Here is a 57671-nt window from a genome sequence, read left to right as displayed (position 1 = left end):
TAGGAATATGCAGAATCACGTTATCAATTACCGCTGAACGGATATCGACCTCATCGTCCTCATCAAGAATAAAAACAACATCATCCTTTTCATATCTGGACTCAGCGGCCTTTGAAGGTACATAATATTCCTCAACCGCAAAATCCAATGGCAGCTCAACCGGCGTCAAAGATCTTGAAGAAGGAACAACCAACTTACCTACAATGTGCGTATCGACAATCACGTCGCCACGGTCTGAAAATGCAGTCCCATCAATCTTAAAACTGGTTGCATCAATTACCTCATCGGCATATCGATCCAACAATTCCTTTTTAATATCAAGAACTTCATTAAACGTGAACGGATCTGTATCGGAGTACTTTTGTAAATCCTTAAAAAACCACTTCAATGTAATTCCTCCAATGCAACAAAATTCATTATACCGGCAACAAAAACGCTTGTCAAGGTGTTTTGCTTGATAGTCATTAGGCTAATTTTCAAGAATAATCGGGTGTTTATAGAAGTCCTGATGACGGCCGTTCGTCATTTCGGTTAACATGCCCGCTTTAAAATCAAGACCGACCAAAGTAGCGACCGTTTCCTGATTCACTTTGGAAATCATGGGTAATTTCAAAGAACGCTTTATCTGATTCAAATAACGCCTTCCCAAGCCCGTACACCCCAGCAAACGAATATATTGGGGATTCAGCAGCATCTCGGCAGCTGTTGCGTGCAGCAGCACGTAACAGCATAATCTTTGAATCCTAGTGTAAGTATAACGCTTTGTTTTCACCAAATGTAAAAATTCAGGAAAAGTTTTTGCTTCAATTGCGGCCTGTTTCAGGCGATATTCAATTCCTTCCGTCATTTGATAAATTTTTTGCAGCTGTCCAATTGGCGCTTCAATCAGTTCAAATCTTAGGAGCGGCCAAAATTGTTCCCAAGTGATCATTGAATCCGTATTAATTAAGTGCTGCGAAGCTTTCGGCACAAATTTTTCGGCTAACTGAACCCGATCTTTTTTAAGCGAATTCCTAATCGCAGATGCGCTGGAAATAACCCCCGTTGTCAGCTGCTTATCATTATGATTACTGCCAACCCGCTTGATTGGTACCAACGTCAGCGGATAGCCCAAATCAGCGTTGGCATTGGCATAACCAAAGGCCAAAATATCATTGGGTTGATCCAACCGAATGCCCGTTTTTTGATACAGATATTCTTGAAAGATGGATGCGTAAGGCCGATCAAATTGTTTAAATGAGTTGTCTTTTCGTGGCTGATTTTCAATTAACGTTTGATAATCAACACCAGGGTCTCAACACCAAAAGCCAGCCAATGACAATTCATCGCCGAAATCAACCTGACTGCCCCGGCTGAAAAAATATGCGATGGTTGAACCGCCGAATAGAACGGCAGTTCAATCACTACGTCCACCCCGCTTTCCAAAGCCGCTTGAGCTCGAGCCCACTTGTCATATAATGCGGGTTCGCCCCGCTGCAGCCAGTTACCACTCATGACGGCAATCGCGACGTCAGCACCGGTCCGACTTTTCGCTTGTTTTAATTGATACAAATGCCCATTATGAAATGGATTATATTCTGAAATAATCCCAACCGCCTGCAGCATTTTAATACCCCTTCTCACAAGCGAACAACCATCTTTTGACTTTTTTTTCAAAAGGTGCCCGGCCAAAATCAGTCGTTACCTCAATATTTAAAAAGCCGGCTTTATTTAACAGCTGGCGATATGCTTCAACCGGATAGGTCCGTTCTTTGTGAAGCTCATTATAAGCGTCATAAGCATCTTTTTGACTATCATAAAGAAAGAATGTTAACTCGTGTTCAATACCGTGAGCAACGTTCTCTGAAGCATAGCTGGTCCACATAAAAGCCCGGTCATCGTCCTGAAAATTATACATATAACCGGGATAAACTTCGTCCGTTTGATATGGTGTAATCACATCGAACAAAAAATGACCGCCCGCTTTCAAATGTTCAAAAATTTGAGTAAAGGTCTGTTGTAAATCAGCCGTCGTTTCCAAGTAACACAAAGAATCATCAAAACAGGTAATGCCATTATAATCAGCCAAACCGTCTAAAGAACGCATATCTGCCTGAAAAAATGAAATTTGCTGTCCCGCTTCCCGCGCCCGTTGATCAGCCATACTCAGCATATTTTCCGATAAGTCTGCGCCAGCCACCGAATAACCAGCTTGGGCAAGCTTTACAGCCAATCGGCCGGTGCCGCAAGCCAGATCCAGCAGTTGACCGGTTGGCTGAATCCGCTTGGTCGTATAGGCAAACCACTGATCGTATAATTTTTCGTCGAATAAGTCATCATAAAACTCGGCGAATTCCTGATAAATCATACCTCAACCCAGGAATCGATATTAACCAGCGGTGCCTCCGACCACAATTTTTCCAAGTTATAGAAATCACGCGTATCTTTTTGGAAAACATGAACAACCACATCGCCCAGATCAATTAAAATCCAATTAGCCGTTTCTTTTCCGGAAACACTATAAACATGGACTTCGTTAGCTTCGACCTGATCGATCACCTCATCGGCAATGGCTTTAACCTGTCGATTCGAGTTGGCGTCAGCGATAATAAAATAATCAGCCATTAAACTAACTTTCTGCATATCCAAAACGACAATGTCATGTGCCCGCTTGCTGTCAGCGGCCCGAACAACGATTTGTGAAATTTCTTTACTGTCCATACAATTTCTCCTTAATTCAAATCAAACTTTGGTACCCAACTGTTATAAGTATAAATGGTTTGAGGAAAAACCGGCTTATTGTGGGCTACTAAATACCCTAACGTCTGCTTTGTCTGATAGGCGACGCCCTTCTGCAGATTATCAAAGGTTATCTTTCGGGCTTCATCCACTCCGGGAAACTCCCGACCGGGTTCAATATAGTCAGCCATATATACAATTTGTTCCAAAGGCGTCATATACTGATGGCCAACCGTATGATACTTAACCGCGTTCAAAACCTCAATATCATTAATTTGAAGCTCGTTTTTGACAAATAACCAACCAACAACACCATGCCAAACCGCATTGCCATAATCCAATAAAATCGGGTCAAGCTGATAAGTCTTAATGGCTTGAATAAAGTCCGCTGCCGGTCGCTGCTTGGCATAGTCGTGAACCAATCCGGCAACACTGGCCCGTTCCGGATCAACCCCGTTTCTTTGCGCAAGTTCAATTGCCGTTTGCTCCACTCTCAGCACATGCTGATAGCGGCTTTCAGTTAACGCGTCCTTTAATTTCTTGACTAATTCTTTTCGTGAATACGGCACAATTTGTTCATGATAAGTCAGTTGACTATTTTCCATATAAACGATTCTCCTTTATATATTTCAAAACAGCATCCGGTACAAGATAACGAATCGACTGATGTTGGCGAACTTTGGATCGAATCAGGGTCGACGAGATATCAATGTAGGGAACATCCACCCAAATTATAGGATATTTTGAGGCCGGCGTGTAGCATCGCGCTTAACACCGACAAACGAAACCAATTTAATTAAATCATCAATTCGGTACCATTTTGGCAGATAATTAACCATATCGCCACCAATAATAAAATAATATTGGTTTTCAGGATGTCGCCGGGTCAGCTCCAACATTGTATCGTACGAATAACTAACCCCGCCCCGAAGAATTTCTGTCATCTCAACTTCAAATTTGGTATTATTTGAAATCGCCAAATTAACCATTGCAACCCGATCTTTGGCATCAATCGCAAATTTTGGATCAACATGTGGCGGGTTGGCGTCCGGCATAAAGTATACCTTATCCAATCCCAGCTGATCTCTGACCTGTTCAGCAATAATTAGATGACCGTTGTGAACCGGATTAAATGTGCCGCCCAAAATGCCCACCCGTTTTCGATGATTTTGCGTAATCGGCTTGGTTTTAGGCAAAACTTGGACTGTTTGACTAACGTTAACCATGTTCAAATACCTCGATACTGACTAAATTGAAAATACTTCATTTGATAAGTCACGATTATCCTTGTTTGAAGATACTTTAAATAATACAAGTGTCTTCCCCAATTTTTGAACAACTGTAATGTCACTATTTGCTTCAATAAATTGCTGAACATCATCGGGGTTGACAGCTGCATTTTGCAAAATACTTATTTTAATAAGCTCGCGGGCATCGATTGCTTTTAAAATCTCTGCCAACCACACTGTTGAGAGTCCATTCTTTCCGATCTCAAAAATCGGTTTCATTCGATTAGCGGACGCCCGTAAATAGCGCTTTTGTTTTCCAGTTAATTTCATTAAAATTCTCCTTAAATCATCGCCGGACGAACCAAAACCGAAACACCCTTTGGTGCCCAGCCGGAAACAACGACATCACCCGGCACTGTAATCCAGCCAAGGCCTTCAATTACAATATCACTTTTTTGAGTCGTTTTAAATTCATGACGCTCCAGCGGTGGAAAATCATCTTTTCGATTCTCGCTGGGTGGTGTTAATAAATCACCCAGATGTTTTTCGTAAAAATCAGCCGCATTCGCTAATTTAGTTCGATGAATGTACAAATTATTTTCGACATAAACCGTAAACCCTTGTTTTCTGTCGCCTGAATCATAATCGAACCGGGCCACACCACCAAAAAACAGCGTTTGTTCCGGATTCAGTTGATAGACTTTCGGTTTAATTGTTTTTTGTGGCGTCACTAAATTCAACTCTTTACCAACCAAATGGTGAGCCATTTGCTCCGGTTGAATAATCCCCGGTGTATCAACGATCATGTGACCATCGTTCAACGGAATATCGATTCGATCCAAGGTTGTTCCCGGAAAACGGGAGGTGGTAATCAACTCCTTAATACCGGTTGACTGGCGAATAATCGCATTAATTAAGGTTGACTTACCAACATTGGTAACCCCGACAACGTAAACGTCCTTACCAGCCCGATACTTTTCAATCTGATCCAACAGATGGTCGACATCAAAATTGGTTTTGGCTGAAATTAATTCGACATCAATTGGCCGAATGCCGGCTGAGTTGGCACGTTGCCGCAACCAATCGCGAACCTTCCGCTTCTTAATGGAAGCTGGTAAAACATCCAACTTGTTACCTACAAGTAAAACCGGATTCTGACCAACAAACCGATGAAGCCCGGGAATCAGGCTGCCATTAACATCAAAAATATCCACCACGTAAACAATTAAAGAATCCGTACTGGAAATACTGGTTAATAACTTAAGGAAGTCATCATCAGATAGACTAACCGGTGCAATTTCATTGTAGTGACGCAGCCTGAAACAGCGTTGGCAGTATACTTCACCATTCTGAAGCCCTTTTTCCAGAGCTGACTTAGGCGTATAGCCCAATGCATTTTTATCTGTTGTCTGAACCTTTGCACCACAACCAATACAGTGAACAACGTCACCCTCAACAATTACATCATTTTCTGACATGTATGCCTCCTATTCCCAATGTAAATTAGGATACTTCTTAATTAATTTATTCCAAATAACCTTTTCAAAATAACGGTTAAGCGTTGTATTCCAAGCATCGTTACTAACCAACGGCTTTACAAGAATACTTTTTACATGGCAACTGTTGGCCGCAACCACGTCTGTCAGCAGTTGATCGCCAATCATAACAGTTGATTGCTTGTCTAGGTTAAACTGCCTCAAAGCATGCCGAATACCAATCGTCAATGGCTTCATTGCCCTTGGTACAAATGGCAGTTCATAATCTTGAACCGCCGCTTTAATTCTGCGATGACTATTGTTTGAAACGACAATCACCTGAATGCCATATTTTTTAACCTCATGAAGCCAGGATCTTAATTCTGCCGATCCTTTTTTAGAATTCCAAGGGACCAACGTATTGTCCAGATCGGTTAGAACACAGTTGATATTATTTTCCAACAGAAATTGAGGGGATACGTGAAAAATACTCTCAATCATCCAAGTTGGTCTAAATTTTGCCAACATATGTTTCTCCTTAGTTTTGATGGTTTTTATTTAAAAAAACTTCCACCAAAATCATCGGTGAAAGTTAATTTTAGCATATCGAAATTACTTAAGAGCCTTTTTTGCTTCGTCAGTCAATGCTTTGAATGCATCAGCGTCGTTAACAGCCAAGTCGGCAAGCATCTTTCGATTCATGTCGATGTTGGCAAGCTTCAGTCCATGCATTAATTTGCTGTAACTGAGGTCGTTAAGCCGAGCAGCAGCATTAATTCGCGCAATCCAAAGTTTTCGGAAATTGCCTTTGTTGGCTCGACGGTCACGGAATGCATATACCTGTGACTTCATAACCTGGTCTTTAGCCGTCTTAAACAGACGTGACTTTCCACCGCGATAACCTTTTGCTAATTTTAAAACACGTTTACGACGTGCGTGTGTAACTGTTCCACCTTTTACTCGTGGCATTTTGAATTCCTCCTATGATAACTATCAGTATAATTATTCCAGTCGCGTAATGTGACAAGAAACGCTTACTTTGAAAGTAACTTCTTGTAAGTCTTCAGATTAGTGTGATCCATCATATGTGTACCACGAAGTTGGCGACGTTGTTTCTTTGTCTTACCGTGAAAACGGTGACTTGTATATGCATGGGCACTCTTGATTCCACCGTTGGCAGTCTTTTTAAAACGCTTTGCTGCGGCACGGTTTGTTTTTTGTTTAGGCATTGGTAAAAATCCTCCTCAAAATTTTAATAATTATTTTTTATCGGGTTCCTTGGGCGAAAGCATTAAGAACATACTTCTACCGTCCATTTTTGGCCGTTGGGTAACAGTCGCAACATCAGCTGTCTCCTTGGCCATTCTTTCGAGAACGTTTCGACCAATATCCTTATGTGTAATGGCACGTCCCTTAAACCGAATTGAAACTCGAACTTTCTCGCCCTTGGCCAAGAACTTCTTGGCGTTTTTCAATTTTGTGTTAAAATCGTTAACATCAATTGTCGGGCTTAATCGTACTTCTTTGACACTGATGACTTTTTGTTTCTTACGGGATTCGCGTTCCTTCTTTTGAAGTTCAAATCGATATTTCCCATAATCAAGAATCTTTGCAACAGGTGGTTTTGCCTTCGGAGCAACAAGAACTAAATCCAATTCAGCATCCTCGGCCAATCGAAGCGCTTCAGACTTTGACTTAACACCTAATTGATCACCATTCGGGCCGATCAAACGAACCTCGCGTGCGCGGATTCCTTCATTAACCATCATATCTCTAGCTATGGTGCTTCACCTCCAAATAATTTAGAAAAGCAGAAAGATGGCGGGTACACAACGCACCCGCCATCATTAAAGAACCCAACCATGGTACTAAACAACGTAGGTTCTTACTCGATATCGTGCCCAGCAAAACAACTTTACTAAGGCGAGAAGCGGGTTGCCTCTGCTTTTATGTCAACTTCAACATCATATCATCGATTAATCATCGTGTCAACGATCAGTCTCAAGTCAGTTAATCATTTCGTGAATATGATGCAATATCCTTTTGAATTTCATCAACAAAGCTGGCCAAAGATTCAGATTGCGTATCCTTTTCCCCGTAACGGCGGACCGAAACGCTCTTACCACTGACTTCTTCGTCACCGACAACCAACGTATACGGAATCTTATGCGTTTGGGCATCCCGAATCAAATAACCCATTTTCTCAGCCCGGGTATCAACAGAAGAACGAATCTTAAGCTTGCGAAGCTGATCGTTAATCTGCTTAGCGTAATCACCGTGCTTATCTTGAGAAACCGGGATAATCTTAACTTGATGAGGTGCCAGCCATGTTGGGAAGGCACCCTTATAGATTTCAGTCAGATAAGCAACAAATCGCTCCATCGTTGAAACCAATCCCCGGTGAATCATAACCGGACGATGCTGCTTACCGTCTTCGCCAACATAATGAAGGTCAAATCGTTCCGGCAGCATGAAGTCCAATTGAATCGTTGAAAGCGTTTCTTCATTCCCAAGCGCCGTCTTTGTTTGAACATCCAGCTTTGGACCATAGAAAGCAGCTTCTCCTTCAGCTTCGACATAATCCAGGCCCATTTCATCCATAGCGCCCTTTAACATGCTTTGCGCACGATTCCACATTTCATCATCATCAAAGTACTTTTCAGTATTTTCCGGATCCCGATAACTCAATCGGAAGGTATAATCATTGATGTCAAAATCATGATAAACTTCGACCATCAGTTTCAAAATCTTTTGGAATTCTTCCTGAATCTGATCAAGGGCAACAAACGTGTGACCATCGTTCAGCGTCATTTCACGAACCCGTTGAAGACCGCTTAAAGCACCGGATTTTTCATAACGGTGCATCATGCCCAGTTCGGCAATTCGCAACGGTAACTCACGATATGAACGAATATGGTGATTATAAATTTGAATGTGGCTTGGGCAGTTCATCGGCCGCAATTCAAGCTCCTCGCCGTCGCCCATATCCATTGGCGGGAACATATCCTCACGATAGTGATCCCAGTGGCCGGATTGTTTATATAAGTCAAGGTTGGCCAAGACCGGTGTGTAAACGTGCTCGTAACCGTTGGCAACTTCCTTATCAACAATATACCGCTCAATGGTACGCCGAATAGTAGCACCATTTGGCATCCAGTACGGTAACCCGGCACCAACTTTGGGATCAACGAAGAACAAATCAAGCTGGTTTCCAATTACCCGGTGATCACGGTCATGGGCTTCCTGACGTTTCTTAAGATCAGCATCAAGTTCGGACTGCTTGTTGAAGGCCGTTGCGTAAATTCGTTGAAGCATCGGATTGGACGACTTACCCTGCCAATAAGCCCCGGCAACGGACAGTAATTTAAATATTTTAACTTTACCGGTCGAAGGCAGGGCAGCACCTTCGGCAACCGATTTAAAGTCGCCGATTTCAAAGAACTTAACCTGATCATCATGGGCGGATTCTTTTACCAATTCAGTTTGATATGGATCACCAGCTACCTGCTTTAAAGCAGCTTCTTTGCTTAAGAAAATGACTTTAATCGGTAAATCCTGACTAATCAGCTTCTGCATGGATTTTGTCAAGCTGTCAAGCTGATCCACACTAATTTGTGTTTCAGGCTTATCCGTATCAACAAAGAAGCCGTCTTCATCAGCGGCACTTTCACCAAAACGAATATCCTTGAAATTGGCAGCAATCGCTGCTTTTAAAACCTGTGCGGCCGTTTCGCGAAGCACATTTAAGCCATCGTCGCTATCACCGGTAACGATTTCAATCTTACCGCCCTTATGTAACGGCTCATCATTATTGACAAATTGGCCATCCACTTTTCCGGCAACTGCCTTTTTTCCTAAACTAATTGAAATTGATTTGGCAATTTCTTCAGCAGTAACGCCGTCGTCAAACGCTTTAACGCTACCATCTGGAAATTCAAATGAAAGTTCTGACATTTGTATTAACTCCTTTTTTATTTTGAAACCACAAAAAACGTCCCCGACATACATATAAAACATGTATGCCAGGGACGTTATTAGCGCGGTTCCACCCTTTTGAATTTTTAGAAAAGCATCTACTTCTCCAAAAAAGCTCTCAAGTGGCTGCTAACGGAAACCATCCGGGATAGCATTTTCCGCAATCCGATTATCAAGAAGTGGTAATAATTACTCTCTAAACAAACAGCCTTCCAGTTTTAAGCCGTTCTCCCTGCGATTGAAAAAATAATTATCATGTCTTCCTAATTCATTGGTTTTAAGTATAGAATTCATTTTCAAGGTTGTCAATTGAAAATGGTGAATTAATTCACTCTAATCGCCGATCTCTACCAATCATCTCAACTTCACGCGACAAAAACCTGATTCGCTGCATTAACCGTTGGGCCTTTAGTGGTTCACCATCGCCCTTGCGATCATAAGTCAACCAGTTTTCTTCCAAGTCATCCATTGAAAAATTGGAACTGAAAAACATTGGCAGCCGCTGTTGCATCCGATATTCCAAAATAACACCCAGTACTTCATCTCGAACCCACGATGAAAGCGTCCCCGCTCCCATGTCATCCAGCATTAAAATTGGGGATTTTTTTACCGAATCAATTTTTCGCAGATAACTGCGATCGCCAATTGAAGCTTTCATTTCACTTTCAAAACTTGGAAAATGCACCAGGGTTGTTAATACACCACTGTCAGCCAAATCATTGGCTAACGCCCCCAGTAAATAAGTTTTGCCGACTCCAAAAGGCCCGTAAAAATAAAATCCCGGGACAAAGTGCTTGCTCTTGGTATAATCCTTGGTAAAGTGAACCGCCTGGGCAAAAGCTTTATAGCGTCGATTATCATGCTGATCAAAGTGTTCAAGAGATGCATGCCGGATATCCGCCGGCATCGCAACTGTCGTCACCCGCTTAGCAAGCATCTCCGCTTTTCGTTTGGCAAGCGTTTCCTCACCTGGCTCATAACTGATATCAATCAAGCGGTCATTTACGATTAACTTGGGTTCATACCCCTGGGCAAACGTTGCCTGACCTTGTTTCCGACTTTTTTGAATAAACAGGTATTCCCGCAGCTTGGCAATGGAACGGGTTACCGCATCGTCAGCCAATTTATTTTTATTTTCCCTAACAAATTTTTGAATTTCAGGATTCGCTTTAATTTCTTTAACTGCCAATTCATAGCTCTTGTGGGCGCCTTGGCCGTTTATTGTCCGCTCCCTTAGAAATTGCTGGATATATTTACTGACTGGTTTCATTATAGTTTACGCCCCCGTTCCTTTCTTTTTCTTAATTCTGCCAATTCCTCATTAACCCGTTTTCGCTCCTCTGGATCCGGTTCATAGGACTGCTCAGCTGCGGCCTTTTTCGCCTTGCTGGCAGCTTTCTCCTGTTCTTTTTTCTTCTTAGCCCATTCCGGCAATTTTTCAACAATTTGGCGATGACTGCGGCCGGTATATTTGCTGGCCCGTTTCTGGCGTTCCTGCTGTTTCTTTTCCTTATCCGCTTCATAGTTTTGAATTGCCAAAACCGCGTCTTCTGCTGACGCAACATGAGCTTGGGACCACTGATCGGCAATGGTGTTGAATAAATTTTGAATTAATGACGAATGGCCCAAAACAATCAGAATATAATAACTTAAAATATTGATTGCCTCAACCGGTAGAATGTTTTTGGAATCCAATTCCCGAATCATCCATTCTTCACCGGAAGTCACCATGCCACCCTTCTGATCCTTGATGCCTCTCAAAAAAGCAATTGGCGCGTGCGTCTTGCTAATCTTGATAATCTCTTGGGTTGTTGAATCAACATCAAGCTTTTTTCGCTGGTTTTGATCAGCTGATTTCCCAGCTGTCGCCTGGGCAGCAGCCCGTTTTTGAATATCAGGCTGTGTATAACTGCGACTAATAATCAATTTTAAATTTTTCTGATTCAACTTATCATTGACCAAACCAGTTGCTTTTCGAATAAAATCAGCCATTTTAATTTCATCAACGCCATACAAAACGTGTTCTGATAAGATCAACGGGTAGGCTGCTTTGACACTTTCCAAATTAACATAAGCCGGCCTAAGGATGTCCAGCAGCAAATTAAAATCAAAATCATCGTCTGGCAGCCATTCCTTGGAATCAATCCGGGCTTGGTTAGCGTTAATAGTCCGCTTAGCCGTATTGACCGGTCCCGGAATATTCTTAATCGTATTTTCAGGGATTTGGAAAACGTCCAATAACGATGCCGAAACATCCCTGACATCGCCGACATCCGGCGTCGGTATAAAGAGCCGGGCAACAATGCGATTATACGTCTCCTCGCCAACTCTGCTCAGAAGCAGGATCGACAAAACATCGGTTTTCAAAAATTCGGTTGCCGTACACGGCTCTCTCAGTGAATAGACATAACTGTCCGGTGAAGTGAGCGATACGGACGTTACCAATAAATTAACGGCCTCAAGTTTACGCCGATATCGCAACAATTTATCGACGCCGACATCTAAAATGCTTTGCAGTTCGAAATGCTTGTGCAGCACCAGGCGGTTATGGTCATTGACACTCATTGACCAAAGTAAATTGTAAAGTGAAACGGCACCACGGCCAATAATTGGTAAATACAAGTTCGTTAAAACAGCTTGATCAAGCTCCTTATTGGCGCTGGCATTTAAAATCAAATATTTTGAGTCGGGTGTTAATTTATTTTCCGAATTTAACATTACTTCTCCTCCGGATGCTGCTTGGTGGCATTCTTTTTCTTATCCTTTTCCATAACTTCTTTGAGCTCTTTATAGAATACCGACATATCTTTAAATTGGCGATAAACACTGGCAAATCTAATATAGGCAATTTCATCCAAATTCACCAGTTCTTCCATAACGTATTCACCAATTTGACGACTTGTCACCTCATTTTCACCCGAAGAACGAACTTTATTTTCAACCCGATCAACCAGATCGGTAATTGCATCCATTGAAACCGGCCGTTTTTCGGCTGACCGAACAACACCTTTTAGGATCTTTTCCCGATTGAATTCTTCCCGGTTGCCATTTTTCTTAATGACGAGCAGCGGCGTTGCCTCAACTCGTTCAAACGTCGTGAATCTAAAGCCACAGTGTTCACATTCCCGACGACGCCGAATAACCCGGCCGTCATCCGTTGGTCGGCTGTCAACAACCTTTGAACCGTTATATCCACAATGAGGACATTGCATGGCTTTCACCTCGATATTATTTCATTTCGTTTTTTAACCAATTCTCAATTTGTTCATAGGTATGAGAAAGCGTTCCTGAATTATAAATAATTGTATCAGCCAAATCACATTTTGTCTGCAGCGGCCACTGACTTTTAATTCTGGCAGACGCCTGACTGATTGATAACTGGTTTCTTACCCGCAGTCGTTTTAATTGCGTTACCGGATCACAATATACAACAACGATTGAATCTGTCAAATAAGTATACCCGTTTTCAAATAACGTCGGCGCGTCCAGAACAACCAGCTGATAGTCCTGATAATGATTCAGCTCGGCAATAATTCTCTTTCTGATAAATGGATCCATCACTTGGACAAGTCGTTTAAGCTTTGCCGGCTGATGAAAAACCAATTTTGCCAATTCCCGCCGATTAAGTGACTGATCGGCACTTAGCACCCGGCGGCCAAATTCATTAACAATTGCCTTTAAGCCATCTTCTCCAGGGGCTTGAACCTGATGGGCAACAACGTCGGCGTCAATAATTGGCACCCCCTTTTGGCCGAGGTACCGGCTGACGATCGATTTGCCGGTCGCAATACCACCGGTCAACCCGATAACCCTACTCATGGTGATCACCATGAAGAACTTGGCAGGTCGGACAAAAGTGGGTCCCCCGTTGCGCCAACTTTATTTTTTCGATCGGGGTACCGCATCTGGGACACGGTTCACCCTGGTGACCATAAACATTTAAATGGTTTTGAAAATTGCCGGCTTCACCATAAGCGGTTGAATACGAGTGAACGGTCGTGCCGTGACCGGCAATTGCCCGCTGAATTTCGTCGATGATATTCTTTCTCAACCGTTTTAATTCCTGAAGCGACAATGTATTAACCGGCTGTTTCGGGTTGATTTTACTCAGCCACAATACCTCATCGGCATAAATATTACCAAGTCCGGCAATTTTACTTTGATCCAATAAAAAAGGTTTAATAATTTTACGGCTTTTACCAAAAACCTTTGTCATATAAGCCAATGTTAAATCTTTTTCAGTTGGTTCCGGCCCAATCGTTTTCAATCCCGCAACCATCATCTCCTGACCGGTTTGAACCAAATTCATCCGGCCGAATTTTCGCGTGTCATTATATCGCAATTGTCGACCATCCGTTAAATGAAAAACAATGTGGGTGTGCTTATTAAACGGGGTTCCTTCAGGCTCAACATCATATTTACCTTCCATTCGCAAGTGCGAAACGATTGTCAAACCGCCGTTGATACGAATAAATAAATATTTCCCGCGCCGATCAATTTTTACGATTTCCTTGTTTTGCAGCGCTTTTTCAAAATCAACAGCCGGCAAATTAACCATTTTGGGGTACAACACTTCAACTGTTTTGATCCGACTGCCGGCGACCAATTCAGTCAAGCCGCGCCGAACAGTTTCAACTTCTGGTAGTTCAGGCATAATGCGCCTCCTTGAATCTAATAATAATTTTTTAGCAATCCTTTTTATGACCTGCGACATATCGCTTGCTAATCAGCGAAACCAACTCAAAGTGGCCGACGACTACTTAATGATGTGGCTCGCTACTTGGCATTGTACCAAGTTTTTCCCCAATGGCTTTCAACTTTGAGCGGTACATTCAATTTAACCGCTGAATCCATTGTCCTGGGGATAATTTTTTTAACCGTTTCCAGTTCATCGTTAGGAACCTCAAAAATCAGTTCATCATGCACCTGCAGTAACATACGGGTCTTTAAGCTGTTTTCTTTTAAAGCTGTTTCCATGTTAATCATGGCAATTTTAATGATATCGGCAGCGCTTCCCTGAATAGGGGTATTCATGGCTGTCCGTTCCGCAAATGATCTCAGGTTAAAATTGCGGGAGTGAATATCCGGTAAGTAGCGGCGGCGATGCGCAATTGTCTCAACGTACCCGTGATTTTTAGCAAATTCGACAATATCTTCCATGTATTTTTTAACGCCGGGATACTCTTCGAAATATCGTTGAATAAACTGATGGGCCTGCTTGCGACTAATTCCGGTGTTGTTTGCCAAGCCATAATCGCTGATGCCATAAACAATCCCAAAGTTAACCGCCTTGGCTTGTCGTCTTAACTCCGGCGTTACCTCATCGTTTGAAGCCAAGCCAAAAATTCTTCGTGCCGTAGTTGCATGAATATCTTCATTTTCCCGAAAGGCTTCCTGCATATTGGCATCACCCGTAATTGAAGCCAATACCCGAAGTTCAATTTGTGAATAATCGGAAGACCAAATTTGCCAATTCTCATGAGAAGGGACAAAGGCTTGCCGAATTAAACGACCCTCTTCAGAACGAATTGGGATATTCTGCAAATTTGGATCCACGGAAGAGAGTCGCCCCGTTTGGGTTAACGTCTGCAAATATCTGGTGTGAACCTTGGAATCATCTTTATGAATTACTTTCAGCAAGCCGTCAATATAAGTAGACTGTAATTTAGAAATTTGACGGTAATCCAATACATTTTGAACGATTGGCGCATCAGGTGCCAGTTTTTCCAATACATCAACTGATGTTGAATAACCGGTTTTGGTTTTCTTTAAAATCGGTAAATGCATTTTCTCAAACAGAATATGGCCCAATTGTTTGGGCGATCCGACATTAAATTCTTCACCGGCCTCCTGGAAAATCGTTTGCTGGATCTCAGCCAGTCGTTCTTTGAACTTACTGCCCATTTCTTCGAGAGTGGCTGGGTTAACCTTAATACCGGCAATCTCCATTCTTGCCAGTACAAAAGCAATCTTGATTTCAATATCCCGATACAACCTGGTTTGATTATGTTTGTCCAATTCCGCAAACATCTCATTATGCAGGGCATCAATTGCCTTTGCTTTATGCACAATATGATCAAAGAACGTCGAGGATGCCGGGTCAATCTTTTTCTTGGCCCCTTTGCCATAAACCTCTTCATCGGTTTTAATGTTCGCGAACCCGTGTAATTTGGCAACTGTACCAACATCATTACTATTGTTAGTTGTATTAAGCAAATAGGAAACCAGCAGCATATCGAAGTCCACGTTTTCCAAGTCTACCGATTCACGGTGAAGACCAACGTAAGTCCGCTTGGCATCGAAGACATTTTTTTGAATCGTTTTGTCGGCCAAAATTGCTGCCAACGGCTTTTCCCTTAGTAAAGCCGGCTCGTTAGCCGCAAACCATTTGTCGCCATGCCCAATCGAGAACCCGACAATGTTGGCCGTATGGTAATTATCGTCATCCATTTCCAGATAAAAAGAAACTTCCTGTTTAAATTTCGTCAGCTCAGAAAGGTTGTCGTGAGACAATTTGGTATACGAAACTTTTTCGAGATTATCTGCGTCCGTCGCTTCGACGCCCAACTTGGATAAGAAAGATTTAAAACCCATCCGCTCATAAAAGTCAGTTAGTGTATCGAGGTTGTCCCCTTTGTAAGCTAAATCATCAAGTGACACTTTAACTGGTGCATCCCGCTTAATGGTTGCCAGCTGCTTAGCCCGTTTTGCCTGCTGTTGGTCGTTAAGCAGATGTTCTTTCAATTTTTTCCCGGAAACTTCATCAATATTTTTATAAATATTTTCAATCGACCAAATTGTTGAATAAGTTTCATCGCGGTTTTATCGCCTACTTTTTCAACCCCAGGGTAATTATCGGAATTATCACCTTTCAATCCCTTAATATCAATGATTTGCGCCGGCTTAACACCCAACTTTTCTTCAACGTGTTCCGGCGTATATTTTTCGAGATCGGTCGTGCCTTTTTTGGAAATCTGAACCGTTGTTTTATCTGATGTCAACTGTGTTAAGTCCCGATCACCGGTCAGGATAACAACTTGATAGTTCCCCTTATCTTCAGCCTCTCGAGCCAATGTACCAATAATATCATCGGCCTCATAATTTGGCAGTTCGTAGGAAGACATTCCCCGGGCCTTAACCAACTCTCTAATAAATGGAAACTGCTCGGATAGTTCTGTTGGTGTTTTAGCCCGGTTTCCTTTGTAATCAGCAAACATTTTCGTCCGAAAAGTGGTCTTACCGGCATCAAAAGCAACCAAGACATCAGTGGGCTTTTCCTCTTCAAGCACTTTATCAAGCATCCTGTTAAACCCATAAATTGCGGATGTATGTAATCCGGCAGAATTGGTAAATCTTTCCAGCGAATTGTATAACGCATAAAAGGCCTTAAAGGCAATACTGTTACCATCAATTAATAATAATTTCTTAGTCATCGAATTCTCCTCGCAAGATAGTCTCATAAACTAATTCTAACACTCGCTACCGGCAATAATAAGACCTTGACAACCGAAAATAAAAGCATGAAAAAACCGGGGATTTCCCCGGTTGGTGTTTTACAAAATCTCAATTAACGATCATCACTTAAGCCAAAGATCTGAAGCAGCTGCAGGAACAGGTTAACAAAGTCCATATACAACTGCAAAGCTCCAAAAACAGCCAGGCCACTAACCGAAATCTGACCAGTACTGCCGGCCTGATTATACATTTCTTTCATTTTTTGGGTATCATAAGCCGTTAAGGCAGTAAACACCAAAACCGCGATGATTGAAAAGACGAACGTAATCATGGTGCTCTGCAGGAAGATATTAATAATCATCGCTACGATCAGGCCAATTAAAGCAGCCATCGCCTGGCGACCGATCTTATCCAAATTCTTGCGGGTCACTAAACCAATAATCGTCATTGTGATAAAGATTGCCGAAGCAGAAACAAATGCCGAGGCAATCTGGGCACCCGTATATCGGAAAGCAAAAGTGGAAAAAACAAAGCCACTCAAAGCTGAATACCCGATCAACGCGACAAAACCAAGGGTTGGTCGCTTTAAAGCCTGAAATGATACAACGAATGGTAAGATAAACCAGGCGATAAAGGCAATCCACATTGCACCGCCTGTGACTGCCTGACCAGTTGAGAGGGTCAGAAAAGCAGTTGCGGCTGATACCAACACGGCCAAACTCATCCAACCATACATTTTGGTTAAAAAGCTGTTTAAACCAGCGGCGTTATTCACAACACGTCGTTCATTTGAAAAATTGTCCATCAATTTCGCTCCTTCTTTCGAATCCTATTGTGGTTTCATCACAATAGTTGCGGAATTTAATCCATCTCTTATTAAACAATCTTAACAAACAAAAACCATTAATCAAGCAAAATATCTCAATCAATGGTTTTTCATAAGATTTCTTAATTATTATTCCGACTAAGATGACTCAGAAGATCTTCATAAGTTTTTTCATATTTTTGAATATCACCGGCGCCCATAAAGATAATGACATCATTGTCATAATCAAGCAGTGGTGACATATTGTCGGCTGAAAGAATCCGGCCACCCTTAATGATTTTTTTCGAAAGATCCTCACTGGATACCTTACCGGAACTCTCTCGAGGTGAACTATAAATCTTTGTCAAAAAGACCTCATCGGCCAAATTTAAACTTTTGGCAAAATCATCCATCAGGGCGATGGTTCGACTGAAAGTATGTGGTTGAAAGACAACCGCAATTTTTTTATTTGGATACTCCTGACGGGCAGCGTCAATCGTTGCTTTAATTTCAGTTGGATGATGCGCGTAATCATCAATAATTGTCATTCCGGAAATTTTTCGTTCTGAGAACCGGCGTTTAACACCATCAAAGGTTTTCAACTCGCGTTTAATTTCATCAAGATCGACATCTTCTGAATAAGCAACCGCAATCACCGCCAGGGAATTGAAAATGTTGTGTTCACCGAACAACGGCACTGAAAACTCTCCCAAATCTTCACCTTTAAATTTAACATGAAAACTTGATCCTTTAGTGGTTCGCTTAATATCAAATGCTTGAAAATCATCCGTATCGTTTAAGCCATAATAATAAATCGGCACTTTAGCTTTTAATTGGCGCAGCCGTTTATCATCACCCCACGCAAAGATTCCCTTTTGCGTTTGGTTGGCAAACGTTTGAAAAGCATCCTGAACATCGTCAATACTCTTATAATAATCGGGATGATCGAAGTCAATGTTGGTCATGATCGCATAATCCGGTTCCGTCGCTAAAAAGTGACGTCGGTATTCGTCAGCTTCATAAACGAAAAAGCGGGCGTTGGGAACACCTTTACCGGAACCGTCGCCAATCAGATAGTCTGTTGGCGCAATCCCGGACAACACATGGGAGAGCAATCCGGTTGTACTCGTTTTACCATGGGCACCGGAAACACCAATACTGGTCTTTCCTTTAATCATTTTTCCAAGAAATTCATGATAGCGGTATACCGTCAAACCCATTTCCCGGGCTTTTTTAATTTCCGGATGATCATCCGTGAAAGAATTACCGGCAATGACGGTTAAACCTTCATGGATGTTGTTTTCATCAAAAGGCAATATTTTAATTCCCGCTTGTTCCAAGCCACGTTGCGTAAACGTGTATTGTTCAATATCGGAGCCTTGAACCTTTTCACCTCGATCATGAAGGATTAAAGCCATCGCACTCATTCCTGTTCCTTTAATACCAACAAAGTGATACACCGTATCTGAATTCATATGACATCCTACCTACCCATCTAATTTAGATTTACTCTTTCTCGTCTTTTGATTTGTCAGCCGATTCATTATCCGGATGATAATAAACTGTTCGGGGTTTTGAACCACGCTGTTCGGAAATCAAATTTCGATCCTGCAAACTGTCAATTATGTTTGCAGCTCTATTATACCCGATTGAAAATACACGTTGAAGCTTTGAAGTCGAAATTGTGTCTTCTTGAGCAATAAATTTCATGACCCGAGGCATCAACTCATCCTGCGACTCGCTATTATCAACTGCTGCTTTTAGAGAGTCCGGCGTAAATAAATAACGCGGCTGGCCTTGCTGACGAACAAAATCAATAACGTTTTCCAATTCCTGATTGTTAACAAACGCTCCCTGAAGCCGAATCGGCTGACTGGCACCGTTGCCAAGATAGAGCATATCACCCCGGCCCAACAGCCGTTCAGCACCGGCGGTATCCAAAATAGTTCTTGAATCTACCTGGCTTGAAACCATAAAGGCGATTCGTGACGGAATATTATTTTTAATTGTCCCAGTAACAATATCAACGCTTGGCCGCTGTGTCGCCACAATTAAGTGAATACCGGCAGCCCGGGCCTTTTGTGTAATTCGAACTATGTAGTCCTCAACCTCATTGGAGGCCGCCATCATTAAATCGGCCAGCTCATCAATAATAACCAGGATATAAGGCATCTTCAGCCCATCTTCCTGCGCGTCAACCGCTTTTTTATTAAATTGTTCAATGTTACGAACTCCGGCCGCCGACAATTTTTCATACCGCTGATCCATTTCTTCGGTTACCCAGCGTAACGCTGCCGCAGCCGATTTGGGATCGGAAATAACCGGTGACAGTAAGTGGGGAATCCCATCATATGGTGCCAGTTCAACTGCTTTGGGATCAATTAACAGCAGCCTTAAATCAGCCGGCGTTGCTTTGTACAGTAGTGAAACCAGTAAACTGTTGATAAAGACGCTTTTCCCAGAACCGGTGGCACCGGCAATCAGCCCATGGGGCATTTTTCGAACGTCAGCAATTCGGGGAGTTCCGGAAAGGTCAACCCCCATTGCGGTCGTTAACGGCGAGCGATTGTTTTTAAAATGGCTGGTGGCAATTATTTCAGACAACACAACTGGTCGCGGATTGGGATTTGGAATCTCAATTCCGACTGTCGATTTTCCGGGAATCGGCGCTTCAATTCGGATATCCTTTGCCGCAAGCGCCAACTTTAAGTCATCAGTTAAATTGGTAATTCGACTGACTTTAACCCCCAAGGCTAATTTAATTTGAAATTGGGTAACCGTCGGCCCATCTGTCCAGTCAGCCACCTCGGCATCAACTCTAAAGGCCTGAAACGTCTTATCCAACGTTTCAATCTGAGACTCAATCCAATCATCCATTGCATTTTCGTCTGTTTCCTGAGGCTTTTTCAACAAATCCAGCGAAGGAAACTGATAACCAGTCCCGGTTTTACCCGGTGTCAACTGCTGTACCTCTGTCGTCGAGTCATGGTTGTTTAATTGCCGATCAGGTTCTTTTGAATGGAGCTGGTGAACAGTTTTATTGGTTTCCTTGGCATTTCCAATTATCTTCACATCAGACCGGCGATCCTTTGATTCTTGGAACAGTGACAAATCCGGCTTTGAAGCTTGCTCTTTATTAACAATCGCCGATAACGACTGACCAAGGCCATGCCGCGCCGGTCGTGGTAAATGAACCGGTTTTGCCGGTTTACGATCTATCTGCTCATTATTCGACACGATTGAATTTTCGGCTGCTGAATCCGGCCGAATAGCAGTTGATTCTGAATGATTTACTTGGTTCGAATTGGTAGCCGAAGATGCTAACTGCTGTTTCGATCGATCAACCGCCAAATTTTTCGTTTGTGAATCCTTATTTGAATCAGGGGTTGCTTTAACTTGATCATTTGCGATTGGTTGGTTACTTTTGGTGACTGGCGACCGCTTTTTATCAGCTTCGTCTGCAGCAGCATCAGCCAAAATAATCAGGTCATCTTGGGGAATCCGCAACATTGCCATCAATTTTGAATAGCGATTCGATCGTCGGTTTTTTTGACTCACAAAATAATTAGTTTCTATCTGTTTCTTTTGCTTTCTTCTCTTTGAATTAACATCATGATGATTAGGGACAAAATTACGAATTTCCTTTAAAAAAGCAGGTGTTTGATCGTCCGCTATTCTACTATCCGAAAATTGTGTCTGCTGGGTTCTCAAATCACGAGAAGCCTGGTGAAAGTGGCTGGTTGTCGTTTCATATTCTTTTTTTCCCTTTTTAGGCGTTCGCGACTTGATTAAATCTCGACGACGAAAAAAGGCGGGTCCGTCATACTTCATACATTCTCACCTTTTATTTTTTATATTAGCTGAATAGATGCTGCGCTTTTTTAAAATCAAACGGTTCCCCGACCGCTTGATAATCATCCGGCAAAATAAGTGCCCCTGGTACCTGAGGGGCGTTTGGAATTTTCAATTCTCTTCCTGAGCAGATCATCCCATCGCTTTGCACTCCCCGAAGCTCACCAGGCCAAATAATTAATCCGTTTGGCATCATCGCGCCAACCTTGGCAACAACTACTTTGATGCCGGCACGCATATTGGGAGAACCACTGACAATTTGAAGTTCCTGATTATGATCAATCTCTGTTTGGGTAATCTTTAAATGATCGGAACGGGGGTGATCCGTCATTGCTTTAACATAGCCCACAACAAATCTGGCTTCTTTATCCAATTCCAACTCATTGGGAAAATCATGGGCTGTTAAATATTGATTTAATTTTTCAACCTGGTTTGCTGTTAACCTAACCTGACCGTTCTGATCAGCAATTTCAGGAAGGATCCGACTGGCTTGTAAAAAGTTGTAACCTAAAGCTTGATGACTCTTGGGATCATAAATTCGGACAACGTCATCGTGAATTTCCGTTTCCTGATTCTCCGCGTCTTGGTTTAAAATCACCACCAGCGTGTCTCCCGTATTTTTAGGGTTATAACTTGCAATTAACATAATTCTATCCTTCCCAATCCGTACTTTTTATTTATTTAAAGAATCAATGAACTTTTCAACTTCCTGCTTGGTTTTACGATCCGGGTTTGAAAAACGACCAATTTCATGACCATTATCATAGGCAACAAAGCTTGGGATCCCCATAATATTCATTTCACCCGCCAAATCGATGTTTTCATCCCGATCAACTTTCAAAAAAGTGTAATCCTGATACTTTTCTTCAATTTCAGGCATCGCCGGTTTAATGAAACGGCAGTCTGGGCACCAGTCAGCAGTAAAAAACAGCATGTATTTACCTGCCGAAATTTGTTTTTCCAGTGTTGCCAAATCAGTTTTTGCTAGATCTTTCATTAATTAATTCATCCTTCCGTACTTCCATTTAGTAAGTAACTAAATTATATCGCATAATGTCAAATTGTCATATGCATTTGCTCGATACCGGCCCACTATAAGCGGTATACTAAATTTAAACCATAAAAAAGGTGAGACAGTGATGACATTCAATACTATTTATCGAAATTTGGCGTTTGCAGGCTTGATAACAGGCGCCTGCACAATTTTTAGTCTGAATAAAGATTACCAGAAATCACGCGCCAGCGAAAGGCTTTTAAATCAAATTATTCAAGAACATCGACTTGTTGATCAACCCGGCAAGTATCTCGGTCATTGGGGTATTTTACCAGTTACGTCCTCTTCGTTATGGCACTTTGGCTATAATTATCAATTAGCCAATGGCCGAGTCGAGGTTCATGAGTTTTGGTTTGATTATTCAACGAATCAAATTGTCAACCAGACGGTTTATGAATTGAAATGAGCAATTAATTTATAAATCGGCCCATTTGGACTGAACTTTTCTTCATATTCGGTTTCGATATTGGTTTCATTTTCAGGGGACTGGTGCAGGTCCAATGATACATAATCAAACGTCATTGGGAAATGATTCATCGTTACCAAGGTATATTCAAACAGTCCCCGGTTATCGGTTTTAAATTCGATATCTCCTTGGGGAGCCAAAACCTTTTGATAGTTTTTTAAAAAATTCGGTGATGTCAATCGTCTTTTGGCATGCCGTTTTTTAGGCCAGGGATCCGAAAAATTCAAAAAGATCTTTTGAATTTCATCCGCCAAAAAGATTTCATCCAAGTCGGCGCCATCTGTCAGTACAAACTGAAGATTGGGCAGCGGGGCTTCCATAAATTTTCGAAGCGCCGTTGCAATTACCGATTTTTGTAATTCAACACCAATGTAGTTAATTTCGGGATGCTCTTGGGCATTTCGAATGATAAACTGACCTTTACCAGTACCGACTTCAACGTTTAACGGCTGTTTTTTTTCAAAGCGATCCTGCCATTTGCCCAACCAGTTTTTAGGATCAGTCACAATATAATCCGAATGGGCTTTAATGTACCCATCAGCCCATGGTTTGTTTCTCACACGCACGGGATTCACCTCTTCATATTAATTTTTTAATTATCTGACAAATTCACTTTTCTTAATTCTTTTCGGGACATACATAAAAATAAATCCCCAAAGTTCCACCAGTTCACAAAGAACGACCCCAATAATTGTCGTTGGCGTTGTTAAATTTACAATCGTAACAGTTATCGCAAAAATTACCGCTACTGTGCCCATCATCAACAGCAATACCCGTTGAAAATTTTTCATCTGAAAATCAGTTGTGACTGGATAGATATGCACAAAGGCATTGTCATCATAATGAAAATAAAACGGAATCATTTGAAATCCGATTAAATAAATAAACAATAAGCTCAGGACAATCGGCAAAAACGTTCCCTTAACAAATACCAGCAGCAGAGTGCCAATTACCGTCAATCTGGCATATAGCCCACTCATTTCATTGTCCCGGACGATTCCATGCGCATAAAGGTAAAGATACGTATTGGCCGGCAGCAGCTTAATCCCGTGAAATAACCAATCCAGGTAGCGGCGACGTCTGACCGCCCCACTAAGTGACGGCACATCCGTAAACAAATTAAAAAATTGGTAGATCGAATGCATTCGACTGTTTTCATCAGCAATCAATATCTGCCAATCAACTGACCGCTTCTGCCAAGTATGCTGAACAGCCAAGCCGCCAAGCATGACAATTGCAGCCAAACCGGCACCCAAAAAATAATTGCCGTACAGGCAAACTGCCAAAATAATTACCGGAACAACCAGTCTGAACAGCCACCGATTGCCAAGCCACTTTTGTGAAAGGTGATATTTTCTGGCAAAATCAGCGTTTAACCAAGCAATTTTCAAAAAAATAACTGTTGCCAGCAGTGCAAACAGCTGCGCTGTCGTAGCAGCTACTGTTCTTTGAACGAAAGGCATCAGGACGATCCAGAATAGAACCTGAATCAGACTTGCCAGAATCGTACTGTACCAAAAAGCCCGCCTGAGATAATTGATTAATGCTGCTTCTTTTGGCAGCAAGAAAACATAGTCGGGTGCTTCAATCAAAGTTGCCAGCCTACCGGTTTGGACGCTAATCAGCAAAACACCGATAATTAAAAGCGGTGCCCACCACAAACCAGTGGTCAACCCCTTTAACGCGTTTGAATAGTAATAACCCAAGCCACCAATCATAAACACCAGTGCCAAAACAAAATAATCATTAAATACCAGTCTCAGATACTTCATAAGCTCGGTTAAATGAGCGCCCAATCGCTTTTTAAACAGGTTTTTCATGATGCATCGCCTTCCCTTGCCAAAGTCAGGTAGATGTCGTTTAACGACTCGCCAGCCTCCGGGAAGAGAGCCTGCAGCTGTGCCAGCGTGCCTTCCGTTCTTACTTTACCATCATGAAGCAAAACAAATCGATCGCAGTACCGCTGTGCCGTGTCTAACACGTGCGTGGACATCAAAATACTGGCACCCTGCTTTTTTCGCTCGGAGATCAAATTAAGCAAATCATTAACCGCCAAAGGGTCCAACCCCAAAAACGGTTCGTCGATAATGAACAGTTTGGCATTGGTCAAAAACGCACAGACAATCATGACTTTCTGGCGCATACCTTTTGAAAAATTATCCGGAAACCAATTCAGCTTATTATCTAATCGAAAAATTTTCAGCAGCTTATCAGCGCGCTTCCAAGCCGCCTGCTGATCCAGATTATAGGCCAGCATCGTCATTTCCAAGTGTTCTTTTAACGTTAGTTCTTTATAAACAATCGGCTGTTCAGGAATATAGGCAATTTGCTCCTTATACTTCTTGACGTCATCGTTAATGGCAACCCCATTGATTTTGACGTTTCCTTTAAACGGGGTTAATAAACCGATAATATGATTGATTGTGGTGGATTTGCCGGCGCCGTTAAGCCCGATCAGCCCAACCAATTCACCATCTTTAACATCGAAAGTGACATCCTTTAAAACGGGAACTTGGGAATATCCACCAACAAGATTGGAAACTTGTAAGGTCATTTTTTCACTCCACAATTCTTATATTTTAATTCATTTCATCAGTAAAATTAGATACAGATCAAATTATAACATAGAAAATCGCTCTTTGAATCGGTTCCAACCGACATTGATGTTATAATATTTGATAGTATTAACAGAAAGAAGGTAACGCTTTTGAAAGATTGTATTTTTTGTAAAATTGTCAGAAACGAAATTCCCAGCTACACGATTTACGAAGATGATGTTGTCAAAGCGTTTTTGGATATTTCCCAAGGGACCCCGGGACACACACTTGTTATTCCAAAAAAACATATTGCCAACATTTTCGAGTATGACCCGGAACTTGCCGCACAGGTCTTTTCCCGAATTCCCAAAATCGCTCGGGCAATTAAAGCGTCAAATCCTGATATTAAGGGGATGAATATCGTTAACAACAATGGCCAAATTGCCTACCAATCAGTATTTCACTCCCATTTCCACTTAGTTCCCCGTTACACGACCCATGACGATTTTGCGATGATCTTCAAAGATAACTCCAATAAATACTCACCAGACGATTTGAAGAAGATCCAAACCAACATCATCGACCATATAGGAGACTGATTATGAAGACCGGAATAAAAATGCTTGGTTCGGCGGCCTTTTTATTTGGTGTTTACTTATACAGTAACAAAGAAACGCCGACAATGTTTGTCCGCCGAGTTAACGAAAATCTCCGCGAGAAAAAACAGGCTTACAAGAATTGGCAGGCCGCCTATCAGAATTTAAAGCAGTCTGTCGCTGAACTTAAAACGCGCATGCCTGAATTGGAAAAGGCCTTAACAGCGATTCAACGTGATATTGACGAAGCGCAATTTCAGATTCAGCCCAGAATTGATGAAATTAACAAATACGCTTCGAAAATGAAGCAATGATAATGTTCATTTTATGAATTTTTGTTTAAGTTCAACAATGGCTTATGTTTGTCGCCAATAATATGTTATTATTGTACGGAACGTTTGCTTTACAAACGAATACTATTGTAGAAATGGATGTGTTTTTGTATGAAAAAATGGCTAATCGTTTTAGCCGGAGTACTCATGAGTTTTACGCTTGCAGCCTGTGGCAGCAAAACAGTTGCGACTACCGATGGCGGTAAGATTACCGAAAGTGCTTATTACAGCAGCTTGAAGGTACATCAAGTGGTAAACAAGTATTGCAGCAAATGATTCTTAACAAAGTTTTGGAAAAACAATATGGTAAAAAAGTTAAGGATTCAACTGTTAACAAGCAATTCAATAAATACAAGAAGCAATACGGTTCATCATTCAATGCGGTTCTTCAGCAAAACGGTATGACTGCTTCACAGTTAAAAGATTCGATCCGTTCAAATCTTTTACTCCAACAGGCTGTTCGGGACAACACCAAGTTTACCGATGCCCAGTTGAAGAAACAGTTTAAGTCTTACCAACCAAAAGTTACGGTTAACCAAATTCTGGTTTCCAAGAAGTCAATTGCTGAAAATGTTATTAAACAACTTAAGGCCGGCAAGAGCTTCTCAAGTCTAGCCAAGAAGTACTCAACCGATACTGCTACCAAAAATAAAGGCGGCCGGATCTCACCATTTGACAACACCAACACTTCTCTTGATACCAACTTCAAGAAAGCTGCTTTCAAGCTGAAGAATGGTGAATATACCAAGACTCCGGTTAAAACTCAGTATGGCTATCAAGTCATTCAGATGGTTAACCACCCTGCAAAGGGAACTTACAAAGACCATGAAAGTGAACTGAAGACGCAAATCGTTGACAAGCGTTTGGCTGACAGCGACACATTGCATTCAGTTGTATCAAAAGTCTTGAAGAAAGGTAACGTTTCCATCCAAGACAAAGACCTTCAAAACGTCTTATCTGATTACCTCTCAACTTCATCTAAAAAGAAGTAATTTTTAAATAGCTAATCAAAAAGGACTATGACATTAAAGTTGTCATGGCCCTTTTTGGTTGGCTAAAAAGCATTTACTTGTACTTGTTTCCGGTAATCCTTTCATGACTGCTAAGAACCTGTTTTTAATCTTTAATAGCGTTTCAATAAAAGCCTAATGAAGGCTAAAGCTACCATAATTCGACTAGTTTGTAGGTAACGTTCGCAGTTGCGCCATAGGCGCCGACATTTATCCAACCAACTAAAGGATCGTTCAACCACCCACCGCTGTGGGGTTATTCGCCCATGCTTCAAATCACTTTGTTTAGCGATGATCATTTCAGCACCAATTGTGCTTTGAACCAACCCTGCAAAATTTTCTCCGGTGTAGCCTCCATCGGCCATTACCCGTTTAACTAAACGAAACTGTTCCGAGTTCAAAGCCAGTAACGCTACCGCGCCATCACGTTCAGAAACGTTAGCCGTCGTGATGTGAATGCCTGCGGCCAACCATTGATATCCACGGCGAGATGGCGTTTGATGCCGGAGATTTTTTTGCCACCATCATAGCCTTTGTTTTCAGCCGTTTCAGTATTTTTAACACTTTGAGCATCTAAAATGATGAATGAAGTGGGTGCCGAACGGCCCATGTGTAATCGACCTTGATCGACAATTTTTTTAAGATTAAATCTAACTGGCTATGGCCAACTTCATCAATTGGTTCTGACCAGCGACGAAAGTAACCATAAACCGTTTGCCACCTTGGAAAGTCATGGGGTAACTGACGCCATTGAGATCCGGTACGGAGAATATAGAGAACGGCATTAAAGATCTCGTAGAGATCCACTTGGCGTGGTCGCGTGCGTTGCCGCACGGCTTCTAAATCAGGTCGAATTAGTTCAAATTGCTGACGCGTAATGTCACTGGGATAACCAATCATCTAAAATCACCTTTTTAATGAAATTGTATCAAAAGGGATTCGGTCTAACAAAGATTAAAAACAGGTTCTAATTAGAATAATCGGCTTGGATCCTGGCCTTCCTGACGTGGCAGATTCCCCGGATGAGGCTTATAAAAGCGCCGATTATCTAATCCAAAGACCCGATCAGAATAATCTCCAGGATTAACGTTTGCGAGTGCCCCTTGAATCATCATAATCGATGCATCCAACTCATCCAAATCATGAAGAATCTCAGCTTCCAATAATTTTGGTCGCTCAGGGGAACCATATTCAAGTAAGCCGTGATGTGCCAAAACCATGTGCCTAAGTAACAACAGGTCCTCATTTTGACCATCGATTCCCAATTTATCCGCTGCTTCAACAATTTCCGCGTCGATAATACTTAGATGACCCAGTAAATTACCGGCAAGTGTATATTCAGTTCCAACCGGACCGGACAGTTCAACCGTTTTGCCAAGATCATGCAGGATCGCCCCCGCATACAACAATGGTGCATCAATTCCCGGGTACTGGTTAACAACTGAATGTGCCAGCCGTAAAATTGAAATTGTATGAAAAGCCAGTCCGCCGGCAAAATCATGGTGATTGCTTTTAGCAGCCGGGTAACTAAAAAAAGCCTTGGCGTGTCGGTTCAACAAAGCCCGAACAATTCGATTTTCCGTTGCGTTTGTAATTTCAAAAATCGTTTGGTTAATGTAGTTTTTCATTTCCTGGCTGGTCATAGGCGCCCGCTTAACAAACATTAACGGATCATGCGGTTCATTATCTCGGGCCAGCCGCATTTCGTAAATTTTAACTTGAGGGGTCTCTTTGTACATTTCCCGTTTACCTTTTAAATAAACCACCCGCCCCGGGATAAACTGTTGGGCATCCTGCTCACTTGCATCCCAATACATACCGGAAATTTGACCTGATTGATCTTGAAACGTTATCGAAAGAAAGGATTTTCCGTTTTTAGCCACGCGCTTATCCGCGTTTTTTATCAAAACATACGTTTCAAAATCTGCTTCCAACGCAAAATCCATTAAATGTTTTGCCATTTTGTCAACCCCCTTAAAGCTTGGTTAAATTAATTTTATGTGCCTTGGCCGGCAATTCATGACGCGCCGAAAAATATAAGACCTGTGTGCGTTGACTGATTTCTGTCATGATTTTAAAAGCGGCTGATTTTCTTTCCGAATCAAAGCTCATGAAACCATCGTCAATAATCACCGGTAGCGGGTAATCATCACTGAAACCGACGGCCATCGAAAAAATCAACGCCAGATATAATTGTTCCAAAGTCCCTTTTGACAACTCATTAATGGCAAACGTTTCACCATCTGCACGGGTAACCGTAATTTGGTCACCAAATTGAATATCCCGATAATGATCTTGCGTTAAAATACTGAAATATTTTCTGGCAAACTTAACTGCCTTGGGCAATCGCCCTTTGGTGGCCAGGTCCAATACCCGTTGAAGCCATTGCTTAGTCAAAAGCAGTGCCAGATATTGATGGACATTGTCAATTATTTCGGACTTTTGATTTGCCAACTGCTGCTTTAAATCGTCATACCGGCCATTGTTAATTAAAGCTTCTATTCGAACGCCCAACTGTGCCTGCTTTTGATTCAATTGTGTCAGCGCTGCTTGAGTTGTCATCAGCTCACTGTTGATTTTCTGAGCATCTGCTTCAATCTCTGCTTGATCAATCTCTTGTTTTGAAAACATATTAACCGTTTTTAGTTGCGCAATTACTTCTTGTTTTTGAGTCAGCTTCGCCCGAATTGTCCGCTGCTGCTGAACAATTTCAGAAAAGCCGTCATTGGAAGTCACGTTTCTTTCTCGTAAAAAGGCTTCTAATTGCGTCTGAGCTGCCGAAAGTTTGGCCGTGGCATGTTTAACTGCCTGTTCATAAGCCGCCAAGCCACTTTCCCGGTTTTGATAAGCAGCTGTTTGCTGCCGCCACTCTGCAACAATTTGATCAATTGTTTGAATTGTTGTTTCGACATCATTACCAAGTGGCAGCCAATCACTGGCAAACCGCCACTTTTGAAGATACTGTGTGACTTCTTTTAAGTAGTGATCCCGCTGTTCGGTATACTGAAGTTGCTGTTTCTTTAAATCTGCCAATCGTTTAAGGCCAGGCTGAATCGCCAGCCATTGACTTTGGTCAATCCCGTCCAAGCCATATTGGTTTGTCAAGGCCGCTAATTTTGAATCGGCTTCTGCCACCGGAGACGCCACTTCTTTAACGGTTTGTTCTTCCTTGCGGCCACTTGATCCCCGCTGTTGATTATAGCCATACCGGCCGACAAGTCCGGCAACCAGATAACCCAACCAACTAAAAGGCAGCTGATGGAAAATAATCGCTGCCAAGGCCAACCCACCCGCAAGCAGATAAAACAAGTTAACCGGCTGACTCGCCTGAACATGCTGTCGGCGTCTCTGATGCGGCATTGTCGTCGCCGCATCTTGATGGGCAAATGTCATTACGTAAGTTAAATCAGCATCAGTAAAAGCCCGTGGGAGCTGCCCCGCCCGATTGCGGGGAAGTTGGTTTTGAACTGCTTGGATCTGCTGCTGATTGGTGGTTAACTGCTCGTTTAAAAACGCCAGCCTTGGCAGCAGCTGCTTGATATCATTTAATTCAGCTGCCAGACTGTCAATTTGCTGTTGATTCTGTTCATAAAATTTTTGTGAAGGCGACTTGATTAATCGCTCCCGGTTTATCCTTAGCGACTGCTGATTGGTTTCCAATTGATCCTGATACGATGAGATTTGAGAATTCAATGTTTGAAAGGTCGAAACATCAGTCTCGTCAAATCCTTTTCGAAGCTGCTCTTCGTTTACCGGCTTTAATTGCTGGTATTTATTGAGTAATGGCAATGCAGCCATCTGATTTTGAATCACGTGACTTTGTTTCTGAAGTTGTTTGAGCTTTAGCTGATTTACTTTAATTTGGTCAGTTACTTCGGCTTGGCTTTTCTTCAAAGCCTGATACTCGGGGTAATCATTTCCCGCCAACTTCAGCTGATCTGTTAATTCCTGATACTTTTTTAACTGAATATTCAATTCAGGTTTGCGGCCTCGAGGCGTATAAAGCGCCTTCGCCTGTTTTTCCAAACTTTTTTGCAGGTCAAACCACCGATCGGCATCCGTTACACCGATTTGTTGAATCCGCATCCGCAACTCTGCTTCATTCATTTGATAGGCAGTCTGTTGATCCTCACCATTAAAATAAAACAGCTGTTGGTACGTCTCCCGTTCAAGTGGCGAAATAAACTGCTGATAGCTACTTTCCGGCAATTGAAGCTGTTGATCCGCATCAAAGAATTGAACCGTGCCGCCTTTAGGCCCCTTGGTTCGGATAAGTCGATAGTGTCGACCCTGGTTTTCAAAGCTGATTTCACCACCGTATGTATCCTGACGACCCTTGGGAATATATTGTCCATGAATCGCTTGCCGTTTGTTCTGAAAGCCAAACAAAATTGAGATGATGAAATCGATAATGGTACTTTTACCAGCCTCGTTTGGCCCATAAATTGCTTCTAAAGGACCGTCAAAATTAATCTCGGTATCAAGCCATTTCCCATAACCATAAATTTTCAAACGTGTAATCAACATGATGTGTCACCCGCTTCTCGTTGGCTGTTTTCCTGTAAAATTGCCATTGCCCGATCAAAAATATCGGCTGCCGTGTCCGTCATCTCCAAGTCATCATGGATAAAAGAAGTTGTTTTTAAAGAACCGGCCAATTCCTTTAATTGCCCAGAGGTAAAGGTTACCTGTTTGGCTTCTTCGAAATACTGCTGATCCAGATGACTAATAATGGCCGGCTGGGATTGATGAATTTTAATGGACGTCAACCAACAGTTCAGCGACTGCCAATTTCGACTGTTCATGTTTTGAAGTGTCGCCAACAAAGAGCCGTCAGAAACAGCCTTTAAAACATCGGCAGAAGCAGGTTGATCGCTTACCAGCACAACTCGAATAAAGGTCAGTTGTTTAAAATCCCGCGTCGTTAACTGTTTAAAAACGGCATCAGCTAACGCACCGGCTCGTGCTTGACTTACCGGCAATTGAAGCGTCTGCCAAATAATCTCAGCCGTTGGGATAAACTTGGTTGTTAAAGTCTGATGATCGGTCGCAACTAACAGGTACCCCTTTTCACCCGGCTCATTAATATGGCGCCCCTGGGTATTGCCGGAATAATTAATAGTCCCCATTGAATTAAGCGATTGGCGCTTATGAATATGACCAAGCGCCCAGTAATCGTAGTCCTTTGCTTCAAGTTGGCCGACACTGAAGGGTGCGTAATTGGCTTCCGGTGACTTGGAAGCAGCCAAACTACCATGCAGCATCCCGATATGCCAGTTAACATCTGTCGCCCTTTGGGGATAGCCTTGAATCACCGGCTCTCTGATCCATTGTTTATCAAAGCTAAAGCCGGAAATTGCTACCCGCTGACCATCTTTTAACGTCAATTTGGTTGTTGCGGCGTGATTTGGAAATACAAACGTGTTTTGAGGATAACCAAGTTGGCTGACATCGCCGCTAAAATAATCATGGTTGCCAAATGAAATCAAAACAGAAATACCGGCTTTATCCAATCGGTTTAATTGCTCAATAAAAAAGGTCTCTGCGTAAACACTGTGATCATTGCGATCAAACAGATCTCCAACCAGCAGAACAAAATCAACCTGCTGTTCAATGGCGTCATTTACAAGCCGATTAAACGACGAAAATGTCGATTCACGAACCCGGTTCCAAAGCTCAGTTGGCATCGTATGGTTTTGTAAGCCCAAAAATGGGCTGTCCAAGTGCAGATCTGCCGCATGAATAAATTTCAACGCAAGCCATTCCTTCCTCTATAAGTTATGTACGCTAAAAATGCCGAATTTAGTTTTTAATCACTAAATCCGGCATTTTTTAATTACGGTATAAGTCAACGATTGGCTGAGTGACAACTCGATTAACGTCGTTCAAGAGGTCGTTAAGTGCCTTTTCTTTAGTCATCAAATTAGAAATTGATTCATTTTCTTTAACCTGACCGGCCATATTCTGTGCACGTTTAATGTCGGTCTCGGCAGGCTGTTGTCCCTGCATCTGCTGTTGTTGAAGCTGCAGCTGTAATTTCTGAAACTCAGTGAAAAGTTTAAAAGTTTCCGGATCAGCCTTGATTTGTTCATAGGCCGCCTTTAAATCGGCAAATTGAGCAGATTCTTTTAAATCATCTTGAAGCTGCGTTGCGGTATCCATTAATTTATCAGCCATAAAAATCTCCTTAGTTGTTATATTCAATTAATTTTAACATATAAATGCCCTTGTTCATACCCGGCCGTTCTACTATTGGCCAAACCACTTTTTGGCATCATTAAAGAAGTCCTTTGCTTTTTGGCCAATTTTATCAGAGTATTGTTCCGTCTTCTTTTGAATAGTGTCCCACAAGTTGTCGTCATTATGCTGCTGATCCTGAACAATCGTCTGAGCATCCTTGGTATCAAAACTGGAATTCTTGGTATATGGCAACATTGTCTGCATTTCATTTCTAAACAACGGCCCCATACCGGTCCCGCTTAAATTTTCCAAATGGTGCGCCTGACTGGTACTGTCAAAGCCTTCCCAAGTAGCGACAACCAGATCCGGTGTGTAACCGACAATCCATTTATCTTTGGTTGCGTCCGAGGAACCGGTATCATCGGCCTCGGTACTGCCGGTTTTACCGGCAACCGAATACCCATAAGGCTTGGCATCGGCACCGGTTCCGTTATTAAAGACGCCTAACATCATACTGGTCATCTGTTTGGCAACGGACGCCGGCATAATTTGCCGTCCCTGCTGCTTGGCAGTATTGTCAACAACTACCTTTCCGGTTGAATCAACGATTTTTCGAATATAGAACGGCTTCATTACCTTACCACCATTGGCAAAGGCTGTGTAAGCCCCGGCCATCTGCTGGGGTGACACACCGGATGACAGTCCGCCCAGCGCCAATGCCAGGTTCTTGTCCTGCTTGGTTACCGGAATATTGAAATCCTTGACCGATTGATAACCCTTGTCAACGCCGATCTGATTCAGCAGCCAAACTGCAGGCGCGTTCATACTCTGCGCGAGTGCTTCATACATGGGAACCTTCCCCTGGTAACGTTGTTATAATTTTTAGGTGTATAATGATTGGTGCCATAGGACTTCTTCTTATCAACCAATTCAGAATCGAACTTATAGCCGGCCTCCAAAGCCGGTGTATAAACCGCCAATGGCTTCATTGCCGATCCCGGTTGACGCTTAATTTGAGTAGCCCGGTTATAGCCCCGAAAAACATGCTGGCCCCGGCCGCCTACAACGGCAGTTACCCCGCCGGTTGTTGGCGAAACACCAATTGAGGCTGCCTGAACCGCAGTTCCATCGGCGGCATTGGTTGGAAACAGCGTATTATTTTTAAACGTCGTCTGCATTTGCTGCTGCTGCGATTGATTTAAATTCGTATAAATCCGGTAACCACGATTCATGATCTCCGATTCAGTCAATCCATACTTACTAATCGCCTCATTAATGACGGCATCAAAATAATAAGGATAGCGATACCCGTCTTTTCGGACATAGGTGTTTTGAACGTTAATCGGTGTTTTCTTATAATAATCTGCCTGAGCTTGCGTTAATTTATGATTTTCAACCATCAGCTGTAAAACAACGTTTCGCCGCCATTTAGCTGCTTTGGGATGATCAACCGGATTAAACGCGCTTGGTGACGTCAACATCCCCGCTAAAACCGCTGCGTCAGGAACCGACAGCTGACTGGCATTTTCGCCAAAGTATCGTCGGGAGGCGTCCTGAACACCCCAAACACCGTTACCAAAATAAGCATTGTTCAGGTACATCGTTAAAATTTCATTCTTTGAATAAACATTTTCAACCTGAATTGCTAAAAACAGTTCTTTGAATTTTCGAGTCATCGTCTGTTCCTGGGATAAATAGGCATTCTTAACCAGCTGCTGAGTTAAGGTACTGCCACCGCCACTAATGTAGTTGCGGTGAAGCAGCTTGTTCTTTAAAAGCAGTAAAAATGCTCGGCCAAATCCCTTTACGGAAAAACCATATTCGTGATAAAAATTGCGATCCTCAGTTGATAAAACCGCTTTGGGGATATTACGGGAAATTTTACTCAAATGCACATAGGTCCCCTTTTGTGCATACAATTCGCCCGCCTTTTTGTTACTAACATCAAAGATTTCCGTTGTTTTCGACAAAGACGATTCCAAATTTTGAACGTGGGCTGTCTTAGCAAGAAAAGTTAAATAGATGCTTCCGGTTAGCGTTATAGTCAAAACAAAAACGACCAACCATTTTATAAGATGAAATTTTCTACAAAACCGATTCAGCTTCCCAATCATTGGCCCGAGCCATTTTTGGGAAGCTCTTTTAGAATTATTATTCTTCATGAGATTCTCCTTTTGTAGATACATCACATTGTATCATAACCCAGGAATTCGCAAATTGAAGTCGCCAAAATTTTAAGGGGATTTAAAAAAGCGTTCGCGCTTCTTTAATAAATTACGGGAAACGGGACCGAGACAAAAGTAATTTTGTCCGGTCCCGTTTTAATTAATCACGATTTTTACCGAGCGGAAACGTGCGCCGAAAGGCAACTTCCTGTCTTGCAGCCGATTTTGGCACACGCTTTCCCGACTAAAATCGGCCTACATTTCATCCGGTGCTTTAACACCTAATAAATTCAATGATTCCTTTAAAACAATAGAAACTGATTTAACAAGTGCCAATCGAGCGCCTAACTTGTCATCTTCTACCAAAACCTTTGAATGGGCGTAGTATTTATTAAATGCCTTTGCTAATTTCAAAGAATACTTGGCAATTTCGGAAGGTTCAAAATCCTTGCAGGCACTTTCAACAACACTTGGAAATTCATTCAATGCCGTAACGGTCTCCCAAGCAGCCGGATCATCAACTTCCTTATCAGTTGTATGGAAATCAACAGCCGATGCTTTCCTTAAGATGCTTTCTGCACGGGCGTGGGAATACTGAACGTATGGGCCGGTTTCGCCTTCGAATTTCAGTTGATCTTCCAGCACGAAGTCGATATTGTTGGTTCGTTCATTCTTCAGGTCACCGAAAATAATCGCACCAACCAACTTCCTTGGCAACTTCATCCTTGTTTGCCAAGTCGGGATTCTTAGCTTCGATTTGCTTTTTGGCTAAATTAATTGCATCATCCAACACTTCATCCAAGAGAATAATGCGGCCGGAACGCGTTGATAACTTTTTCCCATTAACCGTAATCAAACCAAATGGAATGTGATGTAAATTCTCGGCTGACGGTAACCCCATTTCAAGCAAAACCGCTTTTAACTGTTTGAAATAGTAAGTTTGTTCGGAACCAACCACGTAAAGGTTCATCGCTGGCTTGTAAGTCCGATCACGATAGATTGCTGTCGCAATATCACGGGTAATGTATAACGTTGCACCATCACTCTTTAAAATTAACGCTGGATTTAACTTATACTTGTCCAAATTAACAACTTGTGCGCCCCGAGATTCGACCAAAAGTCCCTTGTCCTTCAAGATCTGGATACCTTCATCCATTTTGTCGTTATAAAAGGCTTCACCGTTGTAAGTATCAAAAGTAACGCCTAGTTTATCGTAGATCTTGTTAAAGGATTCCAATGATACCCGACGGAACCATTTCCAAAGTTCAAGTTCTTCTTTGTTACCGTCTTCCAACTTCTTGAAGGTTTCACGGGCTTCATCATCAAGTTCAGGATGTTCTTTATCCTCTTTGTGGAATTTAACGTAATATTTAACCAGATTATTAATCGGATCTTTCTTAACATCGGCTTCATTACCCCACTTCTTGTAGGCCACAATGAGTTTCCCGAATTGCGTTCCCCAGTCACCCAAGTGATTATCCTTAATTGGATGATAACCGTTTTTAACCAGCAGCTTGGCAATTGAATTACCAATCACAGTTGAACGCAGGTGTCCCATTGAAATCGGCTTGGCGATGTTAGGGGACGACATATCGATTGGGACATTACCGCCCTTACCGTTGTCATTTTGACCGTAAGTCGACCCTTCTTCAATAATATTGGTTAAAACCTGACTGCTGAATTTCCCCTTATCCAAGAAGAAATTAATATAGGCGCCCTTAGCCTCTACCTTCTCATAAGAAGTCTGATCAATTTTAGCAACCAGATCAGTCGCAATTTGATTTGGGGCCTTATGAAATACCTTGGCCAGTGAAAAGGCTGGAAAAGCTAAATCGCCCATTGATAATGACTTTGGCTTTTCTAACTTTTCATAAACTTCTGCTGATGACAACTCATCATTTAAAACACTTAAAATTGAATTTGTTACTTGTGCTTTATAATCCATTGCTATTCCTCCATCAATAAATGTACAAAAAAATCTCTTACAACAAAAAAATTGTAAGAGACGAGTAACCCCGCGGTACCACTCTAATTGATATGATTAATATCCGCTCAATTATTCAGTTTCATATTCTAAAAAGCACGCTTCATTGGGTAGATATTCCGGCTCCCACCATTCCGGAATCGCTGATTATCCAGAGACCAACTACTTCTCTTTTATAGTCGAATAAATGATTCTTTACCGGCTGACTCGTCTTTTTGATTACAACTTTAACAAAAATCGAATTAACTGTCCGGTTCAAACATCCGATAGTCATAACTACTTTTCGGACAAAGCGGGTAACGGGAATCGGACCCGCGACACAAGCTTGGGAAGCTTGGATTTTACCACTAAACTATACCCGCAATTAAGAATAACCAAGAAATATTATATCATGTCCGGCAGATTTTGTCATAAACATTTTTTATCCATAAAGAATTCAAAATTTAATTGCAATTTTTCATCTGATTACTGATACTTAAAGTAAAGAGGTGATAACGGCATGTGGGTTACATTAAATTACGTGTGTTGGGCCATACTGTTGGCCAACTTTTTTTGGGGACTAACCCGAAAAATCAAAAAACGGGTAATCGATTCGATGATGATTTCAAGACTGTTTTATTGGCTGATCGTTATCAGCCAAGTTGTGATTGGGCTGCGATCATTTCACCGTCACCCACTGCTTGTCGGCATCGGTGCCATTACCACCCTGGTTATCATCGCTTTATCCGAAACCGCCTATGGCAGAAAACAGGAAATCAACTATACCCCCAAGCTGCTCTGGTTTTTAATCGGGCTGGGCTTAATAAGTATCGGTATCCAAACAACGGTCAACTTTTAATTAAGTTGACCGTTTTAATGACCTGCATTTTCTATTTTAGTCAATCATATTAAGCCTGTGACTCGTTTTCAGAAGCAGCCTGGCGGTTCTTTTCAACTGCTTTCTTTTCAGCATCCGTTTGGTCTGGAATAATAACCGTAAAAGTTGTGCCTTTATGTGGCGCGGAAGTAACCGAAATCTTCCCACCGTGCTGCTGAACCAGCTGATGGACAATTGCCAATCCCAAGCCGGATTCGCCATATTTACGAGTCCGCCTGGAGGCATCCGCTTTATAATAACGTTCAAAAATATTTTTCTGCTGTTCTTCGGTCATACCAATGCCGGTATCTTTGATGCGAATAATCGTTTCGTTATATCCCCGTTCACCGATTAGTGTAATGGTGCCGTTATCAGTGAATTGAATCGCATTATTGGTGATGTTAAAAACGATTTGCACAAACCGATCATAATCGGCATAAATCGGTAATTCAGCCGGTGATTGAATTTCAAAATGATCTTTAGATTCAGCCGCCTTATTGCGCAACTGTTCAACAATACTCTTAAGTACTTTGGCAGCGTTAAAATGACGCTTTTCCAATCGAATCGAATTGGAACGAATTTTTTCGTAATCCAAGTTTTCGTTAACCAACCGAATCAACCGCTGTGTTTCGTTACTCATAAGATCAATACTCTTCCCCCGCTGTTCTTGGGGAATTACATCATACTTAATGCCCTCCAGAATACCTGAAATCGTCGTCAGTGGTGTTCGCATCTCATGCGCGGCATCTGCCAAAAACTCCTGACGTCGCTCTTCTTGTCGCTGAATTTCCTGATTGGCCTTTTCCAAAGATTCCGTCATGTGATTAAAATCCGTAATCAGTTCGCCAATTTCATCGTTGCCACCGGATTTAACCCGGATTTGATAGTTTCCGTTCGAAACCTGGGTAGCTGCCGCCCGAAGCCGACTAATCCGCCGGTTTAATCGACTGGCAATAAAGAAACTGATAATCATGGAAATAATTAAGGAAACGCCCAACCCTTTCAAAAGATCCCGGTTAATTCGATCCACATTTGAATTGACATCAGAAATAAAGGCACCGGCACTCACAACCGCAACCAATTTTTTGTTGTAATAATAAGGTTTTAAAATTTCAATCATTGCCGGCCGGGTTTTACCATTACTCAGTTTAAAGTTTCGATTATTCACCTTTCTGACGATCTGGTCCTTCACCAAATGTTTCCAATCATTTTTGGTTACTTTTGGTGACAAACCGTTATTGGGATAAATAACCTGATTTTTTTGATTAAAAACAGTAAAGTGAACCGATTGATTTTCCAAAAGTGCCTGGGTTGTTTTTAACGTACTCAGACTAAACGACACCTTTTGGCTGCTTTTGGTATTGACGGTTAAAGATTGCTGAATCAAGCTATCTGAATACTTTTCAAGGCTTCGCCACTCATCATCATAAACAAAACTTTTTGACATCCGGCCAAATGAAATCCCTAATAATAAAATTGTCACGGCGATGACCAGAAAAAAGGCCAATAACTGCTGATAAATCATTTTCATTTCGGTTTATCCACTTCACTATCGTCAAATTTATATCCGACGCCCCAGACGGTTTGAATCACCTGAGGACCGACCTCCTCAATTTTTTGACGCAGTTTTTTAATGTGGGCATCAACCGTCCGTTCATCACCATAATATTCATATCCCCAGACCAACTCTAATAATTGCTCACGGGAATAAACCTGCCGGGGCTTTTGTGCCAACGCATTAAGCAGCTCAAATTCTTTAGGTGTTAAGTCAGGAATCAACTGACCATCCAGATAAGCTTCCCGTGTATTGGTATTAAGCTTGAAATGTGCCGTCTTGATCTGATATTCCTTCTTTTTCTGTTCTTCGGGATGCTTGGGTGCCTCAGGCTGCGCTTCAGCATGGGCCCGTCGTTGAAGTGCCTTGATTCGGGCTACCAATGTAATCGGTGAAAATGGCTTGGTGACATAATCATCAGCACCCATTTCAAAACCAAGCACTTGGTCACTGTCGGAATCCCGGGCCGTCAGCATGATAATTGGCACCGATTTTGATTTAGCTCGGATTTCTTTGGCAACTTCCATGCCATCCTTTTTTGGCAAATTCAAATCCAACGTAATAATATCCCAGCTGTCCGGATCTTCATTAAACATATCAACGGCTTCAATTCCGTCGTATGCGAATGAAACGTCCCAGCCTTCCTTTTGAAAAAACATCGACATCATTTCTGAAACCGATTTATTATCTTCTACCATTAACAGTTTCATTGTCTTTCCCCCAACTTCTAATAACTAATAGCTTCTAAATTACCTCGAAGCCAGTGTTTTCTTAAATGGTTTTCCGAAACTGATTCCAAGCGCCCCGTCCAGGGATCGTTGTAAAAATACAATTTCCGGTTAAAACCTGTCAAAACTATTAAGCTTGACCTTAAATTATTCAATCCGCCAACTCGTAATACGATTGGCCGTCTTCTCAGCAATTGCTTATCAAGTTTCCTCAAATTAGCCTTGTTTAAATCTCTAATTGAGTGAGTTTCTGAAATAATTAAATCACTTAATCCGATCAGTCCTGTTTGACTCCGCTGCCATTTTGCAATTGCCGCCTTTAAATCATCATATGAAATATGACTGTTGGCACTTTTGAGCAGCATCATCAACGCTGCGGCTTGGTTATCAATATCAGCCTGCGTTTCCTGCTTAACCACAGGAACGTCCAACCGTCGAAACGTTTTGCGGATATTTCGTTTGGGCAGCCATCCGGATAAATCATCATGAGTAAAATGGTACCAAATCTGTTTATTGAAAAAGCTGATTTGATCAATCAAAAAATCCTGTGTCCTGATTTCATCCGGCACTTTCACTCTTCTGCTGGAAGTCGTAATTTTAGGGCCTTCAGTGGCGAGATACCAGTGTTCGCCAGGGATTCTCCTAAGTCGCACAAAAAACCGATTGGTCTTTTCATTTGCGATGGTTGTCTTTTCCATACTTTCTCACCCCATACTATATCTATTTTACCAGAAATTGGTCAACTTGCTTGAAAAGCACAAAGATTGTTAAGATAATAAAGTAATGATTCAGTTTTCAGCAAATTTATAAATAGGACGGTTAAATTCATGTATAAAGGAATTGCATTTTTTGATCTCGACCACACACTGCTTAATGAACAAACCAAAGTTGATGATGAAGTTGCCGAGGCAATGAAGCAACTGCGCCGCAACAACGTCTTACCGGTCATTTCAACGGGCAGAAACATCTTTGAAATCCCGGAAATTTTAGAAAAAACAGCGATTGACACAGTAGTTTCCGCAAACGGTGATTATGTACTGTTTGAAAACAAACCGGTTTACGAAGCAATTATCAAGCCGGAAATTGTCAGTAACTTTTTAGACTTTGCCAAGTCACTTGGCGAATCAACAACCGTCATGAATAATTTGGGAGCAGCGATTAATTTTGTAACTGAAGACACTAAAAACAATTATGCTTCTATTAACACCAGGATCCCACCATTGGGTGCTGAAGATTATATAAAACAACATCCAATTTACATGATGGTTGTTAACACTGTTGGCCACGATCAAAAATATATTGATACTTTTGATGATACACTGACTTTCTATCGAAATACACCGTTTAGTATGGATGTGGTTGTTAAAAATGGTTCTAAAAAACGTGGTATTCAGGAACTAATCACCAATGCCGGCTTGACCGGCATTCCAACATATGGCTTTGGTGACGGCAATAATGACGTGCCAATGCTGCAATACGTCGATCATCCGGTTGTGATGGGAAATGGTCTTCCCCACGTCAAAGAATATGCTGAATTTATCACAACTAACAATACCGACCACGGCATTGTCAACGGGCTCAAGCATTACCACCTAATCTAATTACTTCTCACACATTTGAATATATGATACAATACTAATTGTATCTATACGGGGTCGTTAAGGATTCGACGGGTATAGGTCGAGCTTGGATTGCGTTTCGTGCGGCGGCACGTTAAAACGCCCAGTTTAAATTATAACTGCAAAAAATAATAACAATTCTTACGCCTTAGCTGCCTAATAAGCGCTTAGCGTAGATCCTCCCAATCTCGCCCATGGGTTGGATCTGGGTCTTAAAATTAGTGGGCTCACGCAGTTGGCTCCCACCTGAAGTCAACTGAAGAGATTAATCAGGTTAGCCATTTATGGGTGCCTTGATTTGCGGCGTTTTAAATGGTGAATTCCAAGTAGTAAATCTATGAACGTAGATATCTGAGTGGCGATATGCTCGGACGCGGGTTCGACTCCCGCCGACTCCATTGATAGGAAAAGACTGATTTTGATTAACGCCTAAAACGTTGATAAATCAGTCTTTTATTTTTTTAAAATTCTTTTTAGACCCAATAGTTCAGATTCAATGGTAAGCATTTTGGTAAGCACGAAATCAAAAACATATTTAAACATCATTGCCAGCCGTGAATTGGTTTATATCCTTATACGGGGATGCTTTTTTATACCCTTGAATAGCCTCTATAACTGCGTCCAATAATCAAATAACAAAAGTGTCGGTTGGCCTCAAGTCAATCATTTAACACATTATTTACATTAGACTGTGTGACTAGCTTACTTGTACTATAATCTGCTCAAAATTGCGCACATCTCTAACGGTGTCCGATAATTTAGCCATGAAAGTTAATCATCCCTTGTCCAACATGGTATCTGGTTAACTTCTAAAACGGGCTAATCAGGGATGCCTTGTCATGCTTTACTACGCTAGTTTAGATTAAATCCGTGCTATACTGACCATTGGCTCTCAAATAAAATTAAGTTCTGCAAATGATATAATTAACTGTTGGATTAAAATATAATGCACGAAAGCTTCCAGGGATGGGAACTCTTTTTATACCTATCGTTAGTAGTGTCAAAAATTAAACGTCATTAAGTAACCGCACTTTAATGATGACTAAGCCAAAAATTCGGCCCAGTGAACTTTACATATTATTGTCCACAAGATGACCCTAGACTTAAAAATGAACAGGCTTATAAAAAACATTACTGCCCACAGCCGCCCAGAAAAGAAGCCAGGTTTAGTCAGGTTATCATTTCCAGTATTTTCCAACATTTAATGAGTGTACTTACAGGTACGCATATCCCAACTAAACATGAAAATACTGAATAATTAGCGTCTTTTCTGTACCGTCTAATCACCAACTAGATATTATCATATTAATGCTTGTAGACGAGGTCTGTTTGGAAGCAGAACAATCATGTATAATCTTGATAAAAAAAGCGAATTGAAATTATCAAATGATGACAATCCCAAAACACTATGAAGCTACTTATGAATATAGTAATAATCTTGCAATATAAATAGTAATTAATATCCCATTGCATGTTTTACGGTTTGCTCGGTCTCCTTATTAATCAACAGGCCCAACATTTTAAAAGCAACACGAGCAGCAGTTTGAGGACAATATGAGGTGATAACATTATTGTCAAAAACTATTGGTTCGTTCACAATGTTTACACCAAATGTTTTGAGTTCTTTTTGTCGATAACCATTTTTCAAATGGTAGGTGGTCGCATTTTTACCTTTCAAAATGCCACTTTTGCCAACCGGTAAAGCCCCAACACATATCGTTGCAATTAATTTACCGGCGTCGTGAAATTGACGAATCAGATTTAAGAATTCATCACTATAGGCCTCTTGGTAAAAACCATATTCTTCAAAGCCTCCAGGAATGGCTAAGGCATCAAAATCATCGATATTAATCTCATCGATAACCTTATCAACCATAACATCAACATCAAAGGTACTACTTACGACAGAAGTGAAACCAGCGGTAGTGACATTAATATCAACCGCATAGTCATTTTTGGACCAACCACAGACATCTATGAACGGACTAAATTCCATGGTTTCAAATCCCTTATTCAAAAACAACAAAACATTGGTCATATCGAACCTCCGAATGAATTAAATTATCATTTAGTATAGCACGATTGTGTGGAATACAAAATTTTTTCTAATTATTCAACTTTTTATGTAATTGCTATGTAGGTACATTACATGGCTAAAGAGTATCTGTTAACTATGTAGGATGTAAGGGATATGATGGCATTTATCTATCCACTTTTGACTTACCAGTTAATAATCTCGTAGTCGAAAGTTCGGCCACCACTTTAAAATTGTCGGCACTGTGCTTCTTTAGCTGACGGGAGCAATCAACCTTAACATTTCTTAACAACCATTTACTTAATATTGAGTAAGCAAATGTCATGTTTTGACACGTTATAATCTTGACATGAAAGAATTTCCCTTCAAATAATATTAAGGATTTTGCCTTAGTGATTGTTATAATTGAGTTCAAATTAGATCACCGGCAACGATGACCTTTTTAGTCAGCAAATGTCAACACTTAGTGCTGTGATGATCCCACTAAAAATAACGTTAAGATGTACCACATAGGTTTTAATCCAGCCAACGCTTACCATGATTACTAACAATCTCGAAAACTATTGAGATCTAAACTGATTTTTTTGATTTTATGTTTAATGATTGTTAAATACATTTATATTTTGAATAACTGTTCTAATAGAGATGAGCCAACTGATGCGTTAAATAATAACTTCGAATTTATCGGGTTTATTGTTGTAAATTTCCCAATACACATCACTAACTTTTTGAGAAGAATTAGCAGATTCCTCTTCAATAGCCTTCGTGATAGTGACCGTCCCCACATACACCCTTTCGTCTTGGAGACTTTTAGCCAAAGAAAATGCGTAATTTCTTAAAGCTGCCTTATCTAAAGACATTGAACTATTTTGAACTGAAGGGTTCAAAGAAACACCTCCACCAGTTAAAATTACGCTACCGTTAGAGGCCTTAAGTTTTGTCAAAGATTCTTGAATACAATCTATTGCGCCACCAACTGTAATTGAAAAATCTTTCTCAACATCTTTTCGAGAAAGTTCTTTTGCGTCAGTATTTCTACGTGCAACAGCATTATAAATTAAAACATCAATATTCTCTATAGTTGAAAATGCATGTTTAATAGAAGTGCTGTCGTTTAAATCAATCTTCTTTGTTGTTATTTGAATATTCTTTAATTTGAAATTTTGTTGTGCAATATCAAGCTTTGCTGAGTTTCTTCCCATTAAAAAAATACTAAAGCCTTCATGAGAAAACTTCTCAATAATCTTTACACCAAGTTCAGATTTTCCCAAACCTATTAATACCATATTTTTCACTATCGATACCCTCCTAAAGTTAAATTATAGCAAGGATTAAAAAATCCGTCTGATTCCATATCAATCACACATAGAATTTCCCGAAGAATTATCTAAAACTTTTCCACCAGTGTTGTAACATAATTTCAAATTTATATGGCTCGTTTCGTTTAATGACTACACAGTCTTCTGTGAATTAAGCCATATATCCATTGAGAATTACAACTGTTATAGCTAACATTAACTAAAAAATTTAAACTCAACGTAAGCATTCGTCATTCAAAGTTAATGTAATATTTACTCCCACAACGATCAGAAATCCGGGTTGAATAAATAGTCTGGAACACCATCTATAGCCACAGTTAGATGGTGTTCTATCTCAGAGCTTCCTTACGGGCGCCAATATCCTTATTTTAGCACTCTAACGTTTTACGCATCAACACTGATAAAGGCTAATGCCAAACGATCTTGTTGAGATTATCAGGTAAGGACAATTTTTAAAACTTAATCTAACAGTGATAGTTCCGTTGTTACGAATTGCTGGGTCCACAATCACATAAGTATAAACCGTCTGACACTTAGGAAGATCATGTAGTGAGGCCTGTTGAAAAAGCTCGAAATTCACTATACGCCTAAACATGGCAGTTGGTTGAACATTGCCGAAATTGGGTTGAATCTGTTTACCCGGCAATGCCTAGCTAACCGGCGTTTAGGCAGTGTAGCCAAATTAAATCAAGAACTCCAGGCCTGGTGCCGGCAGCGGAACCAAAAGGGCATCACGGTAAATTGGCAGTTCACGACAAAAGATGCCCGCACTAAATTACAATCGCTGTATCCTAAATTAAGTGATTAATTCAATTTAGAAAGCTACGCCACACTAGGTATCCGGTGGATAGCTCTACCTATTGTTCTATTGCTTCAATCATCATTTTCAGGTCGTTGTGAACGACCTCGACTATTAACTCTAGCTCTTGTTTAAAACGATAGCCAACTTTTGTTGAATTAGGCGTTATCTGCCTCATGGATAACCAACCCATCGACATTTTATTATTTAAAGCAACTACATACATTCTTCTTTATGTTGCTAACAATGGCCAACGAAGCCTTAACATTTCTTAACCTACTAGATATGATTAAACATCCCTAACCTTAATGCTTAGTCAAAGCTGTCACTAGCTTAAATGGTGAGATGCTGTTAATTTTCAAATGAATGAATTATCTGATATGTCGGGTACTTCCCAGTCATATATTTTTCAAATCAAAAATAATGTAAGGCTTCCACCTCTAACGCGCGATTCCACAGTCCCAACAGAGGCACAGATACACAAGTTCTTTATGACGCATTAAGAAGGGTAAAACATCAAAATAAAGCTAAAATTATTCAAAGTAAATATTTAGACAAAATTGCGGATTCAAACTGTGAAAAGCAAATCACTTTAACGAAAGATGAAGCCATTAGATCTTCTATAGCAACCAACGAATCTACAATAAATGATTAAACCGACTATCAGAAAATACAGCGACTAAAAAATCAATATACATAATCAGACTTGAATCACAAAAAAAATCACATCTTATTTTACGTGATGTTCTGTTGCTAAAATAGATTAGCAAAGAATAATTTGAAGATAATCTCTTTAACTGAGGTCACTAGATAAGAAGTTTGGGATTAGCCTTTTATCTTGGTATATATTCATGTTAAAATTAATATAACAATTACTCTATTGATTTCGATTCCAAAATAACTATCTCAGTATTTTTTAAAGGTGGGGTAAATTATGAAGAAAAATGCGGTTACTATTGAGTTTCCATTAAGGGGCGAATGGGTCGCTCCCACCACTCCTGCTAAACGTATTCCGAGCCATGGTACTAATCGCATGGGCTTAAAATATGCTTTTGATTTTTTGCAGGTTGATCAAAACAATATGAATAAATTTTATGATGCAAGTACTTTCAGATTTTTAATCTTAGGGGTGCCCCTTAAGAAATGCTACTGTTATGGAAAGGATATTTATGCACCATGTGATGGTGAGGTTGTTGCAAAAATTGATGGTGTTCCTGAAAGAAAACACGTTCATTGGTTACGAGAATCCATTATCGGCATAAAGAAATCCTTTACCTTTAATGAAGAGACAGATGATTTTAGTATAATTGCTGGCAATTTTATTATTATAAAGTGCTCAGAAAATGTATACATGGCTTTTGTTCACTTACAAACAGACTCTATTGCTGTTTCATTAAATGAAAAAATACCGAAGGGTTCTTTTTTAGGCAAAGTTGGTCATTCAGGAAATTCCACATCCCCTCACCTACACTTTCAAGTTATGGACAGCAGTGATTTAAAAAATGCTAACGGAATCCCGTGTTTTTTCGAAAAGTATCAAATTTATCAAAACGATACTTGGAAAACTGTTTATAGTCAGATCCCCTCCGAAAAAGACAGGATTAAATTTAACAAGAATCAGTAATGTCTCCTTTCCTTTATTCATTGTTTAATTTTTTTGAGAGTTGAACAATAATAGAATCTCTAAATTAGCTTGTTTTAGAAATAAAACTCCTGTGAAATCAGTGCTTTGTACACTATTTTACAGGAGTTTTTAAGTAACTTCTTTGTTCGGGAAATTCTTTGTATTCTATTTCAGCGATTTAATTACCAAGTTGTAGCCTTGATGTGTGGCCAGGCCTCACAACTTTCTTAATGTCAAATTGTGTGTCCGCCTTAAAGTTATCTACTTTTTGCTTTAAAACAATGGAGTACTAGCAAAAGAGATAGTGTTCCATACTGCCTTCTCCGTCCCACCAACATTAGCGATATTCTCATTGGAGAACACTAAACTTTTTGGTGATACTTCGAATAATCGAATCTTCGCCAGATAGCATTATTCCAACGGGACGAGTTACTTCAGTTGAACTACTCTTAATTTTAGCTTGGTAATCTGAAAATTGATTATTTAATGACTGACCAGTTGCAGAAAACACGACACTGATTAAGTCGGGATTTGCTTTAACAGAATCTGCAAGATTAAGTATCTGTCCGGCACCGGCTTTTAGAATGATGGTACTATTTTTGATACCAGCATGTTGGACACCGTTAAGATCAAGAATTGTATCATCAGAAAAAAGTGCCGCTTCCTTCTTAACCATCTGCCCCATTAAAATCGCTGATACATTACCAACTTCCCCAGGATGCAAATGTTTTTCTAAAACAATTACATTTCTTCTCATATTACACCTCACCTGTTTAATTATTAATATTACACAAAAACAATAAAAAAGGCAATACAAGAAGTTAATACATTTTTTAACTGCTCTGTCAGCGAATTTTAGCACTCTCATCTGTAATGCCATTACTTTTCTTCTTTATTTTTTCGGCTCATCCTCGTTTCCGCTATTTTTATCATCATCAAAAAGGTCATGGTACTTTTTTTTAATCATGTCATGGTGAACTCTGTCGTAGTATTTCACATCTCCGGGACTAAAAATGGAAAAGTTTTGATGCCAAATCTCAAATGGATGATTTTGATGATCTAAATTGTGTTTGTTAAATACGGCTTTCAGTTTGTTATATTCTTTTTTGGCATTTTCACCCCATGTGGTTTTTGGTATCTTTAAAGTTTCATTATTCGAAAATGTTTGCGTAAACCGTCCAAAATTTTCATCAACCGTTTTATATACAATTTCGATTTTTTCTTTTTTGAATTCTTCTCTTTTGGGATATCTGTAACTAACAAGTACGGCTTTTTGAACTAAAGAAGGAATAATAATAACATCGACAATCCTACCAGTGCCCTCTTCAAACACCGCAAAAATAATATTTACAGCTGGACGTGTACTTAAATTTTCTAATCTAAAAAAATTTCCATAAAAACGGTCAAAATCAATACTAGTGCTGGAATGATAAACCAATCGTTAACCTTTACGCCATACTGCGTTATGCAGCTCAAAAACGGTCTATTGCTAGCCACTATCTCATCTTTGTTATCCTGGTGTTGTACTTTTATAGCTTGATAGACACCTACAATAGAAATTATAGCCCCTAAATATCCTCCCCAAAAACCTAACCACCCATCGTTGGACCCTCCAGGAACGTTAGCAAGTAAGGAAGTCATAAGGACCTGAATTAAGAAAGGTGAAATAACTGCTACAAGTGCTAAAGTAGGCCAAAACCAATTATATTTTTTCTTGTTTTTCATTGTTATGCCTCTAAAAATTCTTTTTATAAAAGCATAACAAAACCCTGGCATGACTGCCAGAGCTATTTAAAGATTATCCTAGAAAGTAAGTGTCAATAATGACAATACAGTGGCAAGGAATCGAACCCTACATATGCCATCCACCGCACCCAACTTTATATATTCGGGGAAATTATATTTTTTCTAAGCTATCACTACAGCATTAAAGAGTGGAGTTAGTATGAAACTTGAGACAACTTTTGGGAGAGTGTAAAATTACTTACTATATAAGAAAGGGTTGTCTCATAATGTCAAAACGTTATCCCATTGAATTCAAGCAGAATATTATTGATTTATATCAGCATAAAGTTAAGTCGGCAGCTGAATTAGCTAAAGAATATGGCATTGGTTATTCCACGGTTTTAAAATGGGTTTCTGGTAGCCAGAAGTCACCCGTTAGCGGCTTAACCGCTGATGAAGCTAAGACCCAAGTCAAACGAATTAAACAGTTGGAAGAGGAAAACCTCATTTTAAAAAAAGCGCTAGGGCTGCTGGCAAAAGACTGATTTATCCGTTAATTAAACGAGAAAGCGATGCTGGAAACTATAGTATTTCGAAACTGTGTCAAGCATTAGCTGTCAACAGCTCCGACTATTATCGTTGGTTACATCACGAACCAACCAAGTGGGAGCGTGAAAACGAAGATTTAAAAGAACGGATCAGTCGTATTTGATTGACTAGTGAAAAGCGCTACGGCGCTGGTAAGATTCTGAGAAAACTTATGCAGGAATTGGCGCCACTGGATCGAACTTGTAGTCTTAAACGGCTGCAACGGTTAATGAAACAATTGGGGATTCGATCCATCACCCGTAGGAAGTGGCGGCCAGTTACCGTTAAGCCAGAAGTAGCGCCGGAACGACCCAATCTGCTTAATCAGGATTTTTCAACCACTGGAATCAACCAAAAAAGGTGTGCCGATATGACCTACATTGAAACGCAAGCCGATGGCTGGTGTTATTTGTCGACCATTATAGATCTGCATTCCAAAATGATCATTGGCTACTCATTCGGCAAAACAATGGAGACAGACTTAGTACTGCGAACCTTGGATTAAGCGATGAGTAATCAGGCGATCAATGACCAACTGATTTTACATACTGATCAGGGTACCCAATATACAAGTAAAAACTATCAGGAGCGGTTAGCCAAATTGGGTATTCAACATTCCTTTAGCCGCAAGGGTTGCCCTTACGACAATGCCGAGATTGAGTCTTTCCATGCGGCTTTAAAAAAGAAACTTGTTTAATCGATTAGCTCTTTTTATTTTCCGAATGACCTTTTTTCAGATTCGAGAAAGGAGGCCATTTTCTTAATAAAGTCATTACGATTCATCTAGTTTTTCTCTTAATGCCTCTATTAGAACTTGGCTAAAATTAATGTCACGTTCTTTAGCTTCTTCTGCCAAATCAACAGGAATATTGACATTTTTCGTTATAGTTACTACTTTGATTTGCTTTTTTGCTGCTTTTAAATCTACAGCAATCATAACGACATAATCATTTGCTTCTTCGAGTTTAATATCTTTAATTACGCTAGCTTTTGGTAGTTTTTTACGATTGGCCAATACCAGCCCTAGAACTTCGTTTGCGGAATAAGCCGCTTCTTTCTCGTCATGCCCGTACGTGATAGCTTCCGGCACATCTGGAAAAGTTACGTTGATGGCACTGTCATCTGGCTCAGGGCTAAAAACTGCCGGATAAATTACGGTTTTATTTTTTGGCATTCCAATCTCTCCCCCCTCAACATTGTATAAAAGACACTGGACAATCTATTTATTATTGTTGAAACGTTTCGTCATTAATATTTTTATTCGACCAACAGCACCTAATTAAGGATACTTCAATTTTAACAGAGTCGTTTGCTGAGAGCTGCAAAAAAACGTTTTTAAGGGGCTAAAAATTACATAACCAAAAACCAAGGGACTAAAAGAAACCGCCAAATTGTACACGAAAATGTATCCGCGTACTTGGGATTAGCCTTCTCCAATTGCTTTTCCAAATAAAACAACAAAAACCCGGTTAGCAAAAATAAAAGACCAGGTAGACCATCATTAATTCCTAACACAAAGAAAGCAACTACCTGCCAACTAAAAAATGCAATGTAAGCAAAGCGAGTCGCCCATATGGCCAATTTAATCTTCCTTAAAGTATCCAAACAATCAACTCCAGTCATCTAACGGTCCCTTAATTTCAATCAATCAAAACTGTTACATTAACCTTAACAGAAGCGCTTAATTGTCACAATCCATGCCGAGGAAATCATAACCAATGAAAACACGGCTTGCCACAAAGGCTTCACCTATGCTATACTCCATAACGGTGCCAAACCACGGTGAGTTCGTAACGATCGGCGCGTATGCGTTCAGAAGGTCGAAGCGGCTCACCACTTTTTATGCCATTTTTTAAAGCAACTTTTAGTCTACCAATTTACATATAACGTATTTACTGTCATGTGCCGTTGCCCAAGTGCTAGCCGGCACTTTTTTAGTTTATAAGTGCTAAACTAGTAGCGTTAATAAACTGACAAAAAGGAAGTGCCGAAAATGGACGAAGTGTTACTCTTAACAATTATTTTGGCAGCCGTTGTTTTGGCCAATATTTTGGCACGTTACTTTACGAGGATCCCGTTGCCGTTCTTCCTGATTTTTCTGGGATTCTTATTAGCCGGGTTGCCTGTCTATCAGGATTTTCATCTGGATCCTTCAACCTTTGCGCTTGCGGTTATTTCGCCAATGCTGTTTAACGAAGCCCAAAACAGCTCCCGGTTGTGGATTGGCAGATCGATTACCAATATTTTGTCATTGGCCGTCGGACTGGTTTTGGTCAGTGTCCTGGCCGTGGGATCCGGATTGCATCTAATCTATAATATTTTACCGCTCAGCTTAGCTTTCGCTTTGTTGGCAATTGTGACGCCAACTGATGCTTCAGCAGTAAACTCTATTTTTGAAGCAAATCCGATTGCTGAAGAACAGGCTGGCATTTTGCAACATGAATCATTGTTTAATGACGCTGCCGGCATTGTTATTTTTGACATTTCACTAACGGCTTTTATTTCCGGAACCTTTTCCGTCGAGTTCGCTGTTGCCATGTTTCTCTGGGAATTTTTAGGCGGTCTGCTTTTTGGCAGTTTGATCGGCGTCATCATCGTCAGTATTCGGTTATTTTTAATCCGATACAATGACGACACCCCTTTAACAATGGTGCTGATCCAGTTACTAACCCCGTTTTTGGTTTACCTGCTGGCTGAAAAATTGGCTTTATCCGGAATTCTGGCAGTTGTCGCTGCCGGACTGGTTCAAGGATCTGAACGCGAAAAGCTTCGACTAACATCTTCAAGAATGCAACTGATCACCAGTAATGTCTGGGAGATTGTTTCCGGTTCTCTATCAGGAACGGTTTTCGTCTTACTTGGTCTGTCATTGCCTGAAGTCATCAATGCGATGCATCAATCTCCCAACCCTAATTTTGGTATCTATAAACTAATTGGTTTAGGCATTCTGGTTTATCTTGTAAAGGGGCTTATCCGGTTTATCTGGAGTCGCTATCTGATCAAACGGCGGGTCAAAACCGGCAGAGAATGGCGTGACAGCCTGGTTATGGCTTTCAGCGGTGCTAATGGAACGATTACCCTCTCACTGGCTTTCTCAATGCCCAACACCATTGCCGGTCAACCATTCGAATTTCGAGGGCCACTTATTTTTCTGGCTGCGGTTGTTATTTTAATCAGCCTGATTATGCCAACAATTTTTGTCCCGATGCTATTGCCGAGTCAAGAGACCAACCAGCCAAGATATCGTTGGGTCCGCCGGATGATTCAAGCCGCCATCAGTGACTTGGCAAAGGAAAAAGCACATCCCGACGAAGCTCAGGTCGTGATCGATTCTCTGCAGCAGCAGCTCGTTTTAGATGCCACGCCTAACTTTAAACTTCGCCGTCAATTAATGAGCGAAAGTCATCAGGTTGAATTAGCAGCCGTTCAGAAACTATACGATGCCGGCAAAATCACCAAGGATGAACAATTTTACTATGGTAAATTTTTGCAGTTAAACAATTTTTCAGCCGATGAAAAAATTTGGAAAAACGTTCTTTTGAGAATTCGATTCAGCTTGCATATCGGTCATCTTTACCGGGACATGAACCGGGTTCAAAATGCTTTTTTGACCGCCCCAATCATTCTGGAGGAGGTCTACTGGCGGGAACAATTCAGAGCCACGGGGAAGATATCCTGCCGATCGAACAGGCCGGCTTTGATGCCGTCATGGCCTTCTTAAAAGAAAAAGACATTAAAAGTGGGGTTGAAGCCAACATGGTTAGACGTTTTTACCGCACCCGTCATCGCCGGATTCACGGTAAAGATGTCAACGGTGATATCGTTTACCAAATGTTTTTGCGGGCCTTTCATAGCGAATATGAATTAATTCAGGAAGCCCTCGGTTCCGGAAAAATCGACTCATCATTGGCCGAAAAACTGCAGCAGCGAATTTCAATTGATGAAATGACTTATCTGCAAAATACAGAAATATTCAGCAATTAAGTTTGACATGATAGCAAGCCCCGATGGCATTATCTTCATCAACATGAAGACGCGATGCCATCGGGGCTATATTTTTGAAAATGCGAATTCCCCTAATACGGTTTCATTTGAATACCACGCTAATTGATATTTAACGTATACTAATAGTAGTATCATTCACTAAGAAAGAGGGATGACCATGCAACCAAAAGTCCTCATTGTCGATGACGATCCGGCTATATTAAAAATGTTAACCCGTTACTTTAGATTAAAACTTTCAAATATCACACTATTAACCGCTGATTCGGGAACATCAGCACTCAATCAATTACCTCAAAATCCCAACTTAATTCTACTCGATATTAACTTACCCGATATCGACGGCTTTACACTTACTAATAAAATCCGAAAAATTTCAACCTCACCGATTATTTTTTTAACAGCTCGAGTTACCGATCAGGATAAAGTTCGCGGATTAAGTCTTGGCGGGGACGATTATGTTACCAAACCATTCAGCCTGGCAGAACTCGGCGCCCGCATCAAAGCGCACCTAAGACGCGAATCATTACCTGAAAAGCACGCCCAAGTTGCAATATTTAATAACATTATGATTAATTACAGTGCTCAACAGGTTTTGATTGATGAGCAGGTTGTCGATTTCGAAAAAAAGCAATATCAACTGATTGCCTTTTTAAGCTTAAATCCGGGACAAGTCTTCAGTCGGGAAAAGTTATATGAAAAGCTCTGGGGCTATGATGCCACCGGTGATGCACGCGTGATAACCGAACATATTCGCCGGATCCGAAATATTTTCAGCCAGTTTAAAGTGGCTACCCCAATTGAAACTGTCTGGGGGGTGGGTTACAAATGGCAAGGTTAACAAGCACACTCAAAAATCAGCCCATTAAAACTGCCTTGTTGCGGCTAATTCTGATGGGAACAATCCTTTCAGTTTTTTCGATTTTAGGATATCTCGTTTTATGGAATGCCTTTATGAATCTTATTTACCGTTTTATTGCCAATTGGGTGCTTGGTGGCGTTATTTTATATTTCGTTGGTGCACTGGTAGGCAGCTTCGTGCTGGCATACCTGATTATGAATGCCACTGCCCGCTTTTTCTACAAGCTTAAACTAGCTCGTCCGTTAACCCAGTTAAATCAAGGAATTATCCGGATTCAAAATCAAGATTTGGATTTTGAACTAAAACCGGCCGCCAGCGATGAATTGGGGAAGCTGATTCAGGCATTTGAAAAAATGCGTCGCGCACTTCAAACGGCTTTAAAAACAGCTTGGCAGCTGACGGAAGATCAAAAACAAGTTAACGCGGCATTTGCGCACGATCTACGAACACCGCTAACAATTCTTCAGGGAAACGTTGAGTTATTGGAGCTTCAATCCGATCAACTGGACACCGCTGCTTTAAAAGACATTAAGCAGCAACTCGATCGCATTAATGCGTTTATTGAGCGAATGAGCCGCCTATCGACAATTCAAAATCTTCATTTAACACCTTCAATCACCTCGATCAACCTCTTAACAAAAACACTTCACCGAGAAGCTGAACAGCTTAAGACCGATAAAACCATTCAGTGGCAGACAACTATTTCAGATGCCAATCAAACCGTTTCAATTTCAAAGTCTGCTATGCTGGAAATCTTCGATAACCAGCTGACGAATGCTTTTCGATTCGCGAAAAAAGCCGTTACCATTAACTTAATCATTGAAAAAAACAGCCTCACAATCAAAGTTTGTAACGACGGCCGGCCACTTCAACCAGCCGAGTTAAAAAACGCGATGCTGCCGCACTTTTCCGGCAATAAGTCCGGGAATCATTTGGGAATCGGACTATACATCTGCAGCCAATTATGTAAGCAACACCACGGTCACTTTACAATAAAAAATCAATCACCTAATGTCGGCGTCTGTACAATCGCTAAACTTGCTTACTTATAAGTAAACTGGTTTGTTGTCAAATTCTTGATATTTATTCGTTATGATCTCCTTAGAAAGTTAAGGAGGTTTTTTTATGGCAACTATTCATATTGATAATTTAACAAAACGCTATCGAGGAAAGTCAACACCGGCCCTAAATCACATTTCACTGGAAATTCAATCAGGGATGTTTGGCCTGCTGGGAAAAAACGGTGCCGGAAAATCAACCCTATTAAAAATATTGACAACCCTTGAGCAACCAACTGCCGGCTCGATTACTGTCAACGGTATTGCAATCAGAAATAAGGCTAAGATACGCAACCTTATTGGTTATCTGCCACAGCATTTTGGCTTTTATCCCAACATGAAAGTTTTTGACGCGTTGACTTATCTGGCAATTCTTGCGAAAGTACCACCCCGCCAGCAAAAGCACCGAATCAACCAGTTATTAGATGAAGTTAATTTAAGCGCCCAATCCACTGCAAAGATCAAATCGTTATCCGGCGGTATGCTTCAACGTTTAGGCATTGCCCAGGCACTGATTAATGACCCACAGGTTTTAATTGTTGATGAGCCAACTGCCGGCCTCGATCCCGAAGAACGGATTCGATTGCGAAATTTACTGACATCATTTGCTCAAAATAGGACTGTGATTTTATCCACCCACATTGTTTCAGATATTGCAGCAACAACAAATAAACTTGGTATCCTTAACGAAGGCAACCTTATTTTTCACGGAAATTCCCAAAAATTGATTGCTAATGCAAAGGGGCATCTTTTTGAAACCCGGCTTCTCAACGATCAGCTGCCGCATTTTAAACTGAATCACCAACTAACAGAACAAATTTCCGAAGATTCATCTGTTAAAATCAGATTTCTATCTCAAAATCCGGTTTCAGATGCAACGCCGGTTTTACCCACACTAGAAGAAGTCTATCTGTATTTACAAACAGTTCACGAGGAGGTTATAAAATGAAAGCATTCTGGTTGGAATTCAAACGGCTAACGGTTAATCCAACATTTTTAATTTATGCGTTACTTGTGATCGCATTCATCATGTTGAATGTCTGGCCATTAGTTACAGGCAGCTTAACT

The 57671-nt window shown here is 41.0% G+C and carries 50 protein-coding genes, 1 tRNA gene, 1 other RNA gene and 8 pseudogenes (1 of these 60 running past the window's edge); 15 read left to right on the top strand and 45 right to left on the bottom strand.

Annotated elements, in window-relative coordinates; translation table 11 throughout:
* From JCM14108_RS03855 to JCM14108_RS03740, 25 genes and pseudogenes are all read right to left on the bottom strand, one after another.
* Nucleotides 1-388, bottom strand: partial view of a DUF177 domain-containing protein gene (locus JCM14108_RS03855; RefSeq protein ID WP_035178541.1) — the 5' portion only. 167 nt of this gene lie to the left of the window's left edge; only the first 388 of its 555 coding nucleotides appear in the window; it begins with the start codon at nt 386-388; its stop codon lies beyond the left edge, outside the window.
* A gap of 81 nt (nt 389-469) precedes the next feature.
* Nucleotides 470-1207 carry a nucleotidyltransferase family protein gene (locus JCM14108_RS03850; RefSeq protein ID WP_500778291.1) on the bottom strand — a complete coding sequence of 246 codons (738 nt, stop codon included), beginning with the start codon at nt 1205-1207 and terminating at the stop codon, nt 470-472.
* 59 nt (nt 1208-1266) lie between these two features.
* A complete protein-coding gene (locus JCM14108_RS15775) occupies nt 1267-1605 on the bottom strand; it encodes a nucleotidyltransferase family protein (RefSeq protein WP_272944507.1) in 339 nt (112 codons plus the stop codon).
* Nucleotide 1606: 1 nt separating this feature from the next.
* Nucleotides 1607-2347, bottom strand: a complete 741-nt coding sequence (locus JCM14108_RS03845; RefSeq protein ID WP_035178539.1) for a class I SAM-dependent DNA methyltransferase — start codon at nt 2345-2347, stop codon at nt 1607-1609.
* Nucleotides 2344-2700 (bottom strand): ribosome silencing factor, encoded by a 357-nt coding sequence (gene rsfS / locus JCM14108_RS03840; RefSeq protein ID WP_035178538.1) that lies wholly within the window; start codon nt 2698-2700, stop codon nt 2344-2346. Before rsfS ends, JCM14108_RS03845 begins: the two co-directional genes overlap by 4 nt.
* A gap of 11 nt (nt 2701-2711) precedes the next feature.
* Nucleotides 2712-3323 carry a bis(5'-nucleosyl)-tetraphosphatase (symmetrical) YqeK gene (gene yqeK / locus JCM14108_RS03835; protein WP_035178537.1) on the bottom strand — a complete coding sequence of 204 codons (612 nt, stop codon included), beginning with the start codon at nt 3321-3323 and terminating at the stop codon, nt 2712-2714.
* Nucleotides 3313-3944, bottom strand: a pseudogene (locus JCM14108_RS03830) (nicotinate-nucleotide adenylyltransferase). The gene yqeK and the pseudogene JCM14108_RS03830 overlap by 11 nt, the downstream one beginning before the upstream one ends.
* Nucleotides 3945-3965: 21 nt before the next feature.
* Entirely contained in the window at nt 3966-4277 is a 312-nt protein-coding gene (locus JCM14108_RS03825) for a YhbY family RNA-binding protein (protein WP_035178536.1), read from the bottom strand.
* A gap of 11 nt (nt 4278-4288) precedes the next feature.
* Nucleotides 4289-5425: a ribosome biogenesis GTPase YqeH gene (gene yqeH, locus JCM14108_RS03820; RefSeq protein ID WP_035178535.1), complete on the bottom strand. Its 1137-nt coding sequence runs from the start codon at nt 5423-5425 to the stop codon at nt 4289-4291.
* Nucleotides 5426-5434: 9 nt separating this feature from the next.
* Nucleotides 5435-5950 (bottom strand): YqeG family HAD IIIA-type phosphatase, encoded by a 516-nt coding sequence (locus JCM14108_RS03815; RefSeq protein WP_035178534.1) that lies wholly within the window; start codon nt 5948-5950, stop codon nt 5435-5437.
* A gap of 84 nt (nt 5951-6034) precedes the next feature.
* Nucleotides 6035-6391: a 50S ribosomal protein L20 gene (gene rplT / locus JCM14108_RS03810; RefSeq protein ID WP_035178533.1), complete on the bottom strand. Its 357-nt coding sequence runs from the start codon at nt 6389-6391 to the stop codon at nt 6035-6037.
* Nucleotides 6392-6456: 65 nt separating this feature from the next.
* Nucleotides 6457-6651, bottom strand: a complete 195-nt coding sequence (rpmI, locus tag JCM14108_RS03805) for a 50S ribosomal protein L35 (RefSeq protein WP_035178532.1) — start codon at nt 6649-6651, stop codon at nt 6457-6459.
* 30 nt (nt 6652-6681) lie between these two features.
* A complete protein-coding gene (gene infC, locus JCM14108_RS03800) occupies nt 6682-7191 on the bottom strand; it encodes a translation initiation factor IF-3 (RefSeq protein WP_035178531.1) in 510 nt (169 codons plus the stop codon).
* 241 nt (nt 7192-7432) lie between these two features.
* Nucleotides 7433-9376 (bottom strand): threonine--tRNA ligase, encoded by a 1944-nt coding sequence (thrS, locus tag JCM14108_RS03795; protein ID WP_035178529.1) that lies wholly within the window; start codon nt 9374-9376, stop codon nt 7433-7435.
* 349 nt (nt 9377-9725) lie between these two features.
* The gene (gene dnaI, locus JCM14108_RS03790; RefSeq protein ID WP_035178527.1) at nt 9726-10667 is read right to left on the bottom strand and encodes a primosomal protein DnaI; all 942 of its coding nucleotides are present in this window, start codon (nt 10665-10667) and stop codon (nt 9726-9728) included.
* Nucleotides 10667-12115 carry a DnaD domain protein gene (locus tag JCM14108_RS03785; RefSeq protein ID WP_035178526.1) on the bottom strand — a complete coding sequence of 483 codons (1449 nt, stop codon included), beginning with the start codon at nt 12113-12115 and terminating at the stop codon, nt 10667-10669. Before JCM14108_RS03785 ends, dnaI begins: the two co-directional genes overlap by 1 nt.
* Nucleotides 12115-12609, bottom strand: a complete 495-nt coding sequence (gene nrdR, locus JCM14108_RS03780; RefSeq protein ID WP_035178524.1) for a transcriptional regulator NrdR — start codon at nt 12607-12609, stop codon at nt 12115-12117. The genes JCM14108_RS03785 and nrdR overlap by 1 nt, the downstream gene beginning before the upstream one ends.
* A gap of 16 nt (nt 12610-12625) precedes the next feature.
* A complete protein-coding gene (coaE, locus tag JCM14108_RS03775) occupies nt 12626-13216 on the bottom strand; it encodes a dephospho-CoA kinase (protein ID WP_035178522.1) in 591 nt (196 codons plus the stop codon).
* Nucleotides 13209-14051: a DNA-formamidopyrimidine glycosylase gene (mutM, locus tag JCM14108_RS03770; RefSeq protein WP_035178520.1), complete on the bottom strand. Its 843-nt coding sequence runs from the start codon at nt 14049-14051 to the stop codon at nt 13209-13211. Before mutM ends, coaE begins: the two co-directional genes overlap by 8 nt.
* Before the next feature lie 122 nt (nt 14052-14173).
* Nucleotides 14174-16830, bottom strand: a pseudogene (gene polA / locus JCM14108_RS03765) (DNA polymerase I).
* A gap of 134 nt (nt 16831-16964) precedes the next feature.
* The gene (locus JCM14108_RS03760; protein ID WP_035178518.1) at nt 16965-17657 is read right to left on the bottom strand and encodes a Bax inhibitor-1/YccA family protein; all 693 of its coding nucleotides are present in this window, start codon (nt 17655-17657) and stop codon (nt 16965-16967) included.
* A 143-nt stretch (nt 17658-17800) separates the two neighbouring features.
* The gene (gene murC, locus JCM14108_RS03755) at nt 17801-19132 is read right to left on the bottom strand and encodes a UDP-N-acetylmuramate--L-alanine ligase (RefSeq protein WP_035178516.1); all 1332 of its coding nucleotides are present in this window, start codon (nt 19130-19132) and stop codon (nt 17801-17803) included.
* A 31-nt stretch (nt 19133-19163) separates the two neighbouring features.
* Nucleotides 19164-21488 (bottom strand): DNA translocase FtsK, encoded by a 2325-nt coding sequence (locus JCM14108_RS03750; protein WP_035178514.1) that lies wholly within the window; start codon nt 21486-21488, stop codon nt 19164-19166.
* A 25-nt stretch (nt 21489-21513) separates the two neighbouring features.
* Nucleotides 21514-22155, bottom strand: a complete 642-nt coding sequence (gene ytpR / locus JCM14108_RS03745; RefSeq protein ID WP_035178512.1) for a YtpR family tRNA-binding protein — start codon at nt 22153-22155, stop codon at nt 21514-21516.
* A 27-nt stretch (nt 22156-22182) separates the two neighbouring features.
* Complete coding sequence (locus JCM14108_RS03740) at nt 22183-22506, bottom strand: thioredoxin family protein (protein WP_035178510.1); 324 nt, start codon at nt 22504-22506, stop codon at nt 22183-22185.
* Between the two features lie 142 nt (nt 22507-22648).
* On the opposite strand from JCM14108_RS03740, the gene JCM14108_RS03735 reads away from it, so the two are divergent.
* On the top strand, nt 22649-22969 hold the full coding sequence (locus tag JCM14108_RS03735) for a hypothetical protein (RefSeq protein ID WP_035178508.1): 321 nt from the start codon (nt 22649-22651) through the stop codon (nt 22967-22969).
* Here JCM14108_RS03735 and trmB read toward each other — a convergent pair.
* Genes trmB through JCM14108_RS03720 form a run of 3 tightly spaced genes read right to left on the bottom strand, consistent with a single transcriptional unit; the run spans nt 22954 to nt 25583 of the window.
* Nucleotides 22954-23595, bottom strand: a complete 642-nt coding sequence (gene trmB, locus JCM14108_RS03730; RefSeq protein ID WP_035178507.1) for a tRNA (guanosine(46)-N7)-methyltransferase TrmB — start codon at nt 23593-23595, stop codon at nt 22954-22956. The two genes, JCM14108_RS03735 and trmB, sit on opposite strands and share 16 nt — an antisense overlap.
* A 30-nt stretch (nt 23596-23625) precedes the next feature.
* Entirely contained in the window at nt 23626-24849 is a 1224-nt protein-coding gene (locus JCM14108_RS03725; protein ID WP_035178505.1) for an ABC transporter permease, read from the bottom strand.
* Nucleotides 24846-25583, bottom strand: coding sequence for an ABC transporter ATP-binding protein (locus JCM14108_RS03720; RefSeq protein ID WP_035178502.1), 738 nt, complete (start codon nt 25581-25583; stop codon nt 24846-24848). The genes JCM14108_RS03725 and JCM14108_RS03720 overlap by 4 nt, the downstream gene beginning before the upstream one ends.
* 153 nt (nt 25584-25736) lie before the next feature.
* On the opposite strand from JCM14108_RS03720, the gene JCM14108_RS03715 reads away from it, so the two are divergent.
* The 3 genes and pseudogenes from JCM14108_RS03715 (at nt 25737) to JCM14108_RS03705 (ending at nt 27486) form a co-directional block, all read left to right on the top strand.
* Nucleotides 25737-26165, top strand: a complete 429-nt coding sequence (locus JCM14108_RS03715; RefSeq protein ID WP_035178500.1) for an HIT family protein — start codon at nt 25737-25739, stop codon at nt 26163-26165.
* A 2-nt stretch (nt 26166-26167) separates the two neighbouring features.
* A complete protein-coding gene (locus JCM14108_RS03710) occupies nt 26168-26476 on the top strand; it encodes a hypothetical protein (protein WP_035178499.1) in 309 nt (102 codons plus the stop codon).
* Between the two features lie 129 nt (nt 26477-26605).
* Nucleotides 26606-27486 (top strand): annotated as a pseudogene (locus tag JCM14108_RS03705) (peptidylprolyl isomerase PrsA).
* 131 nt (nt 27487-27617) lie between these two features.
* Here JCM14108_RS03705 and JCM14108_RS14250 read toward each other — a convergent pair.
* From JCM14108_RS14250 to JCM14108_RS03660, 8 genes and pseudogenes are all read right to left on the bottom strand, one after another.
* Nucleotides 27618-28404 (bottom strand): annotated as a pseudogene (locus JCM14108_RS14250) (IS5 family transposase).
* 71 nt (nt 28405-28475) lie between these two features.
* Nucleotides 28476-29465, bottom strand: a complete 990-nt coding sequence (locus JCM14108_RS03690; RefSeq protein WP_035178497.1) for a 3'-5' exoribonuclease YhaM family protein — start codon at nt 29463-29465, stop codon at nt 28476-28478.
* A gap of 13 nt (nt 29466-29478) precedes the next feature.
* On the bottom strand, nt 29479-32031 hold the full coding sequence (locus JCM14108_RS03685; protein ID WP_035178496.1) for an ATP-binding protein: 2553 nt from the start codon (nt 32029-32031) through the stop codon (nt 29479-29481).
* Nucleotides 32025-33257: a metallophosphoesterase family protein gene (locus JCM14108_RS03680; RefSeq protein WP_035178495.1), complete on the bottom strand. Its 1233-nt coding sequence runs from the start codon at nt 33255-33257 to the stop codon at nt 32025-32027. The genes JCM14108_RS03685 and JCM14108_RS03680 overlap by 7 nt, the downstream gene beginning before the upstream one ends.
* A 79-nt stretch (nt 33258-33336) precedes the next feature.
* Nucleotides 33337-33681: a YlbF family regulator gene (locus JCM14108_RS03675; RefSeq protein WP_035178494.1), complete on the bottom strand. Its 345-nt coding sequence runs from the start codon at nt 33679-33681 to the stop codon at nt 33337-33339.
* A gap of 72 nt (nt 33682-33753) precedes the next feature.
* Nucleotides 33754-35883: pseudogene (locus tag JCM14108_RS03670) on the bottom strand (PBP1A family penicillin-binding protein).
* A 221-nt stretch (nt 35884-36104) separates the two neighbouring features.
* Nucleotides 36105-37794 (bottom strand): annotated as a pseudogene (argS, locus tag JCM14108_RS03665) (arginine--tRNA ligase).
* Between the two features lie 330 nt (nt 37795-38124).
* Nucleotides 38125-38195 (bottom strand) — tRNA-Gly (locus tag JCM14108_RS03660).
* Nucleotides 38196-38332: 137 nt separating this feature from the next.
* On the opposite strand from JCM14108_RS03660, the gene JCM14108_RS03655 reads away from it, so the two are divergent.
* A complete protein-coding gene (locus JCM14108_RS03655; RefSeq protein ID WP_035178493.1) occupies nt 38333-38671 on the top strand; it encodes a YisL family protein in 339 nt (112 codons plus the stop codon).
* 49 nt (nt 38672-38720) lie between these two features.
* Here the strand turns inward: JCM14108_RS03655 and JCM14108_RS03650 are convergent, their stop codons facing one another.
* From JCM14108_RS03650 to JCM14108_RS03640, 3 genes are read right to left on the bottom strand one after another with little or no spacing between them, the layout of a single operon-like run.
* Complete coding sequence (locus JCM14108_RS03650) at nt 38721-40220, bottom strand: ATP-binding protein (RefSeq protein ID WP_035178492.1); 1500 nt, start codon at nt 40218-40220, stop codon at nt 38721-38723.
* A complete protein-coding gene (locus JCM14108_RS03645) occupies nt 40217-40954 on the bottom strand; it encodes a response regulator transcription factor (RefSeq protein ID WP_035178491.1) in 738 nt (245 codons plus the stop codon). Before JCM14108_RS03645 ends, JCM14108_RS03650 begins: the two co-directional genes overlap by 4 nt.
* A 17-nt stretch (nt 40955-40971) precedes the next feature.
* Complete coding sequence (locus tag JCM14108_RS03640) at nt 40972-41670, bottom strand: cysteine peptidase family C39 domain-containing protein (RefSeq protein ID WP_035178489.1); 699 nt, start codon at nt 41668-41670, stop codon at nt 40972-40974.
* 129 nt (nt 41671-41799) lie between these two features.
* On the opposite strand from JCM14108_RS03640, the gene JCM14108_RS03635 reads away from it, so the two are divergent.
* Both JCM14108_RS03635 and ssrA read left to right on the top strand, forming a co-directional pair.
* Nucleotides 41800-42573 (top strand): Cof-type HAD-IIB family hydrolase, encoded by a 774-nt coding sequence (locus JCM14108_RS03635; protein ID WP_035178487.1) that lies wholly within the window; start codon nt 41800-41802, stop codon nt 42571-42573.
* A gap of 50 nt (nt 42574-42623) precedes the next feature.
* Nucleotides 42624-42992, top strand: a transfer-messenger RNA (tmRNA) gene (gene ssrA, locus JCM14108_RS14245).
* 1055 nt (nt 42993-44047) lie between these two features.
* Here ssrA and JCM14108_RS03630 read toward each other — a convergent pair.
* Nucleotides 44048-44629, bottom strand: coding sequence for a DJ-1/PfpI family protein (locus tag JCM14108_RS03630; protein WP_035178485.1), 582 nt, complete (start codon nt 44627-44629; stop codon nt 44048-44050).
* Between the two features lie 659 nt (nt 44630-45288).
* On the bottom strand, nt 45289-45912 hold the full coding sequence (locus JCM14108_RS03625; protein WP_235807165.1) for an SDR family NAD(P)-dependent oxidoreductase: 624 nt from the start codon (nt 45910-45912) through the stop codon (nt 45289-45291).
* 592 nt (nt 45913-46504) lie between these two features.
* Between JCM14108_RS03625 and JCM14108_RS03620 the strand changes: the two genes are divergently transcribed.
* Complete coding sequence (locus tag JCM14108_RS03620; protein ID WP_051996002.1) at nt 46505-46753, top strand: transposase; 249 nt, start codon at nt 46505-46507, stop codon at nt 46751-46753.
* A gap of 925 nt (nt 46754-47678) precedes the next feature.
* The gene (locus tag JCM14108_RS03615) at nt 47679-48368 is read left to right on the top strand and encodes a M23 family metallopeptidase (RefSeq protein ID WP_035178481.1); all 690 of its coding nucleotides are present in this window, start codon (nt 47679-47681) and stop codon (nt 48366-48368) included.
* 349 nt (nt 48369-48717) lie between these two features.
* On the opposite strand, the gene JCM14108_RS03610 is transcribed toward JCM14108_RS03615, so the two are convergent.
* From JCM14108_RS03610 to JCM14108_RS03600, 3 genes are all read right to left on the bottom strand, one after another.
* Complete coding sequence (locus JCM14108_RS03610; RefSeq protein ID WP_035178479.1) at nt 48718-49125, bottom strand: DUF2000 family protein; 408 nt, start codon at nt 49123-49125, stop codon at nt 48718-48720.
* A gap of 135 nt (nt 49126-49260) precedes the next feature.
* On the bottom strand, nt 49261-49806 hold the full coding sequence (locus tag JCM14108_RS03605; protein ID WP_035178477.1) for a hypothetical protein: 546 nt from the start codon (nt 49804-49806) through the stop codon (nt 49261-49263).
* Entirely contained in the window at nt 49743-50093 is a 351-nt protein-coding gene (locus JCM14108_RS03600; RefSeq protein WP_035178475.1) for a hypothetical protein, read from the bottom strand. Before JCM14108_RS03600 ends, JCM14108_RS03605 begins: the two co-directional genes overlap by 64 nt.
* A 287-nt stretch (nt 50094-50380) precedes the next feature.
* Between JCM14108_RS03600 and JCM14108_RS03595 the strand changes: the two genes are divergently transcribed.
* Both JCM14108_RS03595 and JCM14108_RS14515 read left to right on the top strand, forming a co-directional pair.
* Nucleotides 50381-50638, top strand: a complete 258-nt coding sequence (locus JCM14108_RS03595) for an IS3 family transposase (protein ID WP_035178473.1) — start codon at nt 50381-50383, stop codon at nt 50636-50638.
* 167 nt (nt 50639-50805) lie between these two features.
* Nucleotides 50806-51378, top strand: a pseudogene (locus JCM14108_RS14515) (IS3 family transposase).
* Between the two features lie 75 nt (nt 51379-51453).
* On the opposite strand, the gene JCM14108_RS03585 reads toward JCM14108_RS14515, so the two are convergent.
* Nucleotides 51454-51855, bottom strand: coding sequence for a type II toxin-antitoxin system HicB family antitoxin (locus JCM14108_RS03585; protein WP_035178472.1), 402 nt, complete (start codon nt 51853-51855; stop codon nt 51454-51456).
* 819 nt (nt 51856-52674) lie between these two features.
* Here JCM14108_RS03585 and JCM14108_RS03575 point away from each other — a divergent pair.
* The 4 genes and pseudogenes from JCM14108_RS03575 to JCM14108_RS03560 all read left to right on the top strand — a co-directional run bounded on the left by JCM14108_RS03575 (nt 52675) and on the right by JCM14108_RS03560 (nt 57552).
* Nucleotides 52675-54665: pseudogene (locus JCM14108_RS03575) on the top strand (cation:proton antiporter).
* Between the two features lie 178 nt (nt 54666-54843).
* On the top strand, nt 54844-55524 hold the full coding sequence (locus tag JCM14108_RS03570; RefSeq protein WP_035178470.1) for a response regulator transcription factor: 681 nt from the start codon (nt 54844-54846) through the stop codon (nt 55522-55524).
* The gene (locus JCM14108_RS03565) at nt 55512-56597 is read left to right on the top strand and encodes a sensor histidine kinase (protein WP_035178469.1); all 1086 of its coding nucleotides are present in this window, start codon (nt 55512-55514) and stop codon (nt 56595-56597) included. Before JCM14108_RS03570 ends, JCM14108_RS03565 begins: the two co-directional genes overlap by 13 nt.
* A gap of 73 nt (nt 56598-56670) precedes the next feature.
* A complete protein-coding gene (locus JCM14108_RS03560) occupies nt 56671-57552 on the top strand; it encodes an ABC transporter ATP-binding protein (RefSeq protein WP_035178467.1) in 882 nt (293 codons plus the stop codon).
* Nucleotides 57553-57671 lie beyond the last annotated feature (119 nt).

Source organism: Lentilactobacillus farraginis DSM 18382 = JCM 14108, assembly GCF_000583655.1.
Taxonomy (GTDB): domain Bacteria; phylum Bacillota; class Bacilli; order Lactobacillales; family Lactobacillaceae; genus Lentilactobacillus; species Lentilactobacillus farraginis.
This window is presented reverse-complemented; position numbering and strand designations above follow the sequence as displayed.

Excerpts from the sequence above, each read along its gene's own strand:
- JCM14108_RS03640 (WP_035178489.1), bottom strand. The coding sequence starts at position 41,670 with ATGGAAAAGACAACCATCGCAAATGAAAAGACCAATCGGTTTTTTGTG.
- JCM14108_RS03740 (WP_035178510.1), bottom strand. The coding sequence starts at position 22,506 with ATGAAAGATCTAGCAAAAACTGATTTGGCAACACTGGAAAAACAAATT.
- rpmI (WP_035178532.1), bottom strand. The coding sequence starts at position 6,651 with ATGCCTAAACAAAAAACAAACCGTGCCGCAGCAAAGCGTTTTAAAAAG.
- JCM14108_RS03650 (WP_035178492.1), bottom strand. The coding sequence starts at position 40,220 with ATGAAAATGATTTATCAGCAGTTATTGGCCTTTTTTCTGGTCATCGCC.
- mutM (WP_035178520.1), bottom strand. The coding sequence starts at position 14,051 with ATGCCTGAACTACCAGAAGTTGAAACTGTTCGGCGCGGCTTGACTGAA.
- JCM14108_RS03690 (WP_035178497.1), bottom strand. The coding sequence starts at position 29,465 with ATGGCAAAACATTTAATGGATTTTGCGTTGGAAGCAGATTTTGAAACG.
- dnaI (WP_035178527.1), bottom strand. The coding sequence starts at position 10,667 with ATGAAACCAGTCAGTAAATATATCCAGCAATTTCTAAGGGAGCGGACA.
- JCM14108_RS03725 (WP_035178505.1), bottom strand. The coding sequence starts at position 24,849 with ATGAAAAACCTGTTTAAAAAGCGATTGGGCGCTCATTTAACCGAGCTT.
- JCM14108_RS03825 (WP_035178536.1), bottom strand. The coding sequence starts at position 4,277 with ATGAAATTAACTGGAAAACAAAAGCGCTATTTACGGGCGTCCGCTAAT.
- JCM14108_RS03560 (WP_035178467.1), top strand. The coding sequence starts at position 56,671 with ATGGCAACTATTCATATTGATAATTTAACAAAACGCTATCGAGGAAAG.
- JCM14108_RS03785 (WP_035178526.1), bottom strand. The coding sequence starts at position 12,115 with ATGTTAAATTCGGAAAATAAATTAACACCCGACTCAAAATATTTGATT.
- ytpR (WP_035178512.1), bottom strand. The coding sequence starts at position 22,155 with ATGTTAATTGCAAGTTATAACCCTAAAAATACGGGAGACACGCTGGTG.
- JCM14108_RS03630 (WP_035178485.1), bottom strand. The coding sequence starts at position 44,629 with ATGACCAATGTTTTGTTGTTTTTGAATAAGGGATTTGAAACCATGGAA.
- thrS (WP_035178529.1), bottom strand. The coding sequence starts at position 9,376 with ATGTCAGAACTTTCATTTGAATTTCCAGATGGTAGCGTTAAAGCGTTT.
- JCM14108_RS03610 (WP_035178479.1), bottom strand. The coding sequence starts at position 49,125 with ATGAGAAGAAATGTAATTGTTTTAGAAAAACATTTGCATCCTGGGGAA.
- JCM14108_RS03635 (WP_035178487.1), top strand. The coding sequence starts at position 41,800 with ATGTATAAAGGAATTGCATTTTTTGATCTCGACCACACACTGCTTAAT.
- JCM14108_RS03685 (WP_035178496.1), bottom strand. The coding sequence starts at position 32,031 with ATGTTGATTACACGTTTGAAAATTTATGGTTATGGGAAATGGCTTGAT.
- JCM14108_RS03565 (WP_035178469.1), top strand. The coding sequence starts at position 55,512 with ATGGCAAGGTTAACAAGCACACTCAAAAATCAGCCCATTAAAACTGCC.
- JCM14108_RS03735 (WP_035178508.1), top strand. The coding sequence starts at position 22,649 with ATGACATTCAATACTATTTATCGAAATTTGGCGTTTGCAGGCTTGATA.
- JCM14108_RS03585 (WP_035178472.1), bottom strand. The coding sequence starts at position 51,855 with ATGCCAAAAAATAAAACCGTAATTTATCCGGCAGTTTTTAGCCCTGAG.
- coaE (WP_035178522.1), bottom strand. The coding sequence starts at position 13,216 with ATGAGTAGGGTTATCGGGTTGACCGGTGGTATTGCGACCGGCAAATCG.
- JCM14108_RS03600 (WP_035178475.1), bottom strand. The coding sequence starts at position 50,093 with ATGAAAAACAAGAAAAAATATAATTGGTTTTGGCCTACTTTAGCACTT.
- JCM14108_RS03625 (WP_235807165.1), bottom strand. The coding sequence starts at position 45,912 with ATGGTATTAATAGGTTTGGGAAAATCTGAACTTGGTGTAAAGATTATT.
- JCM14108_RS03645 (WP_035178491.1), bottom strand. The coding sequence starts at position 40,954 with ATGAAACTGTTAATGGTAGAAGATAATAAATCGGTTTCAGAAATGATG.
- murC (WP_035178516.1), bottom strand. The coding sequence starts at position 19,132 with ATGAATTCAGATACGGTGTATCACTTTGTTGGTATTAAAGGAACAGGA.
- JCM14108_RS03570 (WP_035178470.1), top strand. The coding sequence starts at position 54,844 with ATGCAACCAAAAGTCCTCATTGTCGATGACGATCCGGCTATATTAAAA.
- yqeH (WP_035178535.1), bottom strand. The coding sequence starts at position 5,425 with ATGTCAGAAAATGATGTAATTGTTGAGGGTGACGTTGTTCACTGTATT.
- JCM14108_RS03595 (WP_035178473.1), top strand. The coding sequence starts at position 50,381 with ATGTCAAAACGTTATCCCATTGAATTCAAGCAGAATATTATTGATTTA.
- JCM14108_RS03845 (WP_035178539.1), bottom strand. The coding sequence starts at position 2,347 with ATGATTTATCAGGAATTCGCCGAGTTTTATGATGACTTATTCGACGAA.
- JCM14108_RS03615 (WP_035178481.1), top strand. The coding sequence starts at position 47,679 with ATGAAGAAAAATGCGGTTACTATTGAGTTTCCATTAAGGGGCGAATGG.
- JCM14108_RS03815 (WP_035178534.1), bottom strand. The coding sequence starts at position 5,950 with ATGTTGGCAAAATTTAGACCAACTTGGATGATTGAGAGTATTTTTCAC.
- JCM14108_RS03675 (WP_035178494.1), bottom strand. The coding sequence starts at position 33,681 with ATGGCTGATAAATTAATGGATACCGCAACGCAGCTTCAAGATGATTTA.
- JCM14108_RS03760 (WP_035178518.1), bottom strand. The coding sequence starts at position 17,657 with ATGGACAATTTTTCAAATGAACGACGTGTTGTGAATAACGCCGCTGGT.
- JCM14108_RS15775 (WP_272944507.1), bottom strand. The coding sequence starts at position 1,605 with ATGCTGCAGGCGGTTGGGATTATTTCAGAATATAATCCATTTCATAAT.
- JCM14108_RS03750 (WP_035178514.1), bottom strand. The coding sequence starts at position 21,488 with ATGAAGTATGACGGACCCGCCTTTTTTCGTCGTCGAGATTTAATCAAG.
- JCM14108_RS03710 (WP_035178499.1), top strand. The coding sequence starts at position 26,168 with ATGAAGACCGGAATAAAAATGCTTGGTTCGGCGGCCTTTTTATTTGGT.
- JCM14108_RS03720 (WP_035178502.1), bottom strand. The coding sequence starts at position 25,583 with ATGACCTTACAAGTTTCCAATCTTGTTGGTGGATATTCCCAAGTTCCC.
- infC (WP_035178531.1), bottom strand. The coding sequence starts at position 7,191 with ATGATGGTTAATGAAGGAATCCGCGCACGCGAGGTTCGTTTGATCGGC.
- rplT (WP_035178533.1), bottom strand. The coding sequence starts at position 6,391 with ATGCCACGAGTAAAAGGTGGAACAGTTACACACGCACGTCGTAAACGT.
- yqeK (WP_035178537.1), bottom strand. The coding sequence starts at position 3,323 with ATGGAAAATAGTCAACTGACTTATCATGAACAAATTGTGCCGTATTCA.
- JCM14108_RS03655 (WP_035178493.1), top strand. The coding sequence starts at position 38,333 with ATGTGGGTTACATTAAATTACGTGTGTTGGGCCATACTGTTGGCCAAC.
- rsfS (WP_035178538.1), bottom strand. The coding sequence starts at position 2,700 with ATGGACAGTAAAGAAATTTCACAAATCGTTGTTCGGGCCGCTGACAGC.
- nrdR (WP_035178524.1), bottom strand. The coding sequence starts at position 12,609 with ATGCAATGTCCTCATTGTGGATATAACGGTTCAAAGGTTGTTGACAGC.